Raw genomic sequence first — 57,671 nt, forward strand, 5'->3', positions numbered from 1 at the left:
ATCTGAACATTCAACTAGATATCAAGCACATGGAGCTACTATGCAGCTGGTGGTGCAGGACAGCGAGCGGGGGGCGGCTCACTCATCCGTGAAATCGGTTACAGCCTCGGTTGCAGCTTGACGTGTCACAAGCAAAGGAGGAGAAACAGATGACGGTCTATCCAACGGGAATTCACCACGTAACAGCCTGCGCAGGGGCAGCGCGAGAGGATGTCGACTTCTTCACGCACATCGTGGGGCAGCGCATGATTAAGCAGACCATTTTGTTTGACGGCGCTGACAGCATCTATCACCTCTACTACGCAAATCGCAATGCGGAGATTGGAACGGTTATGACAACGTTTCCTTTCAAACAACGTGGTTTGGTTGGACGCAAAGGAACCGGACAGGTTAAGTACATCTCCTATACTGTCCCGGAGGCGTCACTGGAGTTTTGGAGGAAACATTTTGACAAACACAACATTGAGCATGGCCCAATCGAGTCCCGGTTCGGCCACAAGCGCATACACTTCTTTCACCCCGCGGGTCTGGAGTTCGAACTAGTCGGAGATGACGAGGATAAGCGGCTTGGCTACGTGACCGATGAAATCTCGGACGCGGAGGCAGTGCGTGGGTTTCACAGCGTGACGATGTCGGTGCGGGACAAAATAGAGCAGGAGCGGTTCTTGGTTGATGGGTTCGGCTTTCAAAAAACGGGAGAAGAGGGACCGTATCTGCGGTTTGAAACCGGCACCGGAGGGGCTCAAAAGACAGTCTATCTGCTCCATGAACCGGATGTGCCGCAAGGGACTTGGTCGTACGGCGTCGGCACGGTACATCACGTTGCATTTGCAGCCGCGAACGACGATGAACTCGCAGAGATTAAGGCACGCATAGAGGGTTTAGGATACACGGACATTTCGGAAGTCAAAGACCGGCAGTACTTTCATTCCATCTACATGCGCTCACCGGGTGGTATCTTGTGCGAGGTAGCCAGCAGCGATATTGGGTTCGCCATTGACGAGCCGCTCGAGCGTCTCGGCCACGAATTGCTACTGCCAGCTTGGTTCGAACACCGTCGGCAAGAAGTGCTGGATATTCTCGAACCGATCAAAAATCCGCAGATCTGATGGCGGTCGGCCGGAGGTGAAGTTGTGAACATACACATGCGGCAGCCGGCCGTTACGCGCGGCGCTCGGTTGCAAGAGGCGAGTGCCGCTGTCGTGATGATGCACGGGCGGGACCGAAACGTAGAAGACATTCTCTCAATCGCAGACCGCATCGGCCTGCCAAGTGTCCACTACGTGGCCCCGCAGGCTGAGGCGTATAGCTGGTACCCCGGGCGCTTCATGGACCGTCTCGCTGTCAACGAGTCTCATCTCCAGTCGGCGCTTGAATGTTATAACTTCCATGTCCATAGTTTGGTCTCTGGAGGCATCCCTCTTCATCGTCTGGTTTTACTTGGATTCTCTCAAGGGGCCTGTGTCACGGCGGAGTACGCGATTCGCCATGCCAGGCGGTACGGGGGCGTGATCATCTATACTGGGGCGCTGATTGGTCCAGATGAAGGTGATTGGAACTATGGCGGGGACTTCGTGGGGACACCTGTGTTTTGCGGCTCCAGCGATGTCGACGGCTGGATCCCGGAGTACCGTGTTCATCACACGGCAAACCTTTTGCAGGAGCGAGGCGCGGACGTAACCACGCGCATTTATCCCGGAATGGGCCACATCGTGAGTGATGACGAGGTCGCATTTGCAAGGCAGTTGATCGAAAAGATTCAAACCATGCCGGCCTAGGGCCGCCAGACGAACGTAGGTGCCGCGCGGGGTCCGAGACGGTCTGTGTTAGTCTTGTGATGCTAGGACTCCGCGCCGCATTGATGTGCGAGTGGAGGGACCGGACATGAAGGGGTTTCGGTATGACACACAAGCGGGACGCGTAGTGTTCGGAGTTGGTTCAGTCGCAACGGTGCGCTGGGAAGTGGAGCAGCTCGCGATGCGGCGGGTGGCCGTCCTCTGTACGCCGGGGCGGGCGGCACTAGCGGAAACCATTGTCCGCGACCTCGGCGAACTGTGCGTTGGGACCTACACGCAGGCTGAGGAGCATGTTCCGCGTCCGGTTGTCGACAATGCTCTGCGGGTTGTAGCAGCGTGGCGCGCTGACGGCCTTGTCGCTGCGGGTGGAGGGGCGACCATCGGTCTGGCTAAGGCCATCGCTTTAGAAACAGGTCTGCCAATCGTTGCGGTCGCTACCACGTATTCCGGTTCGGAAATGACGCCAGTGTGGGGCATTACCGACAACGGGCAAAAAGTCACCGGGAAGAATTTGGTGGTGAAGCCGAAGACCGTGATTTACGACCCGGCTCTGACGACCTCGCTGCCGGCGCGTGTATCCGCGACAAGCGGCATGAACGCCATCGCGCATTGCGTTGAGGGTTTGTACGCAGAGAACGTCGACCCTGTCACGTCACTCCTTGCCGAAGAAGGAATCCGGGCGTTAGCGCAAAGTCTGCCTGCAGTTGTGCTGGAACCGGAGAACATTGGGTCACGAAGTCGCGCATTGTACGGCGCTTGGCTGGCGGGCACGGTGCTCGCTACGGTGGGCATGGCTCTGCACCACAAACTTTGCCATGTTCTAGGAGGCGCGTATCACTTGCCGCATGCTGACATACATACGGTCATCTTGCCGCATGTGGCCCGCTACAATGCTGGCGCAGCGCCGGGTGCAATGGCGGCTGTGGGCCGGGCGCTCGGTACCAACACCGAGGATGCGCCTGGTGCCCTGTTTGATCTCGCGCTGTCAATGGGGGCGCCAACTTCTCTCGTACAACTCGGCATGGCCCGGGAGCAATTAGACGAGGCCGCAAAGCTGGTTGTGCAAAATCCCTACTACAACCCCAGACCGATAGAGAACGAGGCGATTCGTCAGCTGTTGCAAGCAGCGTACGACGGCGTACGGCCGTGACACTTTTGAACATCGATGCAGATATGGGCATATAATATAACTGAATGAGTCGAATGATGAAACTAAAGGAGAAAAGGCATGGCGGTGGGACTGTCTCTCAAAGTGAGAGGCAGTCTTTTTCTATGCACCCCTGCACGATAACCCCCGTGCCCCACTCGACAGAGTAATCCCGACAATTACTTGTTTTTTGTCGATTCGACAAGAAATGACACCGCGATCACGGCTGCTTTGATATATTTGTTAACACTTCGGATTTGCTAAGGAGCAGACGCCATGGATGATGACAGAATAGTCTTGGGGGACATTACATTCACATCTCATGAAATCACTCGTACGTACCTCACTTTCATGATTCAATCTCCATACGCCGTCATTCTCCATGACCGTGACGGATTTCGGTACGTAAATCCCGCAGGCTTGCGGTTGTTTGGCGTACCAGACCTGTCCGACATTCGCAGCCGTGTACTGACAGAGTTCATCTGTGAAGAAAAACGTGAGGCAGTTGCGACGTTGCTCGCCACTTCTTCTTCTCAAACACGCAGTCCAATTGAGGCTAGGCTGTTCAATACGTTAGAGCAAAAGGTTGATGTGGAGATTATGGCGACATCAATTGTTGTAGGTGGGCAAGAGGTCTTACAAGTCACGCTTCGCGATGTGAGTAGCAGAAACCTCATTGAAGAAATTCGTCGTCGGCAGCAGGAATGGAAAACTATTCGAAACTTCATCGGCCATCTCGCGGACAAGACACTCAACCCCCTAACCACGATTGAAGGTTTTCTGACGCTATTAAAAGAAGGATCCGATGAGGTCAATATCGATGTTCTCCTCAATGAAGCTAAGTCTATTCAGCAAGTCTGGAGCCAAATTATCGATATAACCCAGAACACGGACAGCATGGGTGTCGTCAAGGATGGTTTTTTAACGCAGGTTGATTCGACGCAAGAATAGTTAGATAATTCGATCATTAGGTGAGAATCGTTGAGCATACCGAGGGACTTGGGAGAGTGTTAGGGGAAATAGAGTCAATCTGTTCACAGTCCATGTAACGCAGGTTGTTTGGCAGTGTGAGCGGGTCGGGGACTAGGCGCCCCCGACTCGCTCGTTCGGTTGCACAGCTTCACTTTACGCGTATCAGCTGAACTGCTTTGGATAAGGTTTGTTAGGTACCAGCTTGGAGCCGTTCCACGTATACGTAATCGTAACAGGGGTTCCAGTCGGGTTGGCGAATGAATCATTTGCCTTGTAAACAGGATAGGTAACTGCAATTGCTCCCGTTCCAGCAGCTCGTGCACCAGTGATTTCTAAGCTTGCTTGAGCATCTGCCCCCGCATATTGACCATTGACAAAGAATAACACGCGTTGATTATGCCCATCTTGTGACGAGGAAAGAATGCATATCCAAGCTGACAATGTTTCGCCATTGGCAGTTTTGACGGATGCATTGGGTTGTTGAGTTGTGACAGAATAACCCTTACTCTCAATTACAGCAATCTCATGTGCGTAATTGGCAGACTGGGAAGGTGTATTGAACTGTACAGGGTACGGTTTGTTCGGAACTAGCTGCGATCCGTTCCACGTATACGTAATCGTGACTGGCGTTCCGGTTGGGTTGGCAAAGGAATCATTGGCCTTGTAAACAGGGTACGTTACAGCAATGCCATTTCCACTCGCTTGAGCGCCTGTGATTTCCAAACTCGGTTTTGACGTGTCTGTTCCTAAATACTTTCCATTGAGGAAGAAGAAAACGTACTGATTGTGTCCGTCGGAACGCATCGCCACGCCAATCCAGGCAGTCAGTGTATCCCCGGAACCTGTCTGGACCGATGCGTTTGGTTTAGTGGCGACTACATCGTACCCCTTGCCTTTAATCAGAGCGATCTCATTTGCATATGCACTTGAATTCGACACGGTAGGAGTCGACTTCAAGGTCGATGCTGTCGTTTTAGCGCCAGACGTACTAGTATATGACGTAGACCCGGCATTGATGGCGGATGTACTTGTTGCAGAGGTTGATACGGTACTGTTACCTAGCGTGCGTTTTGACGCAGTGCCGGCACCAGAAGTGTTTACTATTGGATTTGCAACTTGATGATGTGTAGCTCCAAGTGCTTTAGGAATGGTACCACACCCCGCTAACGTCAACAGAACCAGCCCCGTGATCGGTACAAATGCAAATCGCTTGTTCATGACAAAACCTCCTCGTAGTTGAACCGGCTATTAGCCAAATTGTTTTGGATATGGTTTATTCGCAACCAACTTCGAACCGTTCCAAGTATAAGTAATGGTCACAGGTGTACCAGTTGGTTTAGCAAGAGCATCGGTACTCTTATAAACGGGATAAGTCACTGCAATTGCTCCCGTTCCAGCAGCCTTAGCAGTGGTTATCTCAGGGCTTAGCTGGGCATCCGTTTCTAAAAATTTGCCGTTGAGGAAGAAGAAAACGTGCTCCGCGTACCCGTCTTGTGACGCAGAGAGGATACATATCCAAGCTGACAATGTTTCACCAGTCGCAGTTTTGACAGACGCATTAGGCTTATGAGCTGTCACTGAATAGCCCTTGCTGTGGATTACAGCCATCTCGCTTGCGTAGGTGACACTGTTGTTAGGTACCGTCGTCCGCGAAGCCGTTGTATTGCTGGGGGGCTTACGTTGCCCGTGACCAGAGTAGGCATAAAATCCGCCTGCGACGAGGAGAACAGCAGCAACAGCAGCCGCGCTGGTACCCCAGACACCTGAGTGACGTTTGGCACGCTTTGGTTTTTCTTGACCGAGTGCCTCTTCGATGTGGTTCCAGATTTCTTGTTGCCTTTGAGGCGACATTTTGACTTCGGACACAGTTCCCAGTTGCTCGAGGGTTTCCTTTTCCGATTTCATCTACACCTTCACCTCCTCAGGGCGACTGCCAAGAATCTCCCGAAGTTTCAACAGTGCGCGATGCGTCGTGTTGTGCACTTTCTTTTCCGACCAGCCGAGAATCGCGGCCGTTTCACTGACTGAGACATTTTCGATATGCCTAAGGACAATCACGTGTCGATACTCATCATTCAATTGCACCAATGCCTCTTTTATCTCCAGCACCATTCCCGCAGACGCGGTCGAAGTGTCAACGACTTCGGGGAGTTCCTTATCTGCAAGGTATTTCCTCTCTGTGCGTTTCTTACGGAGTACATCGAAGATGTAATTCCGTGCAATGCTCATCAACCAGGTTTTTGCGCTGGAATCTCGCCGGTAGCTGTCAGCGGAACGACATGCGCGTAAGAACACCTCTTGCACGACATCGTACGCGTCAGATGAATTACCAAGTGTTGCCCACGCGTACCGATACACATCATTTGAGTAAAGTTCGTATAGCGAGTGAATGAATTCTCTTGTTGACGCGCCAGCCTTCATGTCTTCTTCACCACCTCCACTCCTGACATAAAATTAGACGTACTAGTCATTGGTTTTTCTCAGTGACTTCGCGACTTTTGTAATCCAGTTGCAACGCAGGCCAGTTCGTGTGACCTTCAATCGTCGGACTGTCTCACTCAGGGTTCAAAATGGTGGAGAATTTCATTGCAGGTGGTAATCTTGAGATCGCGAGACTTAACGTGAATCTGGTCGCCTTCGGTCCCATCAACGGGACGAATCATGAGGAGGGGTTGCATTTGAACATCTTTAATTTGTTTCATCATCCAAGCGGACTTACAGACTTGTCGCCACAAGAGGTTTTGGGGCGGATCCAACAAGACCCCAACGTCGTGATCTTGGATGTGCGAACGCCTACGGAGTACAGAACGGGTCATATCGAGAGTGCTACATCTTACCCGCTTGGACACGAATCGGCGATTGCCAAAGACTTTTCACCTGATGACCCGATTATTCTGATATGTAAATCCGGTCACAGGAGTCAAGCGGCGGCGAACACTTTGATGAAACTGGGATTTCGTCACCTCTCACACTTACAGGGTGGGATGGATCGCTGGAAGCGGGAAGGTCTTCCCATCAAATCGTGACTTGGGACAGTTTCATCATGCGACTAAAGTCTATTTTGGTCGGACATGTCTGTGCTACGCTGTAGTCACATGCTTTTAGGCTGGTGCTGGGAAGTTCAATGCATGTCCTGTTGATCATACTGATTGTCTTGCTGTCCATTCTTGTCATTATTATCGGAATTATCGCATTCTTGATGATTTCGGTTTTCATGACGATACAGCCGATACTTCAATTCATTGGGAAAATCGGACTGTATTTGTGGCTCTCAGAAATCAGTCACAAAATTGCTCGCCGATTTGGCCACCACGATAAAACGGTGATTTGCCCAGAGAATTGGCCGAACTCCGAAGAGCACGCCATGAGAACTGAAGATATGGATTCGTGAGAAGCGAATGAGTCAAGGTACGAGGAAATTGATGAAGTCTAATACCGCTCAAATCAACCTTTGCGTTGAGGACGTAAATGTGCGGCTCTGTGGAAAACCTACGTGAGTCACAAATTTAGGACTTATTCATTATCTTTTAAGAATCTCCAAAAAAACCAAAAACATATAGACAAAAATCCAGCTCCGGACAAAAACATAAAGATCGCCAGGCCCACAATTTGCCTCCTACCACTAATTCAAACATGCATCAATACCACACTGTTACTCGTTGCAACTTTACACGATTGAATATCGATATTGTAGCAGAACATATGAGGGAGATGGGCGCTTATGCTCCCTCATCTCCCTTGACGCAAATTTACAGGTGTTCCAGTAGGGACTTTAAGTCCGCTGCTGATTCCAGACTGAACTCCGTTTGATAGGCGATCGCCATCATGTCTGAGAGTATCATCACGACTTCCCACGTACCTAGGAAAGCGTCGTCGACTGCTTTCTCCGCTGTGTATCCCGCGAGAACAGCTTGTCTGTCATCAGGTAGGTTCCATCGCCATAAATCCAAGGCAGGATGACTGAAATACGCGTCGCCAAAGTCAATTAGTCCCGTGAACAGCCCAGTTGACTTGTCCACAAACGTATGGGTTGGACCTGGATTGGAGTGAAGAGCGACGTGGTCTTCTGACTGTGGTAACGCTGCAAGAGACTTCTCGGCGACTTGTTCCGGTGTGTAAGGCAGTGCCCATTCGACGCGTTTATTTGTGATGCGTTCTATAAGTTCCTCGAACGATTCCTGAAACCCAGCCTTCACTTCAGCGAAGCTCGTCTCACCTGGAAACAGCCCGCTTTCGCGAAATGGTTCCTGAGGCACTGAGTGAATGTGTCTCAGCGTCTGTCCGAGTTTGAAAAGCGTTGCTTTGCGTGCATCACCATCGAGTGTGGTGTTGACAATGGCTACCCCAGGCACTCTTGTCATGACCGTATATTCAATCGTGCCTTCACGTCCATACCCGAGTACCTTTGGAACACTGATCTGCTCGTCCAGAGACAACTGCTTCAGGAAGAAAGCTTCCTTCTCCAGGCTAGTCAGTGGGCGCAACTGTTGTGGACGCTGCACTTTCAAAATAATATCGCTGTCCACCGTATACGTGCGTGCTTCTCCGCCGGATTCGTCTATGCTGGTGACGGACTTCACATCGGGCACATGTTTCCGGACGATTGTAAGGACAACTTCATTGCTATGGATAGGGTCTGGTGCGTCTGGTTGAAGGTAAATGTGTTTCGGCAATGAAATGCCCCCTTTTACGGATTCATAGTATCATACAATAGTCTTAGCTGCTGTTCTGCTCATATCTTACATGACAAAGGAGCATTCGAAATGAAACCAGAGCGACGGGTGGCAATTCTATGGCGCGGAGACCGGAAAGCGCGTAACCAGGCGACTACGGAGAACAATCGATTCAGCGCGGTCTTCGCAGAGTTCCAGAAGCACGGGTTTCGAGCGGAACCTGCGATTTACGATGATTCATTTGCTGAAGAAGTACTGGAGCAACTCCTTGATGTGGATGGAGTGCTGGTATGGGTGAACCCAGTCCAGGATGGAGCAGACCGAGCTGTTTTGAATGAAGTGCTGAGAGAAGTGGCGTCACACGGGGTTTTTGTCAGCACACATCCCGATACCATTTTGAAGCTTGGCACCAAAGAAGTTCTATTTCAAACGCGAGAAATGGATTGGGGCGGTGACATTTACCTGTACAAATCTATCGAAGAACTAGGCACGCAACTACCATCACGCCTCGCAAACGGCGCATCCCGCGTTCTAAAGCAGAACCGTGGCAATGGGGGGCACGGCATCTGGCGAGTGGACTTGGTTGAGGGAACCCTCAAGACCGAGCCTACCGTACGTGTGATTCAAGCAGAGCGCGATAGCACTGGGCAACAGATGGCGCTCTGCGATTTCGTCAAGAAATGCGAAGCGTATTTTGCGGGTTCTGGACAAATGATTGATCAGCCGTTTCACTCTCCAGTTCCCAACGGAATGGTGCGCTGCTACATGTCCCAAAACCAAGTAGTCGGATTCGGACATCAATATGTCACGGCCTTACTTCATGAACCGAAGGAACCGCAGCCAAGACTTTACCATCCAGAAACGAAGCCTGAATTTCAAACGCTCAAGACCAAAATGGAGAATAAATGGTTGCCGCAGTTACAAGCGTTGCTAAACATTGAAACGGCCTCGCTACCGATTATATGGGACGCAGATTTCCTTTCTGGGCCCAAGGCACCAAATGGGGAAGAGCCCTACGTCTTGTGCGAAATCAACGTGAGTTCCGTACATCCTTATCCCGAGTCCGCCGTACCATACTTGGTAAAAAACGCAGTTGAACAGGTGTTGGTGCGCCGAAAGTGAACGATGGTGGCACAAGGCCCATCAAACTAAGGAGCGAGCCGGTTGCCCCATTTGAAAGCACTCCCTATCCCACCGGGTGTGTGACCCCGAACCAGGGTTACCTACGTTAGTTCGTCACAATGGAGCAACGTGAAACGTCACCTACGTAGGGGGTGATTCGCAATGAACAGCTCGGAGGACGAATTAAGAGAACGATTAAAAAACATGACCGAACTACTTGTTTCCGAGTGTCTTCGGTATCGTATTCTCAATGGCGTGATTCACAAAATCAAGTTGGAACAAAGGCGAGCCCAAGTTATAAAAACGCTCCCTCGAATCTTTGCACCCGCAGTTGGACTAGCGGTCGCAAGTATGTTCCTTGTCCTCATTTTTAACGGGGCTCTTGATAATCAACGTTTACGAACAACTGCCACAGGTGTTCATCCACATGTAAAGGCCTCGGAGCCGTCGGCTTATAAACTGAGCACATTGCCAATCTCAGTTAGTGATCTTCATGTTCAAGGGACAAATGTGAGCGCTTCCTTGACAAACAACGGAGCTGTTTCTATACGCCAACAAGATGCCGTCGGCGTTTTGAGTTTTAGCGGAAACAAACCTCAACCATTGAAGAGCAACCCATTTAGAGGGGGCCAGTCTCTTGTCTTTGTAAATCTCCTCAACCAGCCCAACGGTTCTATCGCGCCTCATCAAACTGTAACTTGGACATTTAGACCAATTGGAACGCCAGTCAATGTTCAAGGCAACTTGGTTGGTACTCCCCACTTGATTTTTATCCGCTCACAGTCCAATCTGCGTAATGCGGGAAATTTAACGTGGAATGTTCCGGCTATCAAAGAAGGGCCCATAAACGTATCTGTAAGTCAACTGAATAGGCACGCGGAATCAATCCACGTCAGCGTAACATTGACCAATATCACAACTCAGCCCATCTTTTTGTCTAGGCTAAAGGGCATTGTTTGGTTTGACAAATCTCGTGACTGGAACTGGATGAAACCGGCTGCTATTAGATTTATAGAACACGTCACACCCAGCCAAGGAGTTATAAAACCCAACAGTTCTACGCAGGTCCGTTTTGACTTAATCGGCTCGCAGTCTGTCAATTATGCAGGCTTGGTAGCGCACGTTGTTTTAGTTCAAACACCTCTTCACGAATAGTTCCATCTGGCGAACAACGGGGCTGATTCGCGAGAAAGAAAGCAAATACAAAAGCCATCGCTGCAAGCGAAGGACATGCGGCAGGCGGGGCAGAGACTAGCACTGCCCCGCCTGCCGGGCTTTAATTGATTTCGTGTTGTTTTCCCGCGCTGCGAACCGTTAGTCCCAGCTTCGTGCCACCGCGAACACGAACGTAACCCCCGCAACAAATACCACAAAGACTCCACCGAAGACATACCACATGCCCTTCGCCTCCATCCCACAACCTGATGCTCTAGGTCAATTTGTTAGTGAAACCCAGATAAGACGGGTGCAATGTGCGGTACTGTCCCGAGGGGCAAGTACAGTGGGGAGGGGGCAGCGACGCCGCACGATGCTCAATCGTCAAGGAACAGTATATCATGAATAGTGCGAATTTAGAATATAAAGCCAAGCCGATTGGGCAGTTTTAGCAACGGTTCGATGGTGCAATCGTCTCCTTGGGGCTATTGACCGAGCGTCTAAGATTGCATCTAAACGTGTGTGACTGCGAGTCTGTTTCTTGCCTACAAGGAGTGGACTCAAATTGTTTGGTTTTGCAGTTAACAAGTCAAAGAGTGGAATCGTCAAATGTACATCAGGGCATCGAAAAGGGGAGTGACTGCTTGGATTCCAATGTTGTGCATGAAATAGAGGAATTGTTCGGGGTGGATAAGCACGCGTTGTACCGTCATGCCCTGTTCTTACTGGGGAATTCGGCAGATGCAGAAGATGCTGTGTCAGAAACATTTATCAAGGCTTTGAGATTTGTAGGTGCTTTTAAACGACGGGCAAGCCTTCGAACTTGGCTGTGGGCTATCCTGCGCAATCAGTGTGTGGACATGCTAAGAAATCGAGAGAGAATTTTCAGCAAAGTGATACCCGGTGATACGTACTCAGATGCGTTCGACTCGACTGTAGTGGAGCGGCTCTATTGGACAACACGGTGACAGGGAACGTGAGCACCGCGAAATCCGAGCTCGTATCTCTGTTGCAAGGATGGAAGGTTCCTTGAGCCAGCAAAACTGAGCCCCAAAAGTGTTGACTATACTAACTGAACGTAGCTGACAAACGAAAGTCGCATCGTCAGGTCCTGTTGTGCGACGTATGACTTCATTCCCGTCGTTGTTCTATGTGAGAAGGGAGCGCCCGTTGTATTCGTTGGACTTACGGTTGATTGCTTGCCACTTTGTTCATGAACGCGATGATGCTACGGCCAATTGCATAGGGAGACGCATTCACGAGTTTGAGTTGCTGCGAAAGTGTCTGCTTATTGTGCCGACTTGGCTGTTCCATCACGTTCAGTGCATCAAGACCACCTTGTCCTTCTTCGCCAAGCTTCGTTAACCACGGTTGAATCTCCGTAAGCAGTTCGTGATCCGTGATGGTTGGCGGGAGCGTGTTTGGCAGACTAGCGAGGGTGTGAAACTCAGACGCTAACTGATTTTCCGCTGCCTTTCGCCCGGAGGCCGATGAGGCATTCCAGAATGCCGCGATCATGGACTGCGTGGGTGCGTAACTCGTGGAATTCAGGGTACTCGTCGTATTGAACTCCGCGAACGTCTTAAAGAGAACTGGATTCGTGATGCCCGGCATCTGAGTTATCGACTTCTCCCAGTCCGTTTTGGGCTGGTATCCAACTGGGTTCTGCAGGTAATCAGCTATCGTCTGCAAAGGCAACTTAGAAGCCTCTGGTTGCAGCATTGGATTGCTGATATAGCCTGACAGATTGTTCAACAGTGTCGCATCTCTCCCTTGGAGAGGACCCATCAGTAAGTGGGGCTGATTCCCTTGGTTGTATGTGTAGTCATTGACCGGGTAATTATCCCAAAGAATTGGCTTGCGACCAAGCAGTTGCGTGATTGTCTTGGCCTGGCTGCTGGTGATGGTTTGGTTTAGCACCCACTTCCCAGTCCAGATGACCTTGATATTTTGGTTCAATGTCGACCGCAGCGTCTGCCAATAAGGACCGTCAACCAACCCATAGTATGATGTGGGGGTAAACCAAAGTTGGAAACTCGGGTCCTTCGCCTGTTCGTCAGACAAAATCTGATTGGCTAGTTCCATTTGCGCCTTTGCGTAGTTGTTGCCGTACACCTCTTGATCCGCAGGTTTTAATTGCGTCTCAATGTCATCAAAAGACAGCATGAAAGTGTTGACTCCAATTGAGCGAAGTTGGTCAATCTTCGCCTCCAACGCCTTTCGGTCTGACGCAGAGCTATACGTAATGGAAGCGTTGATTGCACTCGTTGAGGTTCCTGTCATACCGGGAGAAATGGAGTAAACAAAGCGAACACTATCAGCTTGTGCGTTGGTAACAAGTGTCTTCATTTGCGCAAGTTGAGCAGCAGGATAGGGGAGCCGCCAATTGACTCTTTGGTATGGGTCTCCCTTTGGTGCATACACATAGGTGTTCAAATGTTCCTTTTGCATAAACTGAAACATATTTATTCGCTCTTGGTCACTCCAAGGCGTTCCATAAAAACCCTCTATAATCCCCCTGATCGGGATTTGTGATGAAGCAGACGTCGTTGGTTGTTGTGGACTTGATGAGACCGCACTAGCATCGAAGACGGAAACGTGATCAACTTTGTTTGAATGTGTGTTAATGATGAATTGAAGCTGGTAGGTGGAGTTCACTTGGTAGATCTCGTTGACTTGCCCGGGTTCCGGGGTGGTGGTCGAGTTCGGGTTGCCAAGTATCGCTCGTACATCGGACAGTGACAGACTTTGTACTTGCTTACTGTAAGTACGGACGTCAAAAATGAAACCGTTCTGATTAAACCCAAAAGCCGCATGCTTTGAATTGTAGGTGGCGTACATCCCTGCCCCAGCCGTATTCTGTGTATCGGGTTGTCCCCAACGCTGCTTCACCTGTGTAATGTATGATTGCCCAGCTATGAATGGAGAATTGTCCACCTGGCCCGATTGGGCCAAGACATGCAAGTGTCGGACTATGGCGGCGGAACTCGGCTGACCACTAGCCTCAGAACCAGACGATACGTTTCTTAGCGAACTGGAGCCGACTGGGTTACTCGCACAACCATCAATCACGAACACTGATGCCGACAACAGGCACGCCCATATCACCATCTGGCGAGTGCCGTTCATCCCGTTCATAGATATCCTCCCTAACTGTCTCGTCTCGTTGTCGTATGCCAAGCACAGGAGTGCGTTCTAGACTTGTAGACATTTAGACGACGCTATGGAGGGTACTGTTTCATTCATACTGCGGGACTATACGAAACGCCGGTGCGAATGTAAGCGCGTGCTCAGTTCAAGGCACTTCTAGGTTCGTTGCTTCGGCAATTGAATTTGAAACACGGTTTCTACATTGGGGGTACTCGTGAACTGAACTGTCCCTCGGTGTAATTCAACAATTTCTTTGACAATGGACAGGCCAATTCCAAGTCCTTCTCCACTTCTCGACGCGCCGCGGTAAAAACGCTCGAAAATCAGATCCCGGTCGTCGGAGCTAATGCCCTTGCCGTGATCGGCTACAGATAGATACACTGTGTCATGTCTCTCTTCCAGGGCGATTTTGAGGAAGTGCCCGTCATACCCATACCGAACCGCATTGTCTAACAAATTGCGAACGGCGCGTTCCATGAGAGTCGCGTCAAACTCTAACTCGACATCCTCTTCTGGTATTTCGGCCTCAACGACTATTTCTTGCCCGTCTAAAAACAGCATGTAATCTGCCACAATTCTTCGCACGAGTTCAGACAAGTTATGAAGCGATAGTTGAGGTTTAAATACGGTACCATCCTGCCGTGACACGTCTAGTAGTTGACCGAGAAGGTTGTTCATGTATCGAGACCGTTGCAGAATGATTTTCGCGCCAACTTGCAATTCTTGTTCATCCTTATAGCTGCGAGTGCGGATCGTTTCGGCGTAACCCAAAATCATTGTGAGTGGTGTCCGCAAATCATGTGAGAGGTTGGATATTAGTAGCTTCCTTCGGGCCTCTAATTGTTCAATTTGATTGGCCTGCTTGCTGATTCTCTGTGCCATGGAATTATAATAGCGTGCCAACTGGCCAATTTCGTCACGCGAAGGGTCTTCGAGAATATGGGGATCGGTTCCTAAACTGACCTGGTTGAGTGCCGAGTTTAGATTCTGCAGACGGCGATTGATGGACGAGAAAAACCGCAGGGAGATGAGGAGCGGCACAAGGATGGACAGAAAAATCGGTGCCATGAACCAAAACAGGGCTCTGGATGTGTGGGTATAGAAGGCCCTGACCGAACGAACATACATGTAAAGTTCCCCTGGTTTCACTTCGTTGCTGCTCAAACTTAGCAACAAATAATAGGTCCGGCCTTTTTGGCTTACCGAAGAAGCGAACGTTAGCGGTTCATTTCGGCGCCACATTTGATATGGCATATTGATGAATTTTCCTGTGATTTGAGAAAAGTTATAATGGGTCGCTACACCAGTTGTGTCGTAGATGACATTTCCGCTGGACGATAGTAACTCCAGGCGTAGAGCAGGTTTTTGGCTGTGAACTGCATCTAAAATCGGCTGAATCTCAGCTCTGTCTAGTGTCCGTTGTTGGGAAATCCGTTGGACCGTCTGCTTTAAAGTCACCTGTAAGGCTGCCAGGGAGTATTGACCACCAAGCGTCCCAACCAAATTAGAGAGCAGACCCGCAAGCACCAAAGTACTCATCGCGCTGACTATCAGGATGAGCCGCAATTTTGTTCCGGTCTTCATAATCCGTCCCCCGAAAATCGATAGCCGACACCCCTTACTGACTGAAGGTGGAGTGGGGACTCACTAGCGTCTCCGAGTAAACTGCGCAGTCGGCTGATGAACACACTTAGGTTGTTGCTGTCGAAGTTTTCATGGTTCCATACATGCTGGTATATCTCTCGCTTGGTGAGCACCCGGTCAGGGTTTCGCATGAACAGTTGCAGAAGCCTGCACTCGACATCCGTCAAAGGGGAGCGTTTGCCGTTGTTGTGCAGTAATCGGTTATCAACATCGAGAACCAGTGCTGACAAGCGGATGACCTCCGACTGATCGCTCGAATGGCGGCGATGTCTTCGCAAATGGGCTTGCACGCGCGCAACTAGTTCCATCGGGCTGAACGGTTTCGTCATGAAGTCGTCCGCGCCTAGGTCGAGCGTGTCTACTTTATCTGGGATGTCCCCTCGGGCGCTGAGCACGATGACAGGGGTATCTGAATCACTACGTCGTATGAGTTGGAGGACGTCGAACCCGTTCAGGTCATCCATCATCAAATCCAAGATTAATAATTCAATTCGATATTTCTGCATCTGTTCGACCGCTTGTCGCCCCGACGCTGCCTCAACAACGTGCCAGCCTGCTTGTTCTAAGTGTTTGCGTACGAGCGTCCGTATCTCGGGCTCGTCATCCACCACGAGAATGTGATGCATGGTATACCACTCTCCGTACACAAAGTTCATGCCACCTAGCAGAATATCCGATGAATGCGGATTGCGAAAGTGCGAACATTTGTATCCAAGTGTCGTTAAGACTTCATTAAGAAAACTTTCCGGGATTATCGCTAGGATCTCGAGTGTACACCGGAGCCTGTGCGTCGTCAGCTAGCCGCAGAATGAAGTACACAGACAGATTGCTTCAAGTGTTTTCAGGTAAATGGGGAAGGGTGTTGTAAATAAATGATATGGTTCTTTGTTGGCCTAGGGGTAGGTCTTATTTTAGTTGCCGCTGTTGCTGTTTTCGGGATGTCCTTTTTTGTGGCACACCGTCTGACGCATCCCGCGAGGCGTTCCGTTGATGTCGCTCCTTCTGATCATGGATTGCAGTGGGAGAACGTCACGTTTTTCAGCTACACAGACGATATTCCTCTCCAAGGTTGGTACATCCCTTGTCAGGGTGCAAACAGCACCGTGATCATGGCGCACGGCTATCGGATGAACCGTACAGAGCGAAGTGGATTTGCGCTGCAGTACGCAAAGGACCTGGTCGCGTCAGGTCATAACGTGGTCATGTTCGACTTTCGAAACAGCGGCGAGTCACAGGGAGCTGTTTCGACTGTCGGGCATTACGAGCAACGTGACCTCCACGGCGTCATCGCCTGGGTAAAAGACCGTCACCGGGGCCCGGTCTTTCTCCACGGCTTTTCGATGGGAGCTGCTACCTGTCTCCTGACTGCAGCGAAGGAACCTGTGTCCGCCATCATTGCCGATAGTCCTTTTGACAATCTAAACACCTACCTGGTGGAAAATTTGCCAAGGTGGTCCAAATTTCCGAGTTTTCCATTTACCTGGTTAGTCCTTCAGTTGATCCCCTTCCTCGTCAAAGCGAGCCCGGAGCAGGTTGTCCCGTTACATGCTCTCCCTGCGTTGGCGGATACGCCGATTCTCTTTATCCATGGGATGGGAGACAAGAGGATTCCGTGGCAACACAGTCAGCGCATGTACGAGCGAAGTTCAAACTCGGAATTGTGGTTGGTGCCAGATGCTGACCACTGCGGGTCGTACGTTGCCGACCCAGATGCTTATACCGGCCGTGTTACTAAGTTTCTCAATAGGACACTGCAACTGTCTCCCAAGGGCAACGCCAATTCCTTGGCGCCCATAGCGGAAGGGGAACATGCTCTATGACCTCCACAATTACCTCTGTAGGACACGGAGTACAGCAGACGCACAGTGCGCGTGCTCGCTGGATAGCGCTCGCTGTCCTTTGCCTCAGTCTCATTGTAATCGCGCTGGACGCGACCATCGTCAACGTCGCCACCTCTACCATCTCTACCAAGCTACACACCTCTGAGAACCAACTCCAGTGGATTGTTGACGCATACACCCTCGTCTTTGCAGCTCTGTTGCTGACCTGCGGCAATCTGGCGGACCGCTTTGGCAGGAGAACTGGACTCATCGTCGGATTAACGGTGTTCGGAGCAGGTTCCTTCGCTGCGGCCTTGTCAACGAGCGCAGCACAGCTGATTGTCTTTCGCGGCGGGATGGGGCTCGGCGCGGCATTCATCATGCCAGCCACTCTCTCCTCCATCTCGCATTTGTTCCGAAATCCTGTGGAACGGACTCGGGCGCTCAGTATTTGGTCTGCAACGCTCGGGATTGGAGCAGTGCTCGGCCCACTGATTGGCGGCAAGCTGCTACAGGCGTACAGTTGGGAGTCGGTGTTCTGGGTGAACATCCCGATTGCGGTCATCGGAATCGCACTCGCGTTGATGTATGTCCCGAATTCCAAACACAAGGCAGGGCGGATTGACATTGTTGGGTTGGTGATTTCCATCTTGGCGCTGGGTTCGCTCGTTTGGGCCATTATCGAAGGGCCAGTCAAAGGCTGGGGCACACTCTCAATTGTCTGGGCCTTCGTGGTCGCCGCCTTGGCACTGGCCGCCTTCGTGCTGTGGGAGCTTAAAACTGACCATCCACTGCTACCGATGCACTTTTTCAAAAACCCACGGTTCAGCATGGCAACTCTTTCGATTTCGACCGCGTACTTCGGCTTGATGGGCGCGCTGTTTCTCTCAACACAATTCATTCAGTCCGTGCTTGGCAATAACCCTCTTCAGACCGGCCTTCGCGTCGCGCCGGAAGCTCTGTCGATCGCAGTTTTCGCCCTGGTTGCAGAGAAATTGGTGCACCGGGCTGGCACGAAGTTCACTGTCGTCGGTGGCCTCGTAATCATGGCTGTGGGGCTCCTGCTCCTTTCACTCACGCCGAAGGGCACCGCCTACATGCACCTCCTTCCCGCGCTCATCTGCCTGGGAGCCGGCATCGGGGCGACGATGGCTGCGTGTGAAGACTCGGTCATCGGATCACTACCGCAAGGACAAATGGGGACGGGGACAGCAGTGAATAGCACGCTGATTCAGGTGGGTAGCACCATTGGCGTTGCAGTCTTCGGCAGTCTGGAGAACACGCTGTACCAAAAGCACATGATACAGCACGTCCAGGGGCTCCGGTTGCCCCCAGGCATCGCAACCCAGATGACGAAGTCGATTTCCATCACGAACGTGGTTGCCAACCACCTGGGTACGGCGTACTCAGCCACGGTTCATGGCTTTGCGAACAGTGCATTCATTCATGGCTTCGACAGAGCATCACTAGTTGGATGCTTCGCCGCATTGGCTGCCGCAGTCCTGGCGCTGGCGTGGTTACCCGCCAGACACAGGGCGCCCCATAAACAGAGTTTGGACCAGGAGGTGGGAGAGGTACTTTGAACACTGTACACGAATGGGACTGCCCGTCAGTGCGGATGCACTGCAGGGCAGTCCCGGCTGATTTGCTGCGAAGGTCAGGACTGAGCAGGTAGTACAGAACTTTTCTTAGCCCCACTCCTACGATAGAGCCAAGCCATCAGCACAAACAACAGACTACAAGCAGATATCACGAACGCAGCCCAGTACAGGTGTCCAAAGCCAAGGTTGGATACGTCATGCAGTGCTTGTAAGATCGCGTTGCGGATTGGAGCACTGGGTATCTTTTGAATCTGTTGAGATAAGTTTCCAAAACTCTCGACACCCTTCATGCGAGACATTTCCGATGGCGGAATGCTGGCAGGTGAAACCCCGATGCCCTGCAGGTTCTTCAGCACAACCTGTGGGAACTGTGACATCGACCGCGTTAAAAATCCCGCGAAAATTGTCGGGCCAAGTGTCAGCCCTACTTCTCGAACGAGCGATAATATACCAAGTGCGGTTGACTTGTCATTTGGAACGCGCTCCGTGATCAAGAAGTTCAGTGGAGCCCCCAGCATAGTTCCGACACCGAGTCCAACGATACTACTGGCGATGACCATCTGCCAGGTGGAGGTGACCCAGAGCGGGAACAGAGCCGACCCAATTGCGGCTGCGACTGATCCGAAGGCGAGAGTCACAATGGGCCCACGTTTATCCATGAAGGCGCCGCCGCCCATGGCCCCGACACCAGAGAACAGCGCCATTGGAGTATACCAGTAACCTGCATGGTTCGCTGACCAGCCGAGAACAGTCTGCACATATGCAGGCAGGAAAATCACAGACGACAGAATCAATCCTGATGCAAGGCCCACTGCCAAAGTCCAGCGTGCTGCAGGATTGCGCAACAAAGACATCGGAATGAGCGGATCGTCGCCTCTTCTGTCTACGCGCACTTCATACCAGAGCAACAGTGCGAGCAATAGGACTCCGCCTAAGACAAACCCGTAAACGTGCGGAGATTGCAGACTAGACATGATGTTAGCCCCATTGAGGTTGGTTAATCCATACATCAACCCGAGCATGCCAATCGAAAGCAAGATAATTCCAAACGTATCCAGCCTGCCCTTTGCGGAAGACTTACTCTCCGTAATGCCTCGTAGCCCGAAAATCACAAGGAGTAATGCGATGGGCACGTTAATCCAGAACAACCAGTGCCAATCATGTGTCAGTCCAAGGATGAACGACCCGATGTTTGGCCCGAGAATCGCGGACATGCCATTCATTCCACCAACCATACCCAAAGCCCGGCCTTGACGTTCTTTGGGGACTGTTGCCACAATGTACCCATTCGCGATTGGGAAAATACCGCCACCGCCCAGTGACTGGATGACCCTGCTGATCAGCAACATGGTGAAATTGTCACTGAGCGCGACTAACATCGACCCGATACCGAATAGGGTGATGCTTATGAGGAACATCCGCTTACGGCCGTATCGGTCCGAGAGCTTTGCCATGATAGGGACGCTCACTGCAAGTCCGAGCGTGTAAATCGTGATAATCCACGCGCCCCAACTTGCCGAGACCGAGAACGAGTGAATCAAGGTAGTTAAGGCCGAACTCATGATGCCATTGTCGAGACCTCCCATAAAAACTCCAATGGCGAAAATCGTCAAAGCGGCATTTTTTGCGTTTGTCCTAGACACTTTGTCGCCCTCCTGCAGACGCCGTTCATCTTGATTAATCACTTATGACTAATCAACTGCATTCTATCTCCTCTGGGCTATATTAGTCAATAGTGACTATATGGTGAGCGAATTCATCTCCCACATGGCGCGATACAGTCCATTTTGGGCGAGAAGGTCTGTATGGGACCCGTGTTCCAAAATGGAACCGCCGTCCATCACCAGAATTTCGTCCATCCGGTCGAGGCCCACGAGTCGATGAGTGATGAGTATTAATGACCGATTGCTGCAACTGTCGAGCACGGTGGAAAGGATGTCTTCCTCCGTGACAGCGTCGAGGCCGCTCGTGGCCTCGTCCAGCACCCAAATCGGCGCCGCCTGGAGAAACGCCCGCGCCAGGGCAACTCGCTGGCGCTCTCCGCCAGACAGAGTTGCCCCTTGTTCTCCAACCAAGGTGTTGAGCCCCTCCGGCAGGTGGACAACGAGATCCGTGAGTTTAACTGCATCTAATGCTCGCATCAAATCCTCTGCGGTCGCATCTGGTCTGGCGATTCTCAGGTTTTCGGCAATGCTTGTATGGAACAAATACGGTTGTTGAAGAACCACCGTAATCAGATTTCGGACCGTTTCAGAACGGTATTCGCGCAGTTCCCGCCCTCCCAGTCGAATCGAACCTTGGTACTCCCAGAAGCGGACTAACAGCTGCAACAATGTACTTTTCCCCGCTCCGCTCGGGCCGACAATCGCGATGTGCTTGCCGTGTGGCAGTTCAAACGTGACATCTGTCAGGACCGCTGGAGAAGCGCTGCACGGTAAACTCAACGATGACTCGTGTATCTGATTTCCAGGCGTGTATCGTCCTCGATTCGGATAACGGAACGTGACATGGGCAAAGGACAGGTCAAAGCTGGTGGGTAACGGGCTAGGCGTCACATCAGTGCAGGCAGGTTCCTCGGTCACGGGCTGTTTTGCGGCAAGGCGGAATACACGTTTTGCCGCCTCCATGCTTTGGCCGAAGGACTGGAAGACTGTCGTCAGTGGCATCACGGCTTCGAAACTCGCCAAGGCTGTCAATACGAGGGCAGTTAAGCTGACTCCGGTTAAGTGACGGGTATTGACGAGTGGAATGGCCAACAGCAGGACGACCCAAGCTGCAGCATTCTGAAAGAAAGTGCTCAATCCGGTGGCTAATCCACTGACATGACTCAAGCGCAGTTGCCTCTGCGACAACCGCCATTGTGCTCCCTCCAATCTTCGGAGCACTGCCTCAGTTTGCCCAAAGGTTATGATTTCCGTCATGCCGTGAACAGACTCTGTGACTCGTGCATAAATTTCGGCGCGGGATTGAATGGTGCCGGCACTATCCCGTTTGCTGAGTTGCAAGGTGAGCAGCGGGACACCGACTCCGGTGAGCAGCGACGCAACAACCAAGGCCTGTGCAATGGATATGCTCCAGTGGGAAACAATGGCATACATTAAGAACAAAGTGAGCAGCGCGACAATAGGAGGGGCCACCACTCGTAAGTAAAGGTTTTGCAGGGTATCCACGTCGCTGGTCAAGGTACTAAGCACGTCTCCACCTTGAGCGTTCTGTAAGCTTGCCGGAGCCGCGGGTTCGACTCGCTGGTACAGCCATATACGCAGACGAGACAAGATGCGAAATGTCAGGTCGTGTGAAACATAGCGCTCCAGGTATCGAAACACCGCTCGGGATATTCCAAAGAACCGTACGCCGACAATCGGCACCCACAGGAGTAAGATGGTCGTGGGGTGAAGCGCTGCGCTTGCAATCAAGTAACCGGACGTCGCCATCAAGCCGATGCTTGCGCCGACCGTGAGAAATCCGAGCAGAACAGAAAGAGCCATGCGCAGTTTGTAAGGTGCGAAGAACTGCCATAGCGTCAAAGCGGTCTTCACTTTGCATTCCTCCTGTCTGTCCTTACATCACGGTCGGGTCCAACAGTATCATCTCGGCTCGCACGGCCTTGATACGCGCGCAGAAGTTTGCGGTAATGAGGATTGTTTTGCCATAGTTCGTGATGTCGCCCTTCTCCTACAATGGCACCGTTGTCGAGCACTAGAATTCGGTCCGCATGATAAATCGTGGAGAGGCGGTGTGCGACAATGAAAGTCGTTCGGGCCCCCAGTAACTGGTCCAGCACTGCCTCGACCGTGCTTTCATTCACAACATCCAAGTGCGCCGTCGGTTCATCCAGAATGAGAATGCCACTGTCTTTGAGAAATGCCCGAGCCAATGCCAGTCGTTGCATCTGACCGCCGCTTAGGCCAACCCCCATGTCACCGACCGAGGTTTCATAACCGCTTGGCAAGCCATTGATAAATTCATCCACAGAGGCCAACTTACAAGCCGTTTGTAAATCTTGCAGTGATGCATCGCTCTTCGCGATTCGCAGGTTGTCAGCAACAGTCCCACGAAACAGTTGCGCGGTCTGAGGAACATAAGATACCTGTTCCCGCCACCATTTGACGTCCATTTCACCAAGTGGAACACCTGCCACGGTGATAGCCCCGGAATCCGGTCGGAGAAATCCGAGCAGCAGATGGATGAGCGTAGACTTGCCAGAGCCAGTTGCACCGACAATTGCGACCTTTTCTCCAAGGGCAATGGAAAAATTCACATGGCGAACCGCAGGTCGCTCGCGTTCATAGGCAAAGCTGACGTCCCGAAACTCCACTTGCGCAAGGTCAGCTTGCTTCAAGTCAGGCCTTTCCCCATCCGGATTATCTTCCAACCCCGCAGGCTTCGTAGATAAAATGTCGAGAATTCGTTCAGCCGCAGTCACACCACTCACACTCGCGTGATACTGAGTTCCAATTGCTCGGATTGGCGCGTAGAACTCCGGTGCGAGCAACAAGATGACAAATCCGTCAGCGAAAGTCATGTGACCGGAGAGCAAACGAAGTCCGATTGCAACAGCCATCATAGCCGTGCCGAGTGTGGCCATCAGTTCAAGTACGAATGAGGACAAGAAGGCAACCCGCAAGGTACCCATCGTTGTCGTTCGGTAATCTTCACTCATTCGTTGGATGACATCAGCCTGAAACCTACTGCGGTTAAACAATTTGAGCGTTGTTAGCCCTCGCAGAACATCGAAAAAATGCCCACTTAGAATACTCATCGCCCGCCACTGCTTATCCGCTGCTGATTGTGCTGTCTTGCCGATTAGAATCATGAACAGCACGATAACCGGCGCAGTGACAACCATAATGACTCCGGATACCCAGTCGCGAGTGAATACGACTACAAGGATTGCCAGTGGAATCAGCGCAGATAAAGAAACCTGTGGGAGGTAGCGCGCCAAGTAGGGTTCGAGCTGTTCGACTCCTTCGAATGCCGTGTTCACAAGTTCCCCGCTTTGTTCGCGGTGAACAAATGCCGGTCCGAGGCGAAACAAATGGGCCAGCAACTGCATCCGTAACTGTGCCTTAACCCGAATGGCGACTCGCAGGGCGATGACTTCACTGAACCACCCAAAGGCCGCCCGAAGGGCAATTGCACCAAGGAGCATCTGCAAACTTGGCCACACTTGAGTGAGGCTGGATTTACGGAGAAACACACTGTCCACGATATGTGTCAGGAATACGGCCTGTACAATGATCAGGAGACCGGCGGCTAAGCCGAGTCCCACCGTTACGACAAGCAGACGACGAACCCATTTGATCTCGGATAGTAGCCGCCGGTTCATGATTAGTAGTCCAGGTGGTCTGCAGGCTTAATGCGATGACGGAATACGACGTAGTTCCACGTTTGATACGCAAGGACAAATGGAACTACCGATAAGGCGACGATCGTCATCACTTGCAGAGAGTAGTGGTTTGAAGCCGCGTTATAAATCGTCAAACTCCACGCCGGGTCGAGAGAGCTTATCATGACGCGCGGGAATAACCCCAGAAATACGGTTAAGGTAGATAGAATAATGGTGACACCGGTCATGGCAAAGGCCCATCCGTTGTGCTTGGAACGAATCAGGAAGCGAACCGAGATGAGCACAATACCGGCGATGACAGGAATGGGTCCTGGGTCGATGCCGTTTTTCGTGAACATGTCGGTCTGGAAGTAACTGAGTACGACAAACAAAAACAGAACTGCTGTGGATAACCCCCCGATGCGTAGTGCCATTTTACGTGCACGTTCAAGCAATTCACCTTCGGTCTTTAACGTCAAGAACAGGGAGCCGTGCAGAACGAACAGGAACACTGTGGCGATGCCACCTACCACAGAATAGACGTTGATGAGATTCCAGAACCCGCCTACGTAATTCATGTGTGCGTCAATAGGGACGCCCTTCATCATATTCGCGAGAGCCACACCCCAGAGGAGTGGGGGGAGCAAACTGCCGCCAAAAATGACCCAATCCCAGGTGGAACGCCATTTCACGTTGTTCACCTTGCTCCGAAATTCAAATGCCACTCCGCGCCCGATGAGCGCAAGTAGCATGAGGAACAAGGCGAGGTAGAAGCCGCTGAACAAGGTGGCATACCAGTTGGGGAAGGCAGCAAACATGCCACCACCTGCGGTCAGCAACCAAACCTCATTGCCGTCCCAAAAGGGGCCAATGGTATTCATCAGAACTCGGCGTTCGACATCCTTCTTGCCGATGAAAGGTAGCAAAATCCCCACGCCAAAGTCGAATCCTTCGAGAAAAAAGAAACCCATGAAGAGGACAACGATGAGCATAAACCAGAGGATATTCAAGTTCATGAGTGGAACCTCCTCTCAACCGTCTTAGAAACTGGGCGCTGAGGCCGAGTCTTTGGCCGTTTGTGTGGGATGCTCCAATGGGGCATCAGGGTGTTGCCGCAGGTATTTGACGAGCAGATAGACGTCGACGACTGCCAAAACTCCGTAAACCGCGGCAAATCCAATCAGGCTTGTCAATACCATGGCAGCAGGAACAGTCGGCGAAACGCCGTTAGTCGTTTTTAGCAATCCAAATACAGCCCACGGTTGACGCCCGATTTCGGTCATAATCCAGCCCATCGTGTTGGCTAGGTACGGCAGGAAAATCGCAATAACCATGGTCTTCAGGAATCTCCGACTTCGTTCAAGGCGGTCCTTCATGGAAGCGTAAAGACCATACAAGGCCAGTAGAATCATCAAGCCACCAGCGACGACCATGATACGGAAGCTCCAGAATGTGACTGCAACGGGTGGAATGTAGTTGCCTGGACCGTACTCTTTGACGTACTGTGCCTGCAATTGGTTGATTCCTTCGACCTTACCCTGTGTTTTGTTGTAAGCGAGAATGCTCAGTGCATAGGGGATTTGAATGGCAAAGGAATTCTTGTGGTCAGCCGAATTGATGCCAGCGACCACCGTCCAGGGAGCGTGTTCAGGACTGGTGTTCCATAGAGCTTCAGAAGCAGCCATTTTCATCGGTTGGGCGGTAACGAGGTGCTGCGCCTGTTCGTGACCCACTACAGCGACGAGTAGACTGGCTATCACGGCAATCGTTGCCGCAATGTGAAAGGACCGTTTGAACACATGAACGGAGTTCTTTCGTAAGAGGTGGTATGCGCTGATTCCAGCGACAAAGAAGGCACCTGTCGCTAAGGCAGCGAACCATACGTGCGGGAACTCCAACCACAGCTGTCGATTCGTAATCAGGGCGCCAAAACTAGACATTTCTGCGTGGCCATTTCGGACGACGTAACCCACCGGTTCTTGCATAAAGGCGTTTGCTGTCAAAATCCAAAATGCCGAGAGGGTCGTGCCAATGGCGACAAGCCAAATGGATAACAGGTGAACTCTCCGAGACACTTTGTCCCACCCGAAAACCCAGACACCGAGGAACGTGGACTCCAGAAAGAAGGCGACCAGGGCTTCTACGGCGAGAGGTGCGCCAAATACGTCGCCAACAAAGCGCGAATAGCTCGACCAGTTCATGCCGAACTGAAATTCCTGCATGATTCCGGTCACTACACCGACGGCGAAGTTGATGAGAAACAACTTTCCCCAGAACTTGGCCATCTTTTTATACGTCTCGTTGTTCGTAACAACATAAGCTGTCTCCATGACCGCGATGAGAAACACCAGCCCGATAGTCAACGGGACGAACAAGAAGTGATAGACAGTGGTTACACCGAACTGCAGGCGTGCCAACAATAAGTTGCTCATATGCTTGTCTGCTCTCCTCTCTTTGTTGGACGTCATTACATTGCTTGGCAACACATGTGCAAAAGGCTTGCGTTGCTCTAAGAGCATCATGGTGAAACAGAAAGATACGCAAAAGAGCATTTCTGTTCATTTTCTTCATGGCTCATTTGAACAAGTGGTGTATTTGGACCATGCACAATACGGTCGTAAAAGACGACTGCTCGGCCAGTTAGAAAGGACTATGTGATAGGGGAGAGGAAACACCGTACAATGAAGGGAAGAGCAAGATAAGGTGGTGATTTCGCCTTGGAGGTTCAGTTGTATGTCAGCGATGGCCATATTCCCTGTCCCAATCGCGGCAACATCAACCTGGACATCTGCCTGTTTTGCGAACACCTGACGGAAGTGGAGTTGGATGCTGCCAATCCGTTCATTCGCTGTACGCCGCCAACGGTCAGCGCAATAGCCAAGACCGAACCGGAACCGCTTCGATACAGACCCAAGAAGTCTGCTCATGCCAAGACCTTGGGCAATTGCGAAATGCAGGTACTTAATGAACTGGTCAGTGACATCAGTCGACTGCATCCTGAATGGGGCGTTCGTCGAATCAAAAAATCCCTGGAGTCCGAAAACGTATACGCGAGTACACGGAAAATTAGTCTTGTCATGGAACGCGAGGGTCTCTTGTTTCAAAGAAACCGGATGAACCGTTTAATGTCACTCGCCATGACAGAGCAGGTGGAACTCACAGAGCATCAGGTGGAAGTGCTTGAGTTGCATGACGCATGCTTCCGGGAGCGCGGGCTGACGGGGAGCTATCCGGGGCAACACGTGATTCAAGCTTCACTTCAGGTGGACAGAGAGCGCGTGGGACGACCCATTATGAGTCAGGTGGTCATTGACACGTACAGCGGATACACGTTTGCAAATGTTCATTGCGACAAGCCTGTGTTACATGCCATCTCGGTTCTGCAGCACTATGTCTTGCCATTTTTTAAGGAACGACATCTCCGAACTGAGGAAATCACAACTGCCCAAATACATCCTTGCAAGTCTGGTTCGGACCATTCCTACACGGAGTATCTGTGCGACCTCGGTATTCGTCACAATTCACTCGAGCACGAGCCTGCGCTAGTCCAACGGTTCGTTCAGGAATTTTGGAAACCATGGAGTCGCCAACTGCGCGTGACCGACCAAGGGGAGTTGCGCAACTTGCAGAGTCAGCTCGTCAAGTCACTGCGACGCTTTAATGAGTCTGCCTCGCTACCTGGATTCCCAAATTTAGGACAGTCGCCCCGGCAACGGATTGACAACTACCTCGACCACAGGGAGTCCTGCAGGCTATCGCGTTGACCTCGCTCAGGACTCGCGCGGTTCTGGTCTTCCTGCTTAGCCAACGCCCTGCAGGTCCTGCCAGATGCGGGCGGCAATACGGGCGTAACCGGTCTGGTTCGGGTGGAAGTGGTCCGCATACAGATACTTGGCTCCACCTAGTTCGAACAAGTCGAAGGTCCGTACGACAATCGTGTTGCTGAATTTAGCCGCAACCGTGTCCTCCATGAAGTTCCACGACTCCACGACCGCGTTTGTCTGTTGGCGCTTTGTCGTCACGTTTTCGTACGGATTGTAAAGCCCAAGGAGCAGGACCGGCGCGGTCTGATTCCAGCTTCGCAATTGCTTGAGAATTACGGCCAGATTGGTGTGAAACTGCCGCTGTGCTGCCGTGATCTTTTGGAGATTGAGCGCAGGCAGACCCGCTGCGTTGTTCAGGTCGTTGCCGCCGATGGACAGGAGAATTACGCTCGCCGGCGTTACTGCCTGCCTCACCGAGGCCTGCTGCAGTTGCTTTCTCAGTCCGCTTGACGTCAAACCGTCGATGCCGAGGTTTGTCATCACCACGCGTTTTCCCTCGTGCCGATAATCTGCCGCCACGTCACCCGCAAAGCCGTTGCCGGAGGCGTCACCGAAACCTTGCGCGAGCGAGTCACCGAGGACGACAAGGTGGATTGTGTTGGACTGTGTGTTGACTGACCCGGGCTTCCCGGACTTGGTGTTCGCGGATGGTTGCGCGCGACTTGGGACTTGACCGGGCTTCACTGAGTTACCGGCGGCAGTCCCCCCGAAGCCAACGTACGCGCCGTACCCGAACCCTACGATCAGTAGAACTGTGGCGATCAGACTCAGCCAGATGGAGGCCTGAACCACACGGCGCGAGGCGCTGCCTCGCCGTTTGGATTGCTGCTTCACTTCAGTGTCTCGATTCATGGTTTTCCCTCCCAGCCAAGGACAGTGTACTATACAAGTGAGACGCGGAAAAAGGAGGGGTGAACCGTGGGGGAGCCTGTCCTGTCCGTGCGCGGACTGGAGAAGCAGGTCCGTGGACGGACACTTGTAAAGGATGTTTCGTTTGACGTGTACCGAGGGCAGGTGTTCGGGTTCCTTGGGCCAAACGGCGCCGGCAAGACAACTACGATCCGCATGTTGGTGGGCCTCATCCGCCCGAGCAGGGGACAGGTCGTGATCAACGGTCACGACTTGCAAAAGTCCCCGTCGGCCGCGCTGCGAAGCGTTGGCTGTATTGTGGAGAACCCTGACCTCTATCCGTACCTGAGCGGTTGGGAGAACCTTTATCAACTGGCGGTCATGCAAGGCCGCGCTGCGGTCGAGCGGATCGAACGGATCGCGGACCTCGTCCACCTGTCAGACCGCCTGCACGACAAGGTCCGCACTTATTCGCTTGGCATGCGTCAGCGCCTCGGTATCGCCCAGGCGCTGCTCTGTGAGCCAAAACTGCTGATTCTCGATGAACCGACCAATGGGCTTGATCCCGCCGGGATTCACGAACTCAGGTCGTTTCTGCGAGACCTTGCGAAAGACGGCATGTCTGTGTTTATCAGCAGCCACCTGTTGGCGGAGATTGAGCTGCTGTGCGACAGTGTCGCCATCATTCGGGGCGGCACCGTGATTCGCACGGGCAGCGTCGACGCGCTCATCACGGAAGCATCCCCGATGGTCGTCTGGCGGGTGGAACCGTCCGACACGGCGCGCGCTGTGCTGGAGAAATATGCAACGGACGGGGTGGTTGAACCGAGCGACGGAGGATTTCACGCCAACATGACGGATGATGCGGTGGCGGCCGCTGCGGCTGAACTGGCTGGGCAAGGCTGTCGCTTGTACGAGGTGACGCGCCGGCGAGCGACGCTCGAGGACGTGTTTCTGCAGGCCACAGGGGGTGGGACGACATGACGTTTCTTCACCTCGTCGGCAACGAAGTGACAAAGATGCTGCGCAAGCGGCGGTTTCAGGTGGTCCTCATCATCCTGTTTGCGATGATGGCCGTTTTCGCTTACGGTGAGAAACAGGCGAGCTTGGCGCTCGCGCACCAGATTGGGACGAGTAATTGGCAGGCGCAACTGCAGCAGCAGATATCCCACTCCGAGAACCGTCTTCACAGTCCATTTATTTCAAACGCAGAAAAGGCCGTGATGCAGGCGACAATCAAAGAAGGGCAGTTTGAACTCGCCCACAACATCAACCCGAGCGCGCCCGGTGCGGTGAGTTTCATGAAGTCGTTTATGGACCAGGGCATCACCTTGCTCATCCCGATGCTCGTCATCGTGATTGCGTCAGACATGGTCTCTTCGGAGATGAGTGGTGGGACGATCAAGATGCTGCTAACACGCGGTGTCGCGCGCTGGAAAGTGCTCGCGAGCAAGTTGGGTGCGCTATTCCTGCTCATTGCCATGCTGATTGGCGCGATTGCAGTGTCCGGCTACGCTGTCTCAGGGGTCTTTTTTGGCTACCAAGGCTGGCGCCTGCCCGTGCTGATGGGCTTTCAAACTACATCCACGGGCTACGTAAACCTGTCTCACGTCTACACGGTGCCGCAGTGGGAGTACCTTCTGATGAGCTACGGATTAGGGTTCTTCGTGAGCCTGTGTATTGGGAGCCTGTCTTTTATGGTGTCGACGCTCGTCCGTTCGACTGCATCTGGCATGGGCATTATGATGGCTGCCCTCATCGGGGGCACGCTGCTCAGCGTCTTGGCGACGAATTGGGCCATTGCAAAGTACCTTCCGGTTGTGAACTTGCAGTTGTCTGGGTATTTGAACGGAAGTCCCCCTCCGATTGCTGGCATGACGTTTCCTTTTTCTCTGGCCGTGCTGACTGTCTGGTCCGTGGCGGCGCTAGCAGTGAGTTTCATTGTGTTTATTCGCCAGGATGTGATGGGCTGATGTTGTCGCTCGCCCTCGGGAGGATGTGACATCGGACAAGACGCAGGCTTGGTCCATGAGGTTCTGCAGGACGGCCATCCAAACGGTGCTTTGTTGACGACGATCGGAGTGTACATAGGTCATGTGGAACCGCACCATTTCACACAGTTGGAACTTCATCAAGAGCCACGATGCCAGTCAGTTGACCGTGCTTCCAGGTTTGCGCAGTGCAATCGGCGCCGTCCTGCCTTTGTTTGTGGGCGTTGTCACCGGCAATACTCTGCCCTTTCTCGCGATGACTCTCGGCGCTCAAGTTGCAGGCTTCGGCGGGCGCACTGGAACTCTGCGACGTCGCACTCGGACGACGCTGTTTGCCGCGTTCTGGATGGCGCTCACCACGTTGGTCGGCGGACTCGTCGGGCCCACCTGGTGGGCTGTTCTCGTCATGGCGGTGCTCGGTTTTGCCAGCGGTCTGCTCAATGCTGTCAGCGTGGAAGCTGGACTTGTGGGGACGTGGTCGGTGATTGCGTTCCTGTTTATCTCTAGCACCCCGCAAACACCACTACAAGCTGTGTACCGCGGACTGCTGGCCATGGCAGGCGCGTTGTTTCAAATGCTGATTATGATCGCGACGGATTGGGTCAGTCGGTCGAATGCCGAATCCCGTGCAGTCGCAGCCGTATTCAGCGCCATTGCACAGTACGCACAAAACCCTGCTCGCGGTGCTGACCTACTGGTGGCTCAGACACTTTTGCAGGCAGATGACAGCTTGTCCGACTCCTATCTGAAGCCGGGGCGTCTGGACGACCTGCGACTTTTGCTCAACGCTGCGGAGTCGATACGCATTGACTTAGTCGCACTGACCAGTATGCAGGGGTCTCTGGCCGCTGACCTCCCGCAGGATGATTCAAGACTTACGGCGATGCAAGACGCACGTACATCAATTGCCGCTATCCTCCGGCAGTTTGCGACTGCCCTTCGGTCAGGCAAGTCCCTAGCGCTTGGCGTTGATGCTTCGATGAGTGGCCTAGAAACACATACCGCTCCTCTGATGAACATGGGCGGTGTCCAAGACTTCGGGGCTGCTGTGAAATGTATCTCCGACACTTCTTCCGAATTGCACAAGGCGATGTTCTATCTGCAAAGTGTGCGGATTGGGGACACGTATCAATCACCTGTTTATTGGTTGAAATGGAGTCCGTCACCGCTCGCTCGTATAGTTGAAGTGGTCCGCACCAATTTCACCCTTCATTCAGCGATCTTTCGCCACGCAATCCGGCTAACTGTAGCGTTGTGTATCGCAACTGTTCTCTATCACGTGTCTCCGATTCCCCGCGGCTACTGGTTGCCGCTGACAACGTTGGTCATTCTGCGTCCGGAGTTTTCTGCCACTTTGACACGCGGTGTCACGCGTGTGCTGGGCACTTTGCTTGGTGCAGTATTCGCCACCCTCATGATCGCCCTCATTCCGGATCCGACACACATGTTCACCGTGTTGTTGGTGGGCGTTTTCCTCTGGGCGGTGTACGCATTGTTTACCTACAACATGGTGTTGTTTGCCGGGGCTTTGACTGCCGAAGTGGTGGTGCTTCTGTCGTTTTTTGAACATGTATCGCCGACAGATGTCATCGTCTACCGTGTGATTTACACCATCGCTGGAAGTTTGCTCGCCTTTATTGTGTATCTCGCGTGGCCGACTTGGGAACACGCAAACATCGAAAATGTTCTCGTGAAGTTGGTGGAAGCAGAACGGGGGTATGTACGTTCTGCATTGTGCACGCCGACGAATCAAGACACTGTCCGTAAAAGCCGAAAATTGGCGCGACTTGCCCGTACCAACGCAGCCAACCGGATTGAACAAGCGTCAGTGGAACCGTCGCGTTGGTTATTGGACGCACAGGCTGTGCATGGACTGCTAACGTCTCTGCACCGGCTGGCTGATAATTTACTCACTGTCGAGTACTACGTTTCGGACGAGCCAAGCTTGCTCGATGAACGGCCAGCCCTGGTTAGGTTTGGTGAATACGTGGACCGTTGCTTGGAGGAGATTGAAGTTGTCATCCGTTCATCCGAGGACAGCGAGCAGACTTTAGGCCTTGCACCAACGGGAGCCCTCGATGAGGTAAGTCCCATCACGAAGGAGGAACTCCTCGCTGTGGATGCCCCAATCCCCATCACGTCCGCCTTAGTGGGGATGGAAGAAAACCTTGCTACGATGTTTCGCATGGTTCCGCTGCGACGATGAGGTCAAGCCCACTTCGTGTCAATACCTAGGCAGGTATTTTCAAACCGATGTCGAATTTTACCGTACAAGAAGTGAAGGAATCGGGGAAACGACCGGGTCCGCGCACACTCATCGGTACAAGGAGATGAAGGTCACGTATGTTCTGGCGTCGCCGCCCAACGACTCCCTGCGAATTGAAAATGGAACACCTCAACACCACGTTGGCGCAACGACAGTTTCAGACGTTCCGACAATCGATTGTGCAGTTGGCCACACCGGATCGCAAGGCTTATCACGCACACGGTTTTGAAATTTTGAGTCGCCCACTTCTTGGTACAGACTTTTCCAGCGTCGAAGAGTTCTATTCTTTCGGCGCTTCACATGGACGCAGTCGTGTGTTAGATACATACACGATTCAACTAGGGTTGCAGAGATTTCGGGACTTTGCCGCAGCCGAAGCTTCTCTGCAAGAGCCGACTTTGGTATTTGTGAACATTCATCTCTCCACCCTGTTTTCTGAAGAATGGCAGATACTGTTGGCAAACCTCCCTGTACCTCCAAGTTCGGTTGTGCTTGAACTGTCGGAACGTGAGGGATTAAACACATATTCGCATCAGGACGTAGATTTTGTCATGCGGGATTTGCAGAGAAATGGTATCAAGGTCGCCGTCGATGATGTCGGCATGGGTTATTCCGGACTGCACACACTCGCAATGGTTCACCCGGATTATGTAAAAATTGACCGCGAATTGGTGCTGGGTATTGACCATGACCTCTATCGGCAACATATGATGACATCACTCGTGGAGTATTGGAAACGAGAGGGTGTCAGCACAATTGCCGAAGGGATTGAGCACGAACAGGAAGTTGCATTTTTTAGCGACATCGGCACCACATTTGGACAAGGTTACTGGTTTCATAAACCTGAACCACTGACAGTTCGAGTTGGCACAGTCGGTGCGAGTTCCTAAGACTTCGTATCAGAGTAGCCTCCTCGGTTAACATTGTCATGTCAGCTGTTAGAAACTAAGGAGGGGACTTTTTTGGCCAAGGTAGCATTTTGGATTACGGCTGGACCCGAACTTGAGGCTAAAGCAGTTTCGGGAATCATACTGGCGAGCCGACTGAAGAAAAACCGTGGGCAAGACGTCGAGGTGTACTTTTTTGGACCCGGTGTAGAATTGGTCGGCAAACCAAGCGACAACGTGAAGGAAGCTTTGGCGATGCTTCGCGACGCCAACGTGCACGGCGGCTACTGCCCATTTAATGCTCAACAATTCGGCGTGGAGGAGGCAGTTTCCGGTGAGGGACTTCATGGTGAAGCTGCTGGAGAGGCGCTGATTCGGTTAGTTGAAGACGGCTACCAAGTGGTCGGATATTAACGTCGAATTGCTATTTTGACAGGCAAACTGGAATGGGCGCGATGCGTTATCGCGCCCATTCGGCGTGTACACGGTATCAATTCATCGAGTGCGGGCCTCTCTCGACCCACCCCAGACCTTGCATGTTGTGTAATGAACGCGCGGAATGATGACGCATCCGGTCACAATCAAACTCTCGTGTATTTTGCTACAATACAGATAACAACTCGTACTCCAACCTGGAGGCTGATCCCTACGAAACGGCTCCCCGCATCGATGTCTAAAGATGAAGTCTTCACGCAGCTTGAGCGCTTTCGAGATAACGACATGCAGACCCACGGTGGCAAGGTGTGGGCCTATGTGTATGACAGTGGCCTTCGTGAAGTGGAAGAGGTGGCTGCCACGGCATACACAAAGTACATGAACGAGAATGCCCTCGACTTCACAGTCTTCCCAAGCCTTCTTCAGATGGAGAATGACATCGTCGCCATCGTCGCGGAGATGTTTGCGCCACAGAGTGGCGACGCCGAAAGCGTTCTACCCATCCGACCAAGCGGAACATTTACAAGTGGTGGTACAGAGAGCATTTTGCTAGCGGTCAAGGCGGCACGTGACTGGGCGCGTGCCACAAAACCAGACATCACCTTACCTGAAGTGATTTTGCCTGTCACGGCACATGCGGCGTTCCATAAGGCAGCTCACTACTTCGGTCTGAAGCCGGTCGTTGTACCTGTGAATGCAGAGACGTTTCGCGTCGATGCTGATGTAGTATGCGAGCACCTTACCGACAACACTGTGATGCTGGTAGGTTCTGCAGTCAACTACTCGCACGGTGTGACTGACCCAGTCCATGAACTTGGGGCCATTGCCCTGGAGTACAAGCTGTGGCTGCACGTGGATGCTTGCATCGGTGGGTTCCTTATGCATTACCTTCGCGACGTCGGGGAGCTAATCCCAGATTTCGATTTTCGAGTACCGGGTGTCAGTTCTCTGTCAGTCGATCTTCATAAGTACGCCTACGCAGCGAAAGGGGCCTCTGTGGTACTGTACCGCGATGCGCAATTGCGGCAGTACGAGATGTTCGCATCCACGCGCTGGGCGGGGTATCCGATGATTAACACGACGATTCAATCGACGAAGTCCGGGGGGCCACTGGCTGCTTGTTGGGCTGTCATGCACTACCTTGGCGAGGACGGTTACCGTACGTTAGCCAAGAAGACTCTTCACACGCGAGAAAGGCTTCAGAGCGGACTAGCAAAGCTTCCCGAACTACGGGTCCTTGGAATGCCGGAAGCTGGGCTGATTGCCTTTACGTCGGATACCGTCGACGTGTTTGCCCTGGCCGACGAGATGAAACGGCGCGACTGGTTCGTTCAGGTGCAGCCGGGGCGACCCGCAACCGACAACCTGCCGGGCCTTGTCCCCACCCTCCATTTGACTGTCACGGGTGCGAGTGAAAAGATTGTTGAGCCTTTTCTCGCCGACCTTGAGGGAGCGATTGAAAGTCTGAAACGCGACCCGGTGGACGGTGGCGGGAGAGGGGGCAGGCCGAGTCAACCCTCCACTACTCCAACTGTTGTCGAGCAGCTGGCCACTGTCAATCCCGAGACCCTAACGCCTGAAGTGCTAACTCAGTTACTCCGCGGTCTCGGCCTTGCTCCCGGCCAGTTGCCCGGGGACATGGCGGATATCAATCGACTCCTGCGAGTATTGCCGCCGGACTTGATGGAGCGGCTGTTCATCGCCATTACGAGCGAAATGTACACACCGAGACCGTGGTCGTCCGAAGCAGCGGGAGGGCACACCTCATGAACCGTTGGGTTCTCCTGGTCGGCTATGCATTACTCATCTGTGTGACGCAGGTGCTGTGGGTGACCTTCTCGCCGATCACGACGCTCACCGCCACCATTATGCACACTGGGGTAGGGGCGGTGGGCGACCTCACTGCACTCTTTCCAATCGTGTACATTGTGGTCGCTGTCCCCGCGGGCATTTGGCTAGATCGGCAGTTTACGTCAGCACTTGCGATTGGCACTGTGCTTACCGGGATTGCTGGGATTGCTCGGGTCGTCATGCCGGTGTCGTACGGGTGGCAGTTCGCGATGCAAATGCTTCTCGCAATCGCCCAGCCGTTTGTCATCAATGCGATTGCATCGTTCGCTCGCAGTATTTTTCCGAGCGTCGGAGACCCGTTGCGATTTCGATTGCCAGTGTCGCTCTTTTCGTCGGCGTCGCTGTCGCGATGATCATCAGCCCCATTTTGATGCACCACGGGGGCCTTGGCGCAGTGGAACTTGGCGAGGGCATTCCGGCAGTCGTCGTCATGCTGTGGGTGATGCTAGGCCTCGTTGGACCGCTTCGAGCACCGCTTGCGGCACTCCCGGCGCACGGCGCCGACAGACATGGAGGCACGACATCTGCTCAGGTTCGATCCGTCCGGATGAGCCTTCAAACCGTGTTTGCGGACCGTTTCATTTGGATGATGTGCGGTCTGCTTGCTGTCGGGCTTGGCGTGTTTGACGCGCTCAATACGTGGTTGCAGCCGATATTTTCGGAATATGGGATGGGCGGTGCGAGCGGCAACCTGCTTGCCCTGATGCTAGTCGCGGGCATTTTCGGTTCAGCCTTGCTTCCGTCCATTGCGGCGAAACGGAATCTCCGCAAGACTTTGATGGTCACCGCAGTTGGTCTCACCACTTGGATGCTTGTCGCCATGATGTTGTGGCAGTCGACCCTTTGGATTGGACTGTGGATGGTAGTTGCGGGGTTCTTTCTGTTGGCCGGGTTCCCAATCATTCTCGAGTGGACAGGACGTCAGGTTGCACCGGGACTGCAGGGCATTGCCGTCGGGTTCATCATGCTCACCAGTCATCTGGGAGGCATTGTGTTGATTTTTATGATTCAGTTTGCACTGAAACCAGCCAATCTCGCAGTTGCTCTTTTGGCTGTAGCGAGTGCACTGGGCTTATGGCTGACACTGCGCCTGCCTGGGAGACGAGTCCGACAAACAGAGCATGAGGAGATGTCGACATGATCGCGAGAGACGCATTTCATCAGTGGTTGTCTGACAGACAGATTCCGCGGTTGTTCGGAAATCCCGGGTCTACCGAACTGCCGATGCTGGTCAACTGGCCCGCTTCAGTAGAATACGTACTTGGACTGCAGGAGAGCATTGTCGTGGCCATGGCAGACGCCTATGCCCAGGCCACCGGTCACTGTGCACTCGTTAATCTGCATGCAGCGCAGGGCCTCGGCAATGCCATTGGCTCACTTCGTACAGCTCTGTACAATCACGCCCCTATGGTTGTAACCGTTGGGCAGGAGGACACGAGGCATCAGATTCTAGAGCCTCTTCTGTACGGTGACATGGTGTCGTTGGGGCAACCGGTCGTAAAGTGGGCATATGAGGTCAAAGAGGCGGTCGACTTAGTACCGGCGCTCGAACGGGCTTGGCATCTTGCAGAACTGTCGCCGGCGGGACCTGTGTTACTGTCCATCCCGATGAACCTGTGGGACCAACCGGCGACGCACCTCGCCATCCGTCAAATGCACACTCCGGTTGTTGCGGACCCTGAGTTGGTCAAACCGATTTACGAAGCGTTACTGGAGGCTCAGGCACCTGCACTTGTACTCGGCGGTGGAGTGGCTCGGAGCGACGCGTTCGATGAGGCGATTGCCCTAGCAGAGCGCCTCCAGTGTTCAGTGTATGGGGCACCGCTTGCACAGCGGCTCGGGTTCCCGAACCAGCATCCGCTTTACGAGGGAATGTTGCAACCTGCGCTGCCGTTGACTTTACAAACCCTTGCGAAGCACGATGTCGTTCTCGTCATTGGCGCACCTGTCTTTATGACCTATCCATATCTGCCAGGTCCGCGTTCCCTGCCCATGCAGGTGCTGCATATTGACGACCTCGACCTGCACCTATCCGCTTCACTCGCTCAGCAAACGTTTCAACTTCCCATCAAAGCGGCCCTCGCCACATTGGTCGAACGGGTACCGGCCGTAAGCCGTACCTCGCCCACCGGTGCCGCTGCTCGCGCAGCCAAGAAAGAAGCCGCTGCCATGCGTTCCAAACAGGTGATGGGCGTGCCTTACGTGCTCGACGCCGTATCTAGACGGGTACCCGATGACACGGTCGTGATTGACGAAGCAGTGTCTGCCAGTCCACTTGTTCGGGAGTATTTACATGTATCTCGCGCAACACAGTACTTTACGGCATCCACCGGGGGCCTCGGGTGGGGAATTCCTGCTGCCATCGGAGCAGCGATGGCAAACCCAGGTCAAACTGTGCTTGCAGTTGTCGGAGACGGTGCCAGTTTGTATGGCATTCAGGCCCTGTGGACGCTCGCGAGGTTGAATCTTCCAGTCGGTGTGGTCGTTTTGAACAACCGGCGGTACTCCATCTTGAACGGGTTTGGGAAAATGCTCTATCCGAGTTTGGAGTCCACGCTGCCGGGACTTGAACTTCCAGGGATTGATATGGTCAAAGTCGCAGAAGGCTTTGGCGTTTCGGCTTCGCACGTGCGCACACCGGCTGAACTCGAAGCGGCGCTTGCTTCGATATGGAACGCAGGCGGGGGAGGGCACAGGCAGACAGTGTTTAAACCGTTCCTGCTTGATGTAGCGGTCACATCAGAGGCGATTTCTTTGATGTAGGACGGTCGTGTATGCAATTCATGCTGGGGAAAACTGTGTCGCAATCGCCGACACCCGTACGGACTATCCCGATTGCGGGAATTGGTACTTTTGGACGTAGTCATGATGGTAGATGCAGATCATCCGAATATGTCTTCTGTCGACTCTGTTAACGAGAGAAAATTGCCCTGTAAGTTACCCGTCGGCGATGCCGGGAAAAGGGATGACGACATGAATGACTACACAGTCCACGAACAACTCGTTGAGCGGTTACTCGCCTGGGAACAGGACGGGACGCTTGACACCTTGCACCGCATGATTACGCTGTTTGGAAAACTACTGGATGACGGCACTCCCGAAAGACTCGCCTATTTGCTCAACCATCTGCAAAAAATAGACGAGGCCATGCATATCAGCTGACATCGGGTCAAATCGTCACCTGTGGGTTGGCCAGACTACAGATTGTCGAAAGAGCCCACTGTCAGTGGGCTCTTTCATCGAGTGTACGCCCGGCACGGGCGGTTTCTTGCCCTGAGTCGGTTGCATCCGAGTGTGACGCTGGCGTCGCTCCCCCGTATCCTTTGCCGATGCGGTTCGACTTTTTTCGGTTTTTGGGTGCACATTGCGTTCCCGGCTCCGTACATTAGAGTGTCAGGCTTACCATTGACAGACTGGCGTGGACAACCCAAAGGAGTGAAAAATGTGCCGGAGTACAGCGCTTTGTCGCACTTGCGCTGTTCCCGATGTGGGCGGGAGTCCCCCGCCGCAGGTGTTCGGGAAAAGTGTCAGTGTGGCGGGATTCTCTTTGCACAGTACGACCTCACTGCCGTCGCTGCGTCCTGGTCCAAAGAGATGTTGGCGAGTCGCGAACCGAACTTGTGGAAGTACCACGAACTGCTCCCCGTGCGCAATGAATCGAATGTGGTTTCGCTCTGCGAACAGATGACGCCGCTCTTAACTTTGCCGACCCTGTCCGGGCGCCTAGATGTGCCGAACTTGCTGGTGAAGGACGAGAGTCGACTGCCTTCAGGTACGTTCAAAGCCCGCGGGTCATCTGTCGGGATTTCGAAGGCAAAAGAACTTGGCGTGCCAGGGGTAGCCATTCCGACCAACGGCAATGCGGGTGCCGCTTGGGCCCTCTACGCAGCGCGAGCCGGTATGCCTATCACGGTTGTGCTTCCAACGAGCGGACCGGAGACGCCGCGGAAAGAATGCGTTGCGGCGGGGGCACGAGTCTACACCATTGACGGCACCATTGGTGACGCGGGCCGTCTGGTGCACGATGCAGCACAGAAATACAACTGGTACGACGTATCGACGTTCAACGAACCCTATCGACTCGAAGGGAAGAAGACGATGGGGTTCGAGATCGCGGAACAACTTGGCTGGAGTGTCCCAGACGTAATCGTCTACCCAACTGGCGGCGGCGCTGGTGTCGTCGGGATTTACAAAGCGTTCGACGAACTCGAGCAGTTGGGATTCATCGGCAGCAAGCGGCCGCGGATGGCCATCATTCAAACCGAGGGGTGTGCTCCGCTGGCACGGGCGTTTGTGCAGGGGCAGCGAGCGTGCAAGCCGTGGGTCGATCCCGCTACCATCGCGTTTGGCATGCGTGTCCCGAGCCCGTCCGCTGATTACCTGCTGCTCGACATCGTCTACCGCACTGACGGCATCTGCACGACGGTCACGGAGTCTGCCATCGCAGACATGCGCCTGCAGGTGCTGCGCGATGAGGGCTTCAACATCTGCCCGGAAGGTGCCGCTGCGTTCGCAGGCGTGCAAAAGTTGCGGGAACAAGGGGTCATCGATCGCGATGAGCAGGTGCTCCTCGTCAACACTGGTTCGGGTCTTAAATATATGGACCAAGTCGCGGATACCTCCACCGAGCTTGACCTGCGCACAGGTCTCTAACCGTCTTTACGCCGAGCCAATTGTGTAGTATTGCGGCTCGGTGCCCACACTGGACATGCCCCCGCACAAAGTTCCCTGAACAAACTGCGTGACCGTCAGATCAAGCGATCGACCGGTAGACCGGCATTGACGGCTGCGCAAAAACGCCCTACGATCGATCGTGAAGCTACATATCGAAATCATGTTTCACATATGAAATCACATGGAGGTGGAGCACCGTGAAAGCAGCTGTCTTGGAAGCGTTTGCAAAACCGCTCGTCGTGCAACAGATGCCAGACCCGGAGTTGTCCCCGCACGGCGCGGTGATTCGTGTACAGGCAAACGGCGTCTGCCGGAGTGACTGGCACGCGTGGATGGGCGACTGGGACTGGATGAAGCTCACACTGCCGCACATCCTCGGCCATGAATTCAGTGGCATCGTCGAGGCAGTTGGCGCTGAGGTGCGGACTTTTCAGCCGGGTGACCGCGTTGTCGTCCCGTTCACGCAAGGTGACGGCACTTGCCCGCACTGTCGCAGTGGTCACCAGAATGTCTGTGACAACGTCGCTCTCCCTGGGTTCACGTACTGGGGTGGCTTCGGTGAGTACGTCCACGTGCCAAACGCTGATAGTAACCTCGTGACGCTCCCAGAAGGCGTGAGTTTCGCGGAGGCGGCAGCGCTTGGCTGCCGCTTTATGACCGCGTTTCACGGTCTTGTCGACCAAGCGAAAGTGACAGCGGGTGAGTGGGTTGTCGTGCACGGGTGTGGCGGTGTTGGGATGTCGGCTGTTCAGATTGCGAGTGCTATCGGCGCCAACGTCGTCGCTGTCGATATTTCCGCAGACAAGTTGGCGTTCGCGCAGCAGCTTGGCGCGACTGCGACCGTCAACGCGAACGACCCGAAGCTGCGCGCGCACATCAAAGACATCACCGGTGGGGGCGCCCATGTCTCAGTGGACGCACTCGGTATTACGGCCACTTGCCAGGCTGCGCTGCGCAGTTTGCGCAAGCGCGGCCGACACCTGCAAATCGGGATGACGAGCGGTGCGGAGCGTGGCATGATTGCCGTGCCGATCGACTTTATTGTGCAGCAGGAACTGCAGATTGTCGGGGCGTTTGGGATGCAGCCCGCGCGGTACACGCCGATGTTGCAACTCGTCGAGCAGAAGCGGCTGCGCCCCGGTGAGTTGGTGACGGAGACCATCGGGATCGAACAAGTGAACGATGTTCTCGCCGGGATGGCGACGTATAGCGGCGTCGGCGTCACGGTGGTGACCAAGTGGTGAATCGGTTTGATGCCGACGCTGAAGGGCGCGGTCAGGCGGAGGCCGCTGTGCGTTACGAGGTGCCGTCTGTCGTGCTCGCAGTGCGCATCCTGAAGCTACTGAGTCGCTACAAGCACCGCAGCTGCTCGCTCAAGGAGATTGCAGAGTTGACGGGGGCGAGTAAGACGACGTGTCTGCGCGTGCTGCGCAGCCTCGAGCAGGAGGACATCCTCAAGTACGATGCGGAGAGGCGAAAATACAGTCTTGGTCCGTATCTAATCCCGCTTGGCAACCGCGCCCTTGCACTGAACGACTTTCTGGCCACCGCGACGTCTGAACTCACGGCGGTCGCTCGTGAGACTGGGCTCACGACGGTGCTTATCGAGCGGCTGCGGGATGACAGGCTGATTTACATCGCGTCAGAGGAACCGGAGCAGGACAACCTTCGGATCGCGGTGTCTGTCGGGCAGTCGTTCCCGATTGTCGGCGCCGGTTTTGGCCACTGTTTTATCGCCTATGGGGACGAGGCGTCGTGGCCGCGCTACGCACGGCAGCTGACGCCCTTTTCGCCCAACAGCATTGTAAATCCCGATGTTTTTTATGAGAGTTTGAGGCAGATTCGACGCAACGGCTACGCTGTCTCGCACGGGGCCCTGGCCCATGGCGTGTCTGCTGTCGCGGCCCCGATTTTCGCTGACAGCGGGGAAGTGGAACTGGTCATGTCGAGTCTCGCGATGACGGTCGTTTTGACGCCGGAGTTGCAAGAGCGCGCGCTTCGCGTGCTGCTCGAGCACACGCTCCGACTGTCGGAGTGGAACGGCTGGCAACCGCTGCACTGAGGCCGCACATTGGTGTGCACATCTGTGTGCACACCAATGTGCATATCGATACGGAGTCAAGGACACACACCCGCACGTGATGCGGAGTATATGTCACACGTCGACCATTTCTGAGGAGGAGAGGATGAACATGGATTTTGAACTGTCTGATGAGCTGAAGCAGATGAAAGAGGTGATTCGCGACTTCGTGGACAACGAGGTCGAGCCGCACGCGATGGAGATTGAAGAGCATGACCGGGTGCCCGACGAACTGCTGGAGAAGTCGAAGCGGCTCGGCCTGTTCGGCCTCAGCATTCCGGAGGAGTACGGCGGAATGGGGCTCTCGATGCTCGGCAAATGCGCGTTGTTCGAGGAACTCGGCAAGACAATCAACGGCTACACGACCATCATCGGCGCGCACAACGGGATTGGCTCGGTTGGCATTGTCACGTTCGCGAACGAAGCGCAGAAACAGCGCTACCTACCGAAGATGGCGACTGGTGAGTGGCTCGGCGCGTTTGCGCTGACCGAGCCACAGGCGGGATCAAACGCAGCCGCCCTGCGTACAACAGCGGTAAAGAAAGGCGACCGCTACATCCTGAATGGCCAGAAAATCTACATCACGAATGCGCCGTACGCACAGGTCTTTACGGTGATGGCGGTGACGGACCCGGAGAAGGGCGCGAAAGGCATCACGTCGTTCATCGTCGAGCGCGACTTCCCGGGGTTCTCTGTCGGCAGCATCGAGAAGAAGATGGGTCTGCACGGGTCGCACACGGCGCAACTTTACTTCGAGGACATGGAAGTCCCGGAGGAGAACGTGCTCGGCGTGGAGGGTCAGGGCTATGTCAACGCCCTGAAAATCTTGGCGAACGGCCGCGCGGGCCTCGCTGCACGCTCGCTCGGGTCCTGCCAGTACCTGCTCGACAAATCGGTCGCCTACGCGATGGAGCGCGAGCAGTTCGGCAAGGCCATCTTCGAGCAGCAGATCATCCAACACTACCTCGCCGATATGGCGGTCGAGATTGAAACGCTGCGCTGGATGACGTACCGCGTAGCGTGGATGAGCGACCAGGGCGACAACGTCGTCAAGGAAGCCGCGATGCTCAAGCTCTACGGGTCGGAGGTCTACAACCGCGTCGCCGACAAAGCGGTGCAGATTCACGGGGGCGTCGGTTACATCGCCGACTACCCGATTGAGCGATTCTACCGCGACGCGCGCATCACGCGCATCTACGAGGGGACAAGCGAGATTCAAAAGAACATCATCGCCGCCCAGCTGCAGCGGGAGTATTTGCAGAAGCACTGAGTGGTTAGGCATTTGGCGATGGCCGCCACCGTCGTCCTGAGGGGTGCAGTGGCAGTGTCTGAAGGACGTAGCGAAGTGGGGGAGGCGGATGATGGACAAGGCGTACTACGAGCAGCTCTGGCAGGAGTTTGAGACCTCACCGTTTTGGGTGTTCATGACCATCAAGATTGAGTCGCTCGAAGAGGGTTCCGTGAAATTGGTCATGCCACCTTCCGAGAACTACGTGAACCTCAACGGTGGTGTGCACGGCGGGGTGCTGACCTCACTGCTCGACTCGGTGATGGGGCTCACGGTGCGGAGCACGTGGGACGTGCCGGCGGTGACCCAGTCGTTGACCGTGCAGTTCCTGCGCGCGCCAAAGCCGGATGAAGCCTTGTTTGCTTCGGGCTCGGTCGTGAAGGCTGGACGAACCGTGGCATCCATCGAGGGGCGGTTGTTCGGAGCGGACGGCCGCCAGTTGGCCCTCGGTATCGGCACGTTTATGAAAGTCCCAGGGGCTTAAGAGGCGAGGCGGGATTGGGCGGGCTGGCTGAGTCGCGCCGCCCCTGCGTGATCGCGGTCGGTCGACCGTTACTTAGTGGTGGTCGCAGCACAGTCGCACCCTCTCACGAACGACCCGCCTCTGCCGCCTTTGGTCAGGTCCCGTGGGCTCTGGTATAATTGACATGGTCGCTCCTGTCTTGTCGCAATCGCGGACTCAAGGCAGGAGTCGCTCTTGCGCGCGTAAGTAGCGCGAGAAGTTGACGGACGAAGCGTGACCAAGGTGCGCGCGGGGAGGCCCGCGCGTCTACGGCAGAGTAGCAATTCAGCTGCCTGTCGCGGGAAAAGTGACTACTGGGGCTGTGAGATTATGGCGCGAACGGTGATGGCATCACCCGTAACGTTCGACCTTACAAATTACATAGAAACTATGCATCGCGCGTTGGTGACATCATGGAAAGAGGGCGTGATCCACTGGCATCGCCCGGTGGTTTTGGTCTATCGCGGTGCCGTGGCGTTTCCGGAAGGCTATCTGAACAGGCTGCTCGCGGTCTGTGGTCGGAACAGCGCGGCTACGGGCACCTGTGTGTACTGGCGGGCGCCAGACGGATCTTCTTGTATCGGGATGGGCACAGCAGTCGATACGACTGTGTCGGGAGACCAGCGTTTCGCGCACGTCAAGCAGGTGATAGCAGACTACCCCGCTCACTCTGCCACCGACGAACCAACCACGCTCGGAAGCGACGTCGCGGCGAAATGGTTCGTCGGAGGAGCGTTTGCGGTGCAGTCGAGGCGCGCACCGTGGCTTAGTTGGTCAGATGCCCGCGCGATACTGCCGGAATTCCTGTTTGAGCAGACGGCGGACGGTCGACAGACACTCACATGCCAAGTCGTGGTTGCGCAAGGTGACACGGAGGCAAATCTCGCCACCATGCTGCGCGGTTTCGAGAGACGACTACGCATGTTAGTGGAACAAGCTGAGAGAGTTGACGGTGCGGTCGTTGACGCGACGAACAGCACAATGGGTTCGTCCACGACGGCAACCACCGCAATGCCAGGCGCCACATCGACAAATGCCGCGCTGCCAACTCCGGTCTCTCCGCCGGACGAGTCGCGCGCCTTCTTGACTGCTGTTGCTGACACTGCAGCCGATATTCGAGCGGGAAAGTACACCAAGGCGGTGCTGGCGAGACGCGCGGTGGTGAATCGGGCAGTGAATATGACTGTCGATCGCGTAGTTCCCCGGCTGGAGGCGCAAAACCGAGAGACGTTTGTGTTCGCTGTTCGCGCGGACGAGGAGTGGTTTGTCGGCGCCAGCCCAGAGCGCCTCGTGCAACTGTCAGGCGGCGAGGTGGCTGTCGATTGCCTCGCAGGTACCACGGCGCGCAGCACTGATGCTGCGGTGGATGAACAACTTGGGGCGGAACTGCTCGCTAGTACAAAGGATCGCGAAGAGCATCACGTCGTCGTTCGCTGGGTGACAGAGAACCTCGCAGGCCTCGTCGACGACCTTGAGTTGCGCACTGCGCCAACGCTCAAGAAGCTGCGCAACGTCCAACACCTGTGGACGGCGGTCAGAGGACTAGTACGCCAAGGTATGACGGTCCTTGACCTGGTGGATAGACTGCACCCGACACCGGCTGTGGCAGGGAGGCCGCGAGAGGTGGCGCTTGAGGTCATTGCAGAACGGGAGCAGATGGATCGGGGTTGGTACGCTGGACCCATCGGCTGGGTCGACAGTCGCGGCGACGGAGAGTTTGCCGTAGCGCTGCGTTCAGCTCTGTTCACCGACACAGACGTTCACCTGTACGCGGGTGCAGGTATCATGGGGGACTCTAAGCCCGAGTCCGAGTGGCGCGAAACCGCGCTGAAGTTGCGTGCGATGCAGGCTGCCATTGCGCCACACGGCGAAACCGTCGAGGCAACCTTCGAAGAAGCTGTCGCAGAATCCGTGGCAACAGCCGTCGACGGATCCGCTCGCGGCGAACGCGCTAATCAGGCTGCACCTCACACCAGAGCGAGGGATGACCAGTGACAGAAAACCACAACTTGACTGTTCTCTACAGCTTTGTCCGGGCCCTGCGTCGGGCGGGGGTGGAGGATGTGTGTATCTCACCCGGATCACGCTCGACCCCTCTCACCCTCGCCTTCGTCCGGTCTGGGCTGTTTCGAGTCTGGACTCTGCTTGACGAGCGCTCCTCGGGTTTCTTCGCGGTTGGGCTGGCTCGAGTCGGCCGACCGGCCGCGCTTGTCTGCACATCAGGCAGTGCGACGGCGAACTACCATCCGGCTGTGATGGAGGCTAACACGTCACACCTACCGTTGGTTGTTCTCACGGCCGACCGCCCACCTGAACTTCAAGACGTCGGTGCGAACCAGACTGTTGATCAAAGCAAGTTGTACGGCACGCACGTCAAGTGGCAGGTGCAAATGCCCGTTCCGGAAGACACGCCAGTGCTGCACCGCCACGCTGAAGCCACCGCCTGGCGCCTCGTCAGTGCGGCAACTGCGCTCCCGCAAGGCCCTGTTCACTTGAACTGGCCGCTGCGTGAGCCGCTCATCCCGCCAGCCATCGACGATGTGAACCTGCCGGAAGCTACTTTGACACACGCGTTTGCCCCTGTACTCGCGCCACACCCGCAGGCTGTGGACGCGGTCGAACAGCTGTGTGCTCGTTCACCGCGCGGTCTGTTTGTCTGCGGGCCGCAGGCAGACGAGCACCTGGCCGAGGCGCTCGTCGCATTGTCGGCCGCCTGGCACGTTCCGCTTGTAGCGGATGTGCTGTCCCAAGTCCGAACTGTCGGCCCACTACCCGCAGAAGCGGTGGTGGTAGAAGGCTATGATTTGTGGCTCCGTGATCGGCAAATTGCGGACGCCCTCACGCCAGACTGGATTGTGCGATTTGGTGGCACACCGACCTCGAAGCCGCTGAATCAGTTCCTCGCGCGCTGCCGCGGGAGTCAGCAGGTCGTTGTCGATGCGGGGACAAACTGGCGTGATCAAGACTTCGTGACAGACACGGTGGTACAGTGCGAACCGACGCTCATGGCCCAGTTGCTGACAGCCCGTGCCACGGTGGACGCTGGGACGGACGCCACGGCCCGCGCCGGGACGGACGCCACGACGGACGCAACGACCGCTGCCACGATGGACGCCACGCCCGCCGCTGAGACGGAGACGAACTGGACGCAGCTCTGGCAACTTGCAACGGTGCGGGCGCGCGAAGCGCTTTTAGACGCAGAAAAACTGGTGAGCGCGAGTGACCGCGGGCTCGCGTTTGAAGGGCAGGTCTTCACGGAACTTGCTCATCACCTTGTAGACGGAGACGTGATGTTTCTCGGCAACAGCATGCCAGTTCGCGACGCGGAAAGCTTCTTGCCGGCCGGGGAGCGGCGCGTGCAGGTGCTGGCGAACCGTGGGGTGAGCGGGATTGACGGTGTCGTTTCGAGCGCAGTCGGCGCAGCTGCAGGTTCGGGGCGTCGGACCGTGCTCGTAATCGGCGATGTCTCATTCTTCCACGACCAGAACGGACTGCTCGCAGCCAAACAGTTCGGTGTCGACTTGACTGTCGTGCTCGTCAACAACGACGGCGGCGGCATTTTCTCGTTCTTGCCGCAGGCTGCCTATCCGGAGACGTTCGCACACTTTCGCACGTCACATGGACTCGACTTCAGCCACACGGTCGCGCTCTACGGCGGTGTGCTGCACCGTCCGACGGACTGGGTGGCGTTGCGGCAGAGTCTCGACCAAGCGCGAGAGCAGGGGGGCCTGCAGGTGATTGAGGTGCGCACTGACATGGACGCGAATGTGGCGATGCACAGTGAAGTTGTGCAGCGTGTACAGAGTGCCGTGCGGGGGGCGTTCGCGTGATCGACCATCGCTTTATGACCGTGCGCGGCTGCCGCTATCATGTGCAGACCGTCGGGGAAGGGGCGCCGGCTACGCTGCTGCTGCACGGCTTTACCGGCAGCGCAGACGTCTGGGCTAGCTTCACGGAGGACTTCCCTACGCCCGGACAGCGTGTCGCTGTCGACCTGGTTGGTCACGGTCAAACCGATGCACCCGCCAGTCCTGTCCGCTATTCCATGTCCGAAACGATTGCCGACTTGGCAGCTCTCATGACGGAGCTTGGGCATGAGACGTTTGACTTGATTGGCTACTCGATGGGGGGGCGCATCGCGCTCGCCTTCGCGTTGACGCACCCAGAGCGGGTGCAGAGGCTCCTCCTCGAGAGTGCTTCCCCCGGACTGCGTACGGAAGCTGAACGCGCCCTGCGAAGGCAGTCGGACGCCGCGCTGGCTGATTTGATCCTGCAGCAAGGCCTTCCCGCGTTCGTCGACCGCTGGGAGCAGACGCCGCTCTTTGCGAGCCAGGCTCGCCTCGCACCGGACGACCTCGCACGTCAACGCGCCGTCAGGTTGTCGCACCAACCGGTCGGCCTTGCGAACAGCCTGCTTGGCATCGGCACCGGCAGTCAACCTTCGTATTGGGACGAACTGCATACGTTGCAGTTGCCGGTTCTCCTCGTGACTGGGGAACTCGATGAAAAGTACACGGCGATTGCCGAAGCGATGCTGACGATGCTGCCAAATGCGCGCCACGCAGATGTCCCGGGTGCCGGCCACACTGTTCATTTGGAGGAGCCAGACCTCTACCGCGGCATCCTGGCTGGCTTCCTGAGCGGAAGGACGGTCTCGTGATCGCGGTCGTAGAAGTCATCCTTCACCGTCTGTTGATGCCCCTTCAAATGCGCGTGCAAACGAGCTACGGTGTGCAGACGGACCGTGATCTGTTGCTGGTCGAACTGCACACGGCAGATGGACTGGTCGGTTGGGGCGAGAGCGTCGCGATGAATCACCCGTACTACACGGAGGAGTCGACGGACACCGTGGAGGTCATTCTGCGCCGCGAACTGATTCCGCTGGTCCTCGAGCATCCTTGGTCGCACCCGAGCGAGTTCTGGCAGCAGGCGTCCCGCGTCATCGGTAACCCGATGGCGAAGTTTGCTGTGGAGGGCGCGCTGTGGGACCTCTACGCACAGCAGCAAGGGATTTCGCTCGCGCAGGCGCTCGGTGGGACGAAGGCGATGGTCGAGGTGGGGGTGAGCATCGGGATCTGTCCAATTGGCGAACTCCTTGCGGAAGTTGGGGACTACCTGGAACAAGGATACCGCCGGATCAAAATCAAAGTACAGCCGGGCTGGGACATCGAGCCCGTCACGGCGATTCGCGAAAGGTTTCCCGACGCTCCGCTGATGGTCGACGCGAACGGGGCGTACGATCGCGCTGATGATACGGCGGTGCTTCGGCTCGACGGCTTCGGACTGATGATGATTGAGCAGCCGTTTGCCGCGGGCTCGTGGGAGCGTCACTCGCGCCTGCAGGCGCAGATGGAGACGCCGCTCTGCCTAGACGAGTCGATCACGACCCTCGACGCTGCCCTGCGCGCGATTCGCCTTGGCGCCTGCCGCATCATCAATGTGAAGCCGGGGCGCCTTGGCGGCTTCACGCCGACACTGGAAGTCGTCCGCGCGGCGCGGGCGGGTGGCGCCCTGCTGTGGTGCGGGGGCATGTACGAAACGGGCGTCGGGCGGGCCGGATGTGTCGCCATGTCGGCGCTCGACGTGTTCACGCTGCCAGGCGACACGGCGGCGAGCCGCCGCTACTTTCAGCCGGACATCATCCGGCCCGAAGTCACGGTGGTAGATGGCCAAATTCGCGTGCCCTCGCTGCCGGGGCTCGGCTTTGAGGTCGACGTCGAGCAAGTCGCACGCTACGAGACGGAGAAGTGGACGTTTGTGGCGGGCGGGTAGGCAGGGCAGGGCAGGGCAGGGCAGGGCAGGGCAGGGCAGGGCAGGGCAGGGCGGTAGGGCCGGGCAGGGCCGGGCAGGGCAGGGCAGGGCAGGGCAGGGCAGGATGAACGCGGTTGTCGGCCTTTGAGTCAAACTAACATGCTCGGCGCGGGTTTGCGCAGGCCGGTAGGTGTCAAATTGATCCCTACAGCGGGGTGTGCAGGCCGGTAGGTGTCAAATTGATCCCTACAGCGGGGTGTGCAGGCCGGTAGGTGTCAATTTGAACCCTACAGCGGGGTGCGCCTGCCGGTAGGTGTCAAATTGAACCCTACAGCGGGGTGCGCCTGCCGGTAGGTGTCAAAATGACACCTAGAGCGCGGCGTCCTCACAGGTAAGTGTCAAAATGACACCTAGAGCGCGGCGTCCTCACAGGTAAGTGTCAAAATGATACCTAGAGCGGGGGGCGCCTGCCGGTAAGTGTCAAAATGACACCTAGAGCGCGGCGTCCTCACAGGTAAGTGTCAAAATGACACCTAGAGCGCGGCGTCCTCGCAGGTAAGTGTCAAATTGACACCTAGAGCGCGGTGTGCAGGCCGGTAGGTGTCAAAATGACACCTAGAGCGCGGCGTCCTCGCGGGTAAGTGTCAAAATGACACCTAGAGCGCGGTGTGCAGTCCGGTAGGTGTCAAAATGACACCTAGAGCGCGGTGTGCAGGCCGGTAAGTGTCAAAATGACACCTAGAGCGCGGTGTGCAGGCCGGTAAGTGTCAAAATGACACCTAGAGCGCGGTGCGCAGCGCGCAACACGGCGCGGCAATCGTCAAACTGGCACCTACAGGCGGGCGTACACGGCAGCTGCAGTCGGAAAGGGCTGCTCCAAGTGCCGTGATCCCAATGCGCTGCTCCAAATGCCCTGCTCCAAGTGCACTGCCCGTTTAGGATAGCTCTAATCGCCTGCCATTGCAGACAGTGAAGCCATTTCCGTTACGCGTGTTGCCGTGTTTTCATCGGCCGCAAAGCCTTCACCAGTGCGGGAGTCCGCCGCCACGGGGTGCCGAGGTAGGGAAGTGCGAAGCGGTCGAGACCGTACCAACCTGCAACTTTCCACGCAAGTACCAGCCAAGTGGCGAGGATGAAGAGAATCGGGTTGACGCTCAGCGTGCCTGCGAAAAGGTAAGTCGCGTTCATCAAGGTGCCAAAGAACGCGGCCGGACCCGTGAGGAGACCCAGAATCAAACCCAAGCCGACGAGAAACTCTCCGAACGAAACCACGTAGGAAAAAGTATGCGCATGCGGGATGACCACGTTGCTCAGAAACTTTGCATACCAACCTTGAACATCACCCGTTGAGACCTTGCCAAGCGCACCGAGCAGGAACCCACGTAATGCGACCCCGGCATGCGTCCCTGTCCATACAGGCGAGTGCAACTTTTCCCAGCCTGCGTGAATCCACTCGTAGCCAACGTACAGCCGGACGACCAACCAAAACCACGCAGACCGCGTGCTGCTGAAGAAAAAGTGCGACACTGGATTCTCTGGAACGACGACGCTGTGACCTTGCAGTACAGTGTTTGATAACTTCATGACTGATCCCCCTCCACCGTGAGACGGCTTCAGCGCTTCGCTGTCGACATCCCTTACGCGTCATATTTTGAGGTGTGGAAAGTCAAACCAATAGTTATTCTCGGACTATTTTGGGTAGGGGAACGGGCTAGTCGTAACGGACTAGGGCACTGACTCATTGTAGGTACTGCAGTTCTCTGAGTCAGGATTACAGGATTGGTGATACAGTTAGGTACAGGAACAAACGGAAGGACTGAGGTTGTGAGCAACTCTGCAAGAGTCGCACTAGTTACAGGCGCGTCACGAGGCCTAGGCCGAGCAATCGCGCTGAATCTGGCCGACAATGGCTACCATGTCGTGGTCAACTACCGCACATCGGGGGACGAGGCGGAAGGTGTTGTGCACGACATCACGGCCGCTGGCGGCGCCGCAAGTCCGTACCGCGCGGACGTCAGCATTCGTACCGACGTTGCGCGAATGGTGGAAGACGTTACCCGCGACATCGGCCCGATTAAAGTCCTCGTCAACAACGCTGGGCTCAACATCGATCGGCCTTTCCTCGAGATAACACCTGACGAGTGGACGCGCGTGGTACAGGTAAACCTTGACGGGACCTTTCACTGCACGCAACTCGTGGCGAAATCTATGCTCCATCACGGTGTTCAGGGCAGCATCGTGAACTTGTCGGCGAGCACGGCGATTAGCGGACGCAAAGACGGGGCGAACTACTGTGCTTCGAAGGCCGGCGTGATCGCGCTGACCAAGTGCACAGCGCTCGAACTCGCGCCGCACATCCGTGTCAACTGCGTGCTGCCTGGTTACATCGAGACACAAGAGGTCGTGGAGCGCTTCTCCCTGGACGACGAGACAGCACGGGAGCGGGTCATGGGCCGCATTCCGATGAACCGCTTGGGGCAGCCGGAAGAAATTGCTGAGATGGTCACCTTTTTGTGCTCAGAGAAAGCAACTTATATCACCGGCCAACAGTTCTTCGTCAACGGCGGCAACTATACCGGGTAGTTAATTGTGCCAGACATCCTGTCAGGGGGAGAGCGATGAAGCGACAGTCGTACCCGATTCTCGAGTTCGATCCCGATACCACAGCGCTCATCAACGCCGCTGATCACATGGAACCGGTCGACATACCGGAACACTGCGTACCGTGCTTTTTCAGCGACGTGATCGAGCAACTTGTGCGCGCCGGAAAAGCGAGAGTCATGACCGAACTGGTGGCTGAGTCGGGCAGTACGCCGGTCTATGAAGTGTCGGTCGGCGAGGCAAAAGTGGCGCTGTTCAACCCTGGACTTGGTGGTCCAAGCGCTGCGAAGAACATGGAGAAGGTCATTGCTCTGGGTTGCGACAAGTTCGTCGCATGCGGAGGGGCAGGGGTACTGGATACGGCGATACAGTTGGGCCATGTCATCGTTCCGGACTCAGCTGTGCGGGATGAAGGGACGTCGTATCACTACTTGGCTCCTGGTCGCGAGGCAAAGGCGAGCCCAGCAGGACTTGCCGCCATTACGCGGGTTCTGGCCGATCACGATGTTCCATACATCGTCGCGAAAACCTGGACCACAGACGCCTTCTACCGCTCGACGCCGGGGAAAATACGAACACGCAAGGCAGAAGGTTGCTTGACTGTCGAGATGGAATGTGCGGCGTTTTTCGCCGTCGCGATGTTTCGTGGCGTCATCTTCTCCCAACTGTTATATGGGGGAGATGACCTAGGTTCCGACAAATGGGATTCAAGGGATTGGACGAAGCAGGCGACGATCCGAGAGAGACTGTTTTGGTTGGCCGCAGAATCGTGTCTCGCAATTCAGGAGTGAAGTTTCGCACAGGGGGCTAGACGTGATGGCGCAAGTGGATGAACTGATGAAAGCGGTCAAAGCGAATGATGCGGACCGAGTGTCGAACATGCTCGCAGAAGATGCTAGTTTGGTGAATGCGCAAGTCGATGGAAATACCGTCTTGTTGACAGCCGCTTATTACGGATCGAAGGACGTCATCCCGGTGCTGTTGCGCCACGAGGTAGACGTCAACTTCTTCGAAGCTGCAGCGATTGGGCAAATCGAGGCAGTAAAAAGTTTTCTTGAGACCGATTCAAGCCTTTTGAACACCTATTCCCACGATGGTTTCACAGCGCTCGGTCTTGCCTCGTTCTTCGGGCACGGCGAGATTGTGCGGGAATTACTTGCTCGCGGCGCAGACGTGCACGCCGTATCGCGCAACGAAATGACGGTGATGGCCCTCCATTCAGCCGTAGCCCACGGGCACACCAACATCGCTGCGATGCTCTTGGAACACGGGGCTGACGTCAACGCGAAACAACACAGCGGATTTACACCACTGCTGGAGGCAGTGCACAATGAGCAGAAGGACATGATCGAGCTCTTGGTAGAGCACGGTGCCGACGTGCATCTCGCAAAAGATGACGGTGAAACCCCACTCGCGCTGGCCAGGCAGTCGGGCAATGGGGAAGCTATCGCGATCTTGACGCGAGCAGGAGGTATGTGAGCAGGAGGCATGTGAGCAAGAGGCATGTGAGCAGGAGGCATGTGAGCAGGAGGCATGTGAGCAGGAGGCATGTGAGCAGGAAGCTGTTCCGGTACTGAAGCGTGCCATTTGTGGGCATGCCGATAATGGCGGTCGGGGCGGCCGACAGTCGCAGGCGCGTTGAAGGAGGTGGAGAGGTGTATTACTTTATGTTCGAGGCGGAGCCGAAACCAGACAGTCCGGAACGGGAGACCTCGGACGGCGCCTTTATCAACTGCTGGGTAAGGGACAACGACGACCAATCTGCGCTCGAGCAAGCCACCCGATATATCGAGGCCCAGGGCTGGGAGATTATCCGGGTGGAAGAGCAGTGTGTGGCCGAACGCGATGGGTATGTCGATGACGATGAACTTCCAGAGTCGCTAGTGGCGTTCAATCACGCTCGCCAAAGTGGAATTGCGGCGGTTTTTTATCGGTGGTCGGAGGAGCAAGGCGACGAAGGCTAAACAAGAGACTCATTGGTGGGAGAGAGACGTTTGGAAATTCGACTAGATGACATGACCGACTCTCAGGTCATTGCGTTGATTGGACAGCACCTGCGCAGTATGGAGGACTACTCACCTGCTGCAAGTATCCATGCGCTCGACTTAGACAATCTGCGACGCCCGGACATCACATTTTGGACAGTGTGGGAAGGGGACGAACTCCTGGGTTGCGGCGCGCTCAAGGACCTCGGCGGCGGGCACGGAGAAGTGAAGTCGATGCGGACAGCGACGGCACACCTGAGAAAGGGCGTCGCGCGCTACGTGCTGCAGCACATCGTGGCCGAAGCTAGGCAGCGGGGGTACTACAGGTTGAGTCTGGAAACGGGATCAAACGAAGCGTTCGATCCCGCAAAGAAATTATACGCAACGTTCGGGTTCGAGCTTTGTCGGCCCTTTGCGGACTATCAGGAGGACCCGTACAGCGTCTTCATGACGATGGAGTTGTGACGCATTATTCTTTAGTGCCTGAGTCAATCGTGCCTGCTGCAATGGCACCTGTGGTGCCTGCTGCAAAGGTACCTGCTGCAATCGTGCCTTGGTGAAAGGCCAACTGCCACCGTCCGTCGATCAGTTTCCAAATGCTGCTGCGAAGGGTGTTGCGCATCCGAGTCCGGTTTTCACAGCGGTACGTGGTCAGCACCACGCCGTCTGCGAGGGGATGCACCTGGAAGTCGGACATGCTGACATCCCATGGTTCGAGTCCACCTTCCACAACACAGTCTTTTTTGTAGAAAATGATTCCTGAGCTTCCGATTTCGAAAAACTCGTCGGCCAATACTTTGGCCATTTCCGCCGGTGTCACGCGGACTTCCGGTTTGAGGTGCTGTAACTCGAGAGCGTGCAGGATTTGCGTCAACTCGTCCATTTGGTCTGCCTCCCCTTAGGATGAGTGTACCTCACAGACCGTCCATACGGCTGTCAATTGTTCGTGATCAACTTGTCCTGCAATCGCTGTTTTGCATATTGGCAGCAACGCATCCTTCGTGCATACTATAGGCGGGCATCAGCGTGGGGCTCGTGGAGCTTTACCACAGTGAGTTTCACACATCGAGCTTTACACACCGAGTTTCATACGATTGCAGATGAGTTCGACGTGAGAGCGTGCGCACCTGTGCGTACCACCGATGGGGCAATGACCCCGCTGCCTCTGGCGCGGTCAGAATCTCTCAGGTCACGCAGCGTCGGACGATGCAACTCTGGAGAAGCCGCTTTGGTGTTTGCGGCTACCGACGGGGTAACCAGGACGTGGTCGGATGGCAGGTCACCAGCCAGATGGCCAAGTGCGTGCCTGGAGAACTCTCAGGTCGACAAGACAGAGACACGCGAGGAATTGTTTGCGCGTGTCCTTTTTCATGTCTGTACGTAGATTGCGCGTGGGGTGTAGTAATCTGTTGCACCCTAAGAACGAGGAGGGATGGCTATGACACTGCTTCGCACACCGCTCTACCCCGTGTACGCAGAGTTCGGCGCCAAAACGGTTGAGTTTGGCGGCTGGGACATGCCGGTGCAGTTTGCGAGCGGCATCAATGCGGAACACGAAGCCGTGCGCCAGCGCGTGGGACTGTTCGACGTGTCACACATGGGTGAGTTTGAGGTGACTGGACCGGACGCACAGGGGTTTTTGCAGCACCTCATCACCAACGACGCAAGCAAGCTGGAGCCTGGGATGGCGATGTACTCCCCGCTGACGAACGATGAGGGCGGTTGCGTCGATGACCTCCTCGTGTACTGCTTCGCCGACGATCACTACTGGACGGTTGTCAACGCCGGGAACATCGCCAAGGATTTCGCCTGGATGCAGCCTCACGTCGGGACTTACAACGTCACGCTTATCAATCGGTCGGAGGACATCGCGCTGCTCGCGTTGCAAGGGCCAAACGCCGAATCACTTTTGCAGCCGTTGACCGACACCGCTCTCGCTGACATCCGCTTCTACCGTTTCGCGCAAGGGCAAGTGGCGGGGGTGAACGCCGTGATCTCCCGTACAGGCTACACCGGGGAAGATGGCTTTGAGTTGTACGTTGACGCAGAACAGGCGGTTGGTCTGTGGCATTCGCTCGTCGCGGCGGGTGAAGCGTATGGCCTTGTGCCGTGCGGACTGGGCGCCCGCGACACGCTGCGGCTTGAGGCCCGGCTGCCGCTGTATGGGCACGAGATTACCGACTCCATCTCGCCGCTCGAAGGTGGCCTGTCACCATTTGTGAAGCTCGAAGCCTCCGACTTTCCGGGCCGCGACGTTCTCGCGAAGCAGAAGGCGGAC

Annotated in this window: 52 protein-coding genes and 1 riboswitch (1 of these 53 only partly in view); of the genes, 37 read left to right on the plus strand and 15 right to left on the minus strand. The window is 55.0% G+C overall.

Features of this window, described 5'->3' with window-relative positions:
* Positions 1-149 precede the first annotated feature (149 nt).
* From JC200_RS16405 to JC200_RS16420, 4 genes are all read left to right on the plus strand, one after another.
* Complete coding sequence (locus JC200_RS16405; protein WP_274432762.1) at positions 150-1,109, plus strand: ring-cleaving dioxygenase; 960 nt, start codon at positions 150-152, stop codon at positions 1,107-1,109.
* 24 nt (positions 1,110-1,133) lie between these two features.
* Positions 1,134-1,778 carry an alpha/beta hydrolase gene (locus JC200_RS16410; RefSeq protein ID WP_274432763.1) on the plus strand — a complete coding sequence of 215 codons (645 nt, stop codon included), beginning with the start codon at positions 1,134-1,136 and terminating at the stop codon, positions 1,776-1,778.
* 106 nt (positions 1,779-1,884) lie between these two features.
* The gene (locus JC200_RS16415) at positions 1,885-2,946 is read left to right on the plus strand and encodes a maleylacetate reductase (RefSeq protein ID WP_274432764.1); all 1,062 of its coding nucleotides are present in this window, start codon (positions 1,885-1,887) and stop codon (positions 2,944-2,946) included.
* Positions 2,947-3,219: 273 nt separating this feature from the next.
* Positions 3,220-3,894 carry a PAS domain-containing protein gene (locus JC200_RS16420; protein ID WP_274432765.1) on the plus strand — a complete coding sequence of 225 codons (675 nt, stop codon included), beginning with the start codon at positions 3,220-3,222 and terminating at the stop codon, positions 3,892-3,894.
* 183 nt (positions 3,895-4,077) lie between these two features.
* On the opposite strand, the gene JC200_RS16425 is transcribed toward JC200_RS16420, so the two are convergent.
* Genes JC200_RS16425 through JC200_RS16435 form a run of 3 tightly spaced genes read right to left on the minus strand, consistent with a single transcriptional unit; the run spans position 4,078 to position 6,336 of the window.
* Complete coding sequence (locus JC200_RS16425; protein WP_274432766.1) at positions 4,078-5,133, minus strand: LppP/LprE family lipoprotein; 1,056 nt, start codon at positions 5,131-5,133, stop codon at positions 4,078-4,080.
* A gap of 30 nt (positions 5,134-5,163) precedes the next feature.
* The gene (locus JC200_RS16430; RefSeq protein ID WP_274432767.1) at positions 5,164-5,820 is read right to left on the minus strand and encodes an LppP/LprE family lipoprotein; all 657 of its coding nucleotides are present in this window, start codon (positions 5,818-5,820) and stop codon (positions 5,164-5,166) included.
* Positions 5,821-6,336, minus strand: a complete 516-nt coding sequence (locus tag JC200_RS16435) for an RNA polymerase sigma factor (protein ID WP_274432768.1) — start codon at positions 6,334-6,336, stop codon at positions 5,821-5,823. It lies immediately after the preceding gene.
* Between the two features lie 257 nt (positions 6,337-6,593).
* Here JC200_RS16435 and JC200_RS16440 point away from each other — a divergent pair, with 257 nt between their 5' ends.
* Together JC200_RS16440 and JC200_RS16445 are read left to right on the plus strand one after the other, a co-directional pair.
* The gene (locus JC200_RS16440) at positions 6,594-6,941 is read left to right on the plus strand and encodes a rhodanese-like domain-containing protein (protein WP_274432769.1); all 348 of its coding nucleotides are present in this window, start codon (positions 6,594-6,596) and stop codon (positions 6,939-6,941) included.
* A gap of 98 nt (positions 6,942-7,039) precedes the next feature.
* Positions 7,040-7,306, plus strand: coding sequence for a hypothetical protein (locus JC200_RS16445; protein WP_274432770.1), 267 nt, complete (start codon positions 7,040-7,042; stop codon positions 7,304-7,306).
* Between the two features lie 358 nt (positions 7,307-7,664).
* On the opposite strand, the gene JC200_RS16450 is transcribed toward JC200_RS16445, so the two are convergent.
* Positions 7,665-8,588: a phosphotransferase family protein gene (locus JC200_RS16450; protein WP_274432771.1), complete on the minus strand. Its 924-nt coding sequence runs from the start codon at positions 8,586-8,588 to the stop codon at positions 7,665-7,667.
* A gap of 90 nt (positions 8,589-8,678) precedes the next feature.
* Between JC200_RS16450 and JC200_RS16455 the strand changes: the two genes are divergently transcribed.
* The 3 genes from JC200_RS16455 (at position 8,679) to JC200_RS16465 (ending at position 11,833) form a co-directional block, all read left to right on the plus strand.
* Positions 8,679-9,710, plus strand: coding sequence for a Cj0069 family protein (locus JC200_RS16455; RefSeq protein WP_274432772.1), 1,032 nt, complete (start codon positions 8,679-8,681; stop codon positions 9,708-9,710).
* 162 nt (positions 9,711-9,872) lie between these two features.
* A complete protein-coding gene (locus tag JC200_RS16460) occupies positions 9,873-10,865 on the plus strand; it encodes a hypothetical protein (RefSeq protein WP_274432773.1) in 993 nt (330 codons plus the stop codon).
* A gap of 644 nt (positions 10,866-11,509) precedes the next feature.
* A complete protein-coding gene (locus JC200_RS16465; protein WP_274432774.1) occupies positions 11,510-11,833 on the plus strand; it encodes a sigma factor in 324 nt (107 codons plus the stop codon).
* A 217-nt stretch (positions 11,834-12,050) separates the two neighbouring features.
* Here JC200_RS16465 and JC200_RS16470 read toward each other — a convergent pair whose 3' ends face one another.
* The 3 genes from JC200_RS16470 to JC200_RS16480 all read right to left on the minus strand — a co-directional run bounded on the left by JC200_RS16470 (position 12,051) and on the right by JC200_RS16480 (position 16,315).
* Positions 12,051-14,003 (minus strand): beta-N-acetylglucosaminidase domain-containing protein, encoded by a 1,953-nt coding sequence (locus tag JC200_RS16470; RefSeq protein ID WP_274432775.1) that lies wholly within the window; start codon positions 14,001-14,003, stop codon positions 12,051-12,053.
* A 168-nt stretch (positions 14,004-14,171) separates the two neighbouring features.
* Positions 14,172-15,599, minus strand: a complete 1,428-nt coding sequence (locus JC200_RS16475) for a HAMP domain-containing sensor histidine kinase (RefSeq protein WP_274432776.1) — start codon at positions 15,597-15,599, stop codon at positions 14,172-14,174.
* The gene (locus JC200_RS16480; RefSeq protein WP_274432777.1) at positions 15,596-16,315 is read right to left on the minus strand and encodes a response regulator transcription factor; all 720 of its coding nucleotides are present in this window, start codon (positions 16,313-16,315) and stop codon (positions 15,596-15,598) included. Before JC200_RS16480 ends, JC200_RS16475 begins: the two co-directional genes overlap by 4 nt.
* Before the next feature lie 294 nt (positions 16,316-16,609).
* On the opposite strand from JC200_RS16480, the gene JC200_RS16485 reads away from it, so the two are divergent.
* Positions 16,610-17,479 carry an alpha/beta hydrolase gene (locus JC200_RS16485; protein WP_274432778.1) on the plus strand — a complete coding sequence of 290 codons (870 nt, stop codon included), beginning with the start codon at positions 16,610-16,612 and terminating at the stop codon, positions 17,477-17,479.
* The gene (locus JC200_RS16490; RefSeq protein WP_274432779.1) at positions 17,476-19,062 is read left to right on the plus strand and encodes an MFS transporter; all 1,587 of its coding nucleotides are present in this window, start codon (positions 17,476-17,478) and stop codon (positions 19,060-19,062) included. The genes JC200_RS16485 and JC200_RS16490 overlap by 4 nt, the downstream gene beginning before the upstream one ends.
* 74 nt (positions 19,063-19,136) lie before the next feature.
* Here the strand turns inward: JC200_RS16490 and JC200_RS16495 are convergent, their stop codons facing one another.
* From JC200_RS16495 to JC200_RS16515, 5 genes are all read right to left on the minus strand, one after another.
* Complete coding sequence (locus JC200_RS16495; RefSeq protein ID WP_338000218.1) at positions 19,137-20,741, minus strand: MFS transporter; 1,605 nt, start codon at positions 20,739-20,741, stop codon at positions 19,137-19,139.
* Between the two features lie 78 nt (positions 20,742-20,819).
* Complete coding sequence (cydC, locus tag JC200_RS16500) at positions 20,820-22,619, minus strand: thiol reductant ABC exporter subunit CydC (RefSeq protein WP_274432781.1); 1,800 nt, start codon at positions 22,617-22,619, stop codon at positions 20,820-20,822.
* Positions 22,616-24,409 carry a thiol reductant ABC exporter subunit CydD gene (gene cydD, locus JC200_RS16505; RefSeq protein WP_274432782.1) on the minus strand — a complete coding sequence of 598 codons (1,794 nt, stop codon included), beginning with the start codon at positions 24,407-24,409 and terminating at the stop codon, positions 22,616-22,618. Before cydD ends, cydC begins: the two co-directional genes overlap by 4 nt.
* Positions 24,410-24,411: 2 nt before the next feature.
* Positions 24,412-25,425 carry a cytochrome d ubiquinol oxidase subunit II gene (gene cydB, locus JC200_RS16510; protein ID WP_274432783.1) on the minus strand — a complete coding sequence of 338 codons (1,014 nt, stop codon included), beginning with the start codon at positions 25,423-25,425 and terminating at the stop codon, positions 24,412-24,414.
* A 24-nt stretch (positions 25,426-25,449) separates the two neighbouring features.
* The gene (locus tag JC200_RS16515; protein WP_274432784.1) at positions 25,450-26,841 is read right to left on the minus strand and encodes a cytochrome ubiquinol oxidase subunit I; all 1,392 of its coding nucleotides are present in this window, start codon (positions 26,839-26,841) and stop codon (positions 25,450-25,452) included.
* A 285-nt stretch (positions 26,842-27,126) separates the two neighbouring features.
* On the opposite strand from JC200_RS16515, the gene JC200_RS16520 reads away from it, so the two are divergent.
* Positions 27,127-28,173, plus strand: coding sequence for a hypothetical protein (locus JC200_RS16520; RefSeq protein ID WP_274432785.1), 1,047 nt, complete (start codon positions 27,127-27,129; stop codon positions 28,171-28,173).
* Between the two features lie 36 nt (positions 28,174-28,209).
* On the opposite strand, the gene JC200_RS16525 is transcribed toward JC200_RS16520, so the two are convergent.
* Positions 28,210-29,085, minus strand: a complete 876-nt coding sequence (locus tag JC200_RS16525) for a GDSL-type esterase/lipase family protein (RefSeq protein WP_274432786.1) — start codon at positions 29,083-29,085, stop codon at positions 28,210-28,212.
* Between the two features lie 66 nt (positions 29,086-29,151).
* On the opposite strand from JC200_RS16525, the gene JC200_RS16530 reads away from it, so the two are divergent.
* From JC200_RS16530 to menC, 19 genes are all read left to right on the plus strand, one after another.
* Positions 29,152-30,066, plus strand: coding sequence for an ABC transporter ATP-binding protein (locus JC200_RS16530; RefSeq protein WP_274432787.1), 915 nt, complete (start codon positions 29,152-29,154; stop codon positions 30,064-30,066).
* Positions 30,063-31,055: an ABC transporter permease gene (locus JC200_RS16535; protein WP_274432788.1), complete on the plus strand. Its 993-nt coding sequence runs from the start codon at positions 30,063-30,065 to the stop codon at positions 31,053-31,055. Before JC200_RS16530 ends, JC200_RS16535 begins: the two co-directional genes overlap by 4 nt.
* 121 nt (positions 31,056-31,176) lie before the next feature.
* On the plus strand, positions 31,177-33,279 hold the full coding sequence (locus tag JC200_RS16540; protein WP_274432789.1) for an FUSC family protein: 2,103 nt from the start codon (positions 31,177-31,179) through the stop codon (positions 33,277-33,279).
* A gap of 137 nt (positions 33,280-33,416) precedes the next feature.
* Entirely contained in the window at positions 33,417-34,229 is an 813-nt protein-coding gene (locus tag JC200_RS16545) for an EAL domain-containing protein (RefSeq protein ID WP_274432790.1), read from the plus strand.
* A gap of 72 nt (positions 34,230-34,301) precedes the next feature.
* Positions 34,302-34,640 (plus strand): DsrE family protein, encoded by a 339-nt coding sequence (locus tag JC200_RS16550; RefSeq protein WP_274432791.1) that lies wholly within the window; start codon positions 34,302-34,304, stop codon positions 34,638-34,640.
* A 255-nt stretch (positions 34,641-34,895) separates the two neighbouring features.
* Entirely contained in the window at positions 34,896-36,431 is a 1,536-nt protein-coding gene (locus JC200_RS16555) for a pyridoxal phosphate-dependent decarboxylase family protein (protein WP_274432792.1), read from the plus strand.
* Positions 36,428-36,865, plus strand: a complete 438-nt coding sequence (locus tag JC200_RS16560) for an MFS transporter (RefSeq protein WP_274432793.1) — start codon at positions 36,428-36,430, stop codon at positions 36,863-36,865. Before JC200_RS16555 ends, JC200_RS16560 begins: the two co-directional genes overlap by 4 nt.
* Complete coding sequence (locus JC200_RS16565) at positions 36,823-37,653, plus strand: MFS transporter (RefSeq protein ID WP_274436575.1); 831 nt, start codon at positions 36,823-36,825, stop codon at positions 37,651-37,653. Before JC200_RS16560 ends, JC200_RS16565 begins: the two co-directional genes overlap by 43 nt.
* Positions 37,650-39,275 (plus strand): thiamine pyrophosphate-dependent enzyme, encoded by a 1,626-nt coding sequence (locus JC200_RS16570; protein WP_274432794.1) that lies wholly within the window; start codon positions 37,650-37,652, stop codon positions 39,273-39,275. The genes JC200_RS16565 and JC200_RS16570 overlap by 4 nt, the downstream gene beginning before the upstream one ends.
* Positions 39,276-39,485: 210 nt before the next feature.
* Complete coding sequence (locus tag JC200_RS16575) at positions 39,486-39,674, plus strand: hypothetical protein (RefSeq protein WP_274432795.1); 189 nt, start codon at positions 39,486-39,488, stop codon at positions 39,672-39,674.
* A gap of 282 nt (positions 39,675-39,956) precedes the next feature.
* Complete coding sequence (locus tag JC200_RS16580; protein WP_274432796.1) at positions 39,957-41,165, plus strand: threonine synthase; 1,209 nt, start codon at positions 39,957-39,959, stop codon at positions 41,163-41,165.
* A gap of 218 nt (positions 41,166-41,383) precedes the next feature.
* Positions 41,384-42,430 (plus strand): zinc-dependent alcohol dehydrogenase family protein, encoded by a 1,047-nt coding sequence (locus JC200_RS16585; RefSeq protein WP_274432798.1) that lies wholly within the window; start codon positions 41,384-41,386, stop codon positions 42,428-42,430.
* Positions 42,427-43,248, plus strand: a complete 822-nt coding sequence (locus JC200_RS16590) for an IclR family transcriptional regulator (RefSeq protein WP_274432799.1) — start codon at positions 42,427-42,429, stop codon at positions 43,246-43,248. The genes JC200_RS16585 and JC200_RS16590 overlap by 4 nt, the downstream gene beginning before the upstream one ends.
* Positions 43,249-43,378: 130 nt before the next feature.
* Positions 43,379-44,536: an acyl-CoA dehydrogenase family protein gene (locus tag JC200_RS16595; RefSeq protein WP_274432800.1), complete on the plus strand. Its 1,158-nt coding sequence runs from the start codon at positions 43,379-43,381 to the stop codon at positions 44,534-44,536.
* Between the two features lie 91 nt (positions 44,537-44,627).
* Complete coding sequence (locus JC200_RS16600) at positions 44,628-45,038, plus strand: PaaI family thioesterase (RefSeq protein WP_274432801.1); 411 nt, start codon at positions 44,628-44,630, stop codon at positions 45,036-45,038.
* 444 nt (positions 45,039-45,482) lie between these two features.
* Positions 45,483-47,051, plus strand: coding sequence for an isochorismate synthase (locus JC200_RS16605; protein WP_274432802.1), 1,569 nt, complete (start codon positions 45,483-45,485; stop codon positions 47,049-47,051).
* A complete protein-coding gene (gene menD, locus JC200_RS16610; protein ID WP_274432803.1) occupies positions 47,048-48,886 on the plus strand; it encodes a 2-succinyl-5-enolpyruvyl-6-hydroxy-3-cyclohexene-1-carboxylic-acid synthase in 1,839 nt (612 codons plus the stop codon). Before JC200_RS16605 ends, menD begins: the two co-directional genes overlap by 4 nt.
* On the plus strand, positions 48,883-49,716 hold the full coding sequence (gene menH / locus JC200_RS16615) for a 2-succinyl-6-hydroxy-2,4-cyclohexadiene-1-carboxylate synthase (RefSeq protein ID WP_274432804.1): 834 nt from the start codon (positions 48,883-48,885) through the stop codon (positions 49,714-49,716). Before menD ends, menH begins: the two co-directional genes overlap by 4 nt.
* On the plus strand, positions 49,713-50,828 hold the full coding sequence (gene menC, locus JC200_RS16620) for an o-succinylbenzoate synthase (protein WP_274432805.1): 1,116 nt from the start codon (positions 49,713-49,715) through the stop codon (positions 50,826-50,828). The genes menH and menC overlap by 4 nt, the downstream gene beginning before the upstream one ends.
* A gap of 963 nt (positions 50,829-51,791) precedes the next feature.
* Here the strand turns inward: menC and JC200_RS16625 are convergent.
* The gene (locus JC200_RS16625; RefSeq protein WP_274432806.1) at positions 51,792-52,391 is read right to left on the minus strand and encodes a DoxX family membrane protein; all 600 of its coding nucleotides are present in this window, start codon (positions 52,389-52,391) and stop codon (positions 51,792-51,794) included.
* A gap of 240 nt (positions 52,392-52,631) precedes the next feature.
* Between JC200_RS16625 and JC200_RS16630 the strand changes: the two genes are divergently transcribed.
* The 5 genes from JC200_RS16630 (at position 52,632) to JC200_RS16650 (ending at position 55,858) form a co-directional block, all read left to right on the plus strand.
* Positions 52,632-53,390, plus strand: coding sequence for an SDR family NAD(P)-dependent oxidoreductase (locus JC200_RS16630; RefSeq protein ID WP_274432807.1), 759 nt, complete (start codon positions 52,632-52,634; stop codon positions 53,388-53,390).
* A gap of 35 nt (positions 53,391-53,425) precedes the next feature.
* Positions 53,426-54,199, plus strand: a complete 774-nt coding sequence (locus JC200_RS16635) for a nucleoside phosphorylase (protein ID WP_274432808.1) — start codon at positions 53,426-53,428, stop codon at positions 54,197-54,199.
* Positions 54,200-54,224: 25 nt separating this feature from the next.
* The gene (locus JC200_RS16640) at positions 54,225-54,887 is read left to right on the plus strand and encodes an ankyrin repeat domain-containing protein (protein WP_274432809.1); all 663 of its coding nucleotides are present in this window, start codon (positions 54,225-54,227) and stop codon (positions 54,885-54,887) included.
* Positions 54,888-55,063: 176 nt separating this feature from the next.
* Positions 55,064-55,372, plus strand: a complete 309-nt coding sequence (locus JC200_RS16645) for a hypothetical protein (RefSeq protein ID WP_274432810.1) — start codon at positions 55,064-55,066, stop codon at positions 55,370-55,372.
* A 30-nt stretch (positions 55,373-55,402) separates the two neighbouring features.
* On the plus strand, positions 55,403-55,858 hold the full coding sequence (locus JC200_RS16650) for a GNAT family N-acetyltransferase (RefSeq protein WP_274432811.1): 456 nt from the start codon (positions 55,403-55,405) through the stop codon (positions 55,856-55,858).
* A gap of 4 nt (positions 55,859-55,862) precedes the next feature.
* Here the strand turns inward: JC200_RS16650 and JC200_RS16655 are convergent, their stop codons facing one another.
* Entirely contained in the window at positions 55,863-56,276 is a 414-nt protein-coding gene (locus JC200_RS16655) for a nuclear transport factor 2 family protein (RefSeq protein WP_274432812.1), read from the minus strand.
* Positions 56,277-56,493: 217 nt separating this feature from the next.
* Positions 56,494-56,602: riboswitch (glycine riboswitch) on the plus strand.
* A gap of 229 nt (positions 56,603-56,831) precedes the next feature.
* On the opposite strand from JC200_RS16655, the gene gcvT reads away from it, so the two are divergent.
* Positions 56,832-57,671, plus strand: the 5' portion of a protein-coding gene (gene gcvT, locus JC200_RS16660) for a glycine cleavage system aminomethyltransferase GcvT (protein WP_274432814.1). It continues 261 nt past the right edge of the window; the window shows 840 of its 1,101 coding nt (coding positions 1-840); its start codon is at positions 56,832-56,834; the stop codon falls past the right edge of the window.

Origin of the sequence: Alicyclobacillus sp. ALC3 (genome assembly GCF_028751195.1) — a bacterium.
Taxonomy (GTDB): domain Bacteria; phylum Bacillota; class Bacilli; order Alicyclobacillales; family Alicyclobacillaceae; genus Alicyclobacillus_L.

Excerpts from the sequence above, each read along its gene's own strand:
- JC200_RS16405 (WP_274432762.1), top strand. The coding sequence starts at position 150 with ATGACGGTCTATCCAACGGGAATTCACCACGTAACAGCCTGCGCAGGG.
- JC200_RS16415 (WP_274432764.1), top strand. The coding sequence starts at position 1,885 with ATGAAGGGGTTTCGGTATGACACACAAGCGGGACGCGTAGTGTTCGGA.
- JC200_RS16420 (WP_274432765.1), top strand. The coding sequence starts at position 3,220 with ATGGATGATGACAGAATAGTCTTGGGGGACATTACATTCACATCTCAT.
- JC200_RS16425 (WP_274432766.1), bottom strand. The coding sequence starts at position 5,133 with ATGAACAAGCGATTTGCATTTGTACCGATCACGGGGCTGGTTCTGTTG.
- JC200_RS16430 (WP_274432767.1), bottom strand. The coding sequence starts at position 5,820 with ATGAAATCGGAAAAGGAAACCCTCGAGCAACTGGGAACTGTGTCCGAA.
- JC200_RS16435 (WP_274432768.1), bottom strand. The coding sequence starts at position 6,336 with ATGAAGGCTGGCGCGTCAACAAGAGAATTCATTCACTCGCTATACGAA.
- JC200_RS16445 (WP_274432770.1), top strand. The coding sequence starts at position 7,040 with ATGCATGTCCTGTTGATCATACTGATTGTCTTGCTGTCCATTCTTGTC.
- JC200_RS16455 (WP_274432772.1), top strand. The coding sequence starts at position 8,679 with ATGAAACCAGAGCGACGGGTGGCAATTCTATGGCGCGGAGACCGGAAA.
- JC200_RS16460 (WP_274432773.1), top strand. The coding sequence starts at position 9,873 with ATGAACAGCTCGGAGGACGAATTAAGAGAACGATTAAAAAACATGACC.
- JC200_RS16470 (WP_274432775.1), bottom strand. The coding sequence starts at position 14,003 with ATGAACGGGATGAACGGCACTCGCCAGATGGTGATATGGGCGTGCCTG.
- JC200_RS16475 (WP_274432776.1), bottom strand. The coding sequence starts at position 15,599 with ATGAAGACCGGAACAAAATTGCGGCTCATCCTGATAGTCAGCGCGATG.
- JC200_RS16480 (WP_274432777.1), bottom strand. The coding sequence starts at position 16,315 with ATGAACTTTGTGTACGGAGAGTGGTATACCATGCATCACATTCTCGTG.
- JC200_RS16490 (WP_274432779.1), top strand. The coding sequence starts at position 17,476 with ATGACCTCCACAATTACCTCTGTAGGACACGGAGTACAGCAGACGCAC.
- cydD (WP_274432782.1), bottom strand. The coding sequence starts at position 24,409 with ATGAACCGGCGGCTACTATCCGAGATCAAATGGGTTCGTCGTCTGCTT.
- cydB (WP_274432783.1), bottom strand. The coding sequence starts at position 25,425 with ATGAACTTGAATATCCTCTGGTTTATGCTCATCGTTGTCCTCTTCATG.
- JC200_RS16515 (WP_274432784.1), bottom strand. The coding sequence starts at position 26,841 with ATGAGCAACTTATTGTTGGCACGCCTGCAGTTCGGTGTAACCACTGTC.
- JC200_RS16525 (WP_274432786.1), bottom strand. The coding sequence starts at position 29,085 with ATGAATCGAGACACTGAAGTGAAGCAGCAATCCAAACGGCGAGGCAGC.
- JC200_RS16535 (WP_274432788.1), top strand. The coding sequence starts at position 30,063 with ATGACGTTTCTTCACCTCGTCGGCAACGAAGTGACAAAGATGCTGCGC.
- JC200_RS16540 (WP_274432789.1), top strand. The coding sequence starts at position 31,177 with ATGTGGAACCGCACCATTTCACACAGTTGGAACTTCATCAAGAGCCAC.
- JC200_RS16545 (WP_274432790.1), top strand. The coding sequence starts at position 33,417 with ATGTTCTGGCGTCGCCGCCCAACGACTCCCTGCGAATTGAAAATGGAA.
- JC200_RS16555 (WP_274432792.1), top strand. The coding sequence starts at position 34,896 with ATGTCTAAAGATGAAGTCTTCACGCAGCTTGAGCGCTTTCGAGATAAC.
- JC200_RS16560 (WP_274432793.1), top strand. The coding sequence starts at position 36,428 with ATGAACCGTTGGGTTCTCCTGGTCGGCTATGCATTACTCATCTGTGTG.
- JC200_RS16570 (WP_274432794.1), top strand. The coding sequence starts at position 37,650 with ATGATCGCGAGAGACGCATTTCATCAGTGGTTGTCTGACAGACAGATT.
- JC200_RS16575 (WP_274432795.1), top strand. The coding sequence starts at position 39,486 with ATGAATGACTACACAGTCCACGAACAACTCGTTGAGCGGTTACTCGCC.
- JC200_RS16595 (WP_274432800.1), top strand. The coding sequence starts at position 43,379 with ATGGATTTTGAACTGTCTGATGAGCTGAAGCAGATGAAAGAGGTGATT.
- JC200_RS16600 (WP_274432801.1), top strand. The coding sequence starts at position 44,628 with ATGGACAAGGCGTACTACGAGCAGCTCTGGCAGGAGTTTGAGACCTCA.
- JC200_RS16625 (WP_274432806.1), bottom strand. The coding sequence starts at position 52,391 with ATGAAGTTATCAAACACTGTACTGCAAGGTCACAGCGTCGTCGTTCCA.
- JC200_RS16635 (WP_274432808.1), top strand. The coding sequence starts at position 53,426 with ATGAAGCGACAGTCGTACCCGATTCTCGAGTTCGATCCCGATACCACA.
- JC200_RS16640 (WP_274432809.1), top strand. The coding sequence starts at position 54,225 with ATGGCGCAAGTGGATGAACTGATGAAAGCGGTCAAAGCGAATGATGCG.
- JC200_RS16655 (WP_274432812.1), bottom strand. The coding sequence starts at position 56,276 with ATGGACGAGTTGACGCAAATCCTGCACGCTCTCGAGTTACAGCACCTC.